Origin of the sequence: Staphylococcus sp. HMSC072H03 (assembly GCF_001809305.1) — a bacterium.
In the GTDB taxonomy this organism is placed as follows: domain Bacteria; phylum Bacillota; class Bacilli; order Staphylococcales; family Staphylococcaceae; genus Staphylococcus; species Staphylococcus hominis.
This window is the reverse complement of record NZ_KV796883.1, coordinates 257,020-314,690: the sequence shown is the minus strand read 5'-3', so window position 1 is coordinate 314,690 and position 57,671 is coordinate 257,020. Positions and strand designations below refer to the sequence as shown.

General features: G+C 30.9%; 49 protein-coding genes (1 of these 49 running past the window's edge). 13 read left to right on the top strand and 36 right to left on the bottom strand.

The features are described 5' to 3' along the window. Positions 1-395 carry the 3' portion of a diglucosyl diacylglycerol synthase gene (locus HMPREF2578_RS07540; RefSeq protein WP_017175802.1) on the top strand. Its footprint begins 784 nt before the window's first position, so the window shows 395 of its 1,179 coding nt (coding positions 785-1,179); the start codon falls outside the window, past its left edge; the stop codon is at positions 393-395. Then, positions 370-1,566: a lipoteichoic acid biosynthesis MFS flippase LtaA gene (gene ltaA, locus HMPREF2578_RS07535; protein ID WP_049379561.1), complete on the top strand. Its 1,197-nt coding sequence runs from the start codon at positions 370-372 to the stop codon at positions 1,564-1,566. The genes HMPREF2578_RS07540 and ltaA overlap by 26 nt, the downstream gene beginning before the upstream one ends. Positions 1,567-1,615: 49 nt before the next feature. Here the strand turns inward: ltaA and HMPREF2578_RS07530 are convergent, their stop codons facing one another. Both HMPREF2578_RS07530 and HMPREF2578_RS07525 read right to left on the bottom strand, forming a co-directional pair. After that, entirely contained in the window at positions 1,616-2,125 is a 510-nt protein-coding gene (locus tag HMPREF2578_RS07530) for a 2'-5' RNA ligase family protein (protein ID WP_017175804.1), read from the bottom strand. A 122-nt stretch (positions 2,126-2,247) separates the two neighbouring features. After that, complete coding sequence (locus tag HMPREF2578_RS07525; protein ID WP_017175805.1) at positions 2,248-2,991, bottom strand: esterase family protein; 744 nt, start codon at positions 2,989-2,991, stop codon at positions 2,248-2,250. A gap of 270 nt (positions 2,992-3,261) precedes the next feature. On the opposite strand from HMPREF2578_RS07525, the gene cozEa reads away from it, so the two are divergent. Then, entirely contained in the window at positions 3,262-4,347 is a 1,086-nt protein-coding gene (cozEa, locus tag HMPREF2578_RS07520) for a lipoteichoic acid biosynthesis protein CozEa (protein ID WP_017175806.1), read from the top strand. 338 nt (positions 4,348-4,685) lie between these two features. Here the strand turns inward: cozEa and fabI are convergent, their stop codons facing one another. From fabI to HMPREF2578_RS07485, 7 genes are all read right to left on the bottom strand, one after another. After that, positions 4,686-5,456 (bottom strand): enoyl-ACP reductase FabI, encoded by a 771-nt coding sequence (gene fabI / locus HMPREF2578_RS07515; protein WP_002448154.1) that lies wholly within the window; start codon positions 5,454-5,456, stop codon positions 4,686-4,688. 205 nt (positions 5,457-5,661) lie between these two features. Further along, a complete protein-coding gene (locus tag HMPREF2578_RS07510; RefSeq protein ID WP_049434452.1) occupies positions 5,662-7,506 on the bottom strand; it encodes a monovalent cation:proton antiporter family protein in 1,845 nt (614 codons plus the stop codon). Between the two features lie 9 nt (positions 7,507-7,515). After that, positions 7,516-8,901, bottom strand: a complete 1,386-nt coding sequence (mgtE, locus tag HMPREF2578_RS07505; protein ID WP_019835654.1) for a magnesium transporter — start codon at positions 8,899-8,901, stop codon at positions 7,516-7,518. 18 nt (positions 8,902-8,919) lie between these two features. Next, on the bottom strand, positions 8,920-9,786 hold the full coding sequence (locus HMPREF2578_RS07500; RefSeq protein WP_049434454.1) for an RluA family pseudouridine synthase: 867 nt from the start codon (positions 9,784-9,786) through the stop codon (positions 8,920-8,922). Continuing rightward, entirely contained in the window at positions 9,786-10,592 is an 807-nt protein-coding gene (locus HMPREF2578_RS07495; protein ID WP_049434456.1) for an NAD kinase, read from the bottom strand. The genes HMPREF2578_RS07500 and HMPREF2578_RS07495 overlap by 1 nt, the downstream gene beginning before the upstream one ends. 14 nt (positions 10,593-10,606) lie before the next feature. Continuing rightward, positions 10,607-11,236 (bottom strand): GTP diphosphokinase, encoded by a 630-nt coding sequence (locus tag HMPREF2578_RS07490; RefSeq protein ID WP_017175811.1) that lies wholly within the window; start codon positions 11,234-11,236, stop codon positions 10,607-10,609. 16 nt (positions 11,237-11,252) lie between these two features. Next, positions 11,253-11,600 carry a UPF0738 family protein gene (locus HMPREF2578_RS07485; RefSeq protein WP_002448177.1) on the bottom strand — a complete coding sequence of 116 codons (348 nt, stop codon included), beginning with the start codon at positions 11,598-11,600 and terminating at the stop codon, positions 11,253-11,255. Between the two features lie 209 nt (positions 11,601-11,809). Between HMPREF2578_RS07485 and HMPREF2578_RS07480 the strand changes: the two genes are divergently transcribed. The 3 genes from HMPREF2578_RS07480 (at position 11,810) to yjbH (ending at position 13,665) form a co-directional block, all read left to right on the top strand. Then, positions 11,810-12,388, top strand: coding sequence for a CYTH domain-containing protein (locus tag HMPREF2578_RS07480; RefSeq protein WP_048761217.1), 579 nt, complete (start codon positions 11,810-11,812; stop codon positions 12,386-12,388). A 90-nt stretch (positions 12,389-12,478) separates the two neighbouring features. Further along, positions 12,479-12,844, top strand: coding sequence for a truncated hemoglobin YjbI (locus HMPREF2578_RS07475; RefSeq protein WP_070508359.1), 366 nt, complete (start codon positions 12,479-12,481; stop codon positions 12,842-12,844). A gap of 23 nt (positions 12,845-12,867) precedes the next feature. Further along, entirely contained in the window at positions 12,868-13,665 is a 798-nt protein-coding gene (gene yjbH / locus HMPREF2578_RS07470) for a protease adaptor protein YjbH (RefSeq protein ID WP_048761214.1), read from the top strand. 267 nt (positions 13,666-13,932) lie between these two features. Here the strand turns inward: yjbH and pepF are convergent, their stop codons facing one another. From pepF to spxA, 4 genes are all read right to left on the bottom strand, one after another. After that, positions 13,933-15,741 carry an oligoendopeptidase F gene (gene pepF, locus HMPREF2578_RS07465; protein ID WP_070508354.1) on the bottom strand — a complete coding sequence of 603 codons (1,809 nt, stop codon included), beginning with the start codon at positions 15,739-15,741 and terminating at the stop codon, positions 13,933-13,935. Positions 15,742-15,786: 45 nt separating this feature from the next. After that, the gene (locus HMPREF2578_RS07460) at positions 15,787-16,764 is read right to left on the bottom strand and encodes a competence protein CoiA (RefSeq protein ID WP_048682892.1); all 978 of its coding nucleotides are present in this window, start codon (positions 16,762-16,764) and stop codon (positions 15,787-15,789) included. A 112-nt stretch (positions 16,765-16,876) separates the two neighbouring features. Continuing rightward, positions 16,877-17,596, bottom strand: coding sequence for an adaptor protein MecA (mecA, locus tag HMPREF2578_RS07455; RefSeq protein ID WP_048761209.1), 720 nt, complete (start codon positions 17,594-17,596; stop codon positions 16,877-16,879). Positions 17,597-17,794: 198 nt separating this feature from the next. Next, entirely contained in the window at positions 17,795-18,190 is a 396-nt protein-coding gene (gene spxA / locus HMPREF2578_RS07450) for a transcriptional regulator SpxA (RefSeq protein WP_002448146.1), read from the bottom strand. A gap of 268 nt (positions 18,191-18,458) precedes the next feature. Here spxA and trpS point away from each other — a divergent pair, with 268 nt between their 5' ends. Then, positions 18,459-19,448 (top strand): tryptophan--tRNA ligase, encoded by a 990-nt coding sequence (gene trpS / locus HMPREF2578_RS07445; RefSeq protein ID WP_017175817.1) that lies wholly within the window; start codon positions 18,459-18,461, stop codon positions 19,446-19,448. 43 nt (positions 19,449-19,491) lie between these two features. On the opposite strand, the gene opp4C is transcribed toward trpS, so the two are convergent. The 10 genes from opp4C to opp3b form a co-directional block, all read right to left on the bottom strand. Then, positions 19,492-20,403 carry an oligopeptide ABC transporter permease gene (gene opp4C / locus HMPREF2578_RS07440; protein WP_049419758.1) on the bottom strand — a complete coding sequence of 304 codons (912 nt, stop codon included), beginning with the start codon at positions 20,401-20,403 and terminating at the stop codon, positions 19,492-19,494. 20 nt (positions 20,404-20,423) lie between these two features. Beyond that, positions 20,424-21,386 carry an oligopeptide ABC transporter permease gene (opp4B, locus tag HMPREF2578_RS07435; RefSeq protein WP_049382330.1) on the bottom strand — a complete coding sequence of 321 codons (963 nt, stop codon included), beginning with the start codon at positions 21,384-21,386 and terminating at the stop codon, positions 20,424-20,426. Position 21,387: 1 nt separating this feature from the next. Further along, complete coding sequence (locus tag HMPREF2578_RS07430; RefSeq protein ID WP_049382331.1) at positions 21,388-22,356, bottom strand: ABC transporter ATP-binding protein; 969 nt, start codon at positions 22,354-22,356, stop codon at positions 21,388-21,390. A gap of 14 nt (positions 22,357-22,370) precedes the next feature. Next, on the bottom strand, positions 22,371-23,342 hold the full coding sequence (locus HMPREF2578_RS07425; RefSeq protein ID WP_049419757.1) for an ABC transporter ATP-binding protein: 972 nt from the start codon (positions 23,340-23,342) through the stop codon (positions 22,371-22,373). Positions 23,343-23,390: 48 nt separating this feature from the next. Beyond that, on the bottom strand, positions 23,391-25,103 hold the full coding sequence (opp4A, locus tag HMPREF2578_RS07420; RefSeq protein ID WP_017175822.1) for an oligopeptide ABC transporter substrate-binding protein: 1,713 nt from the start codon (positions 25,101-25,103) through the stop codon (positions 23,391-23,393). 165 nt (positions 25,104-25,268) lie between these two features. Continuing rightward, a complete protein-coding gene (locus HMPREF2578_RS07415; RefSeq protein ID WP_070508353.1) occupies positions 25,269-26,927 on the bottom strand; it encodes a peptide ABC transporter substrate-binding protein in 1,659 nt (552 codons plus the stop codon). 24 nt (positions 26,928-26,951) lie between these two features. Further along, positions 26,952-27,902, bottom strand: coding sequence for an ABC transporter ATP-binding protein (locus HMPREF2578_RS07410; RefSeq protein ID WP_002488384.1), 951 nt, complete (start codon positions 27,900-27,902; stop codon positions 26,952-26,954). Further along, entirely contained in the window at positions 27,889-28,974 is a 1,086-nt protein-coding gene (locus HMPREF2578_RS07405) for an ABC transporter ATP-binding protein (RefSeq protein ID WP_002488359.1), read from the bottom strand. Before HMPREF2578_RS07405 ends, HMPREF2578_RS07410 begins: the two co-directional genes overlap by 14 nt. A gap of 17 nt (positions 28,975-28,991) precedes the next feature. Then, positions 28,992-30,056 (bottom strand): oligopeptide ABC transporter permease, encoded by a 1,065-nt coding sequence (gene opp3C, locus HMPREF2578_RS07400; RefSeq protein ID WP_002448155.1) that lies wholly within the window; start codon positions 30,054-30,056, stop codon positions 28,992-28,994. Then, a complete protein-coding gene (gene opp3b, locus HMPREF2578_RS07395; protein WP_070508352.1) occupies positions 30,056-30,982 on the bottom strand; it encodes an oligopeptide ABC transporter permease in 927 nt (308 codons plus the stop codon). Before opp3b ends, opp3C begins: the two co-directional genes overlap by 1 nt. Positions 30,983-31,213: 231 nt before the next feature. On the opposite strand from opp3b, the gene HMPREF2578_RS07390 reads away from it, so the two are divergent. After that, entirely contained in the window at positions 31,214-31,591 is a 378-nt protein-coding gene (locus HMPREF2578_RS07390; protein WP_049418716.1) for a DUF3899 domain-containing protein, read from the top strand. 53 nt (positions 31,592-31,644) lie between these two features. Here HMPREF2578_RS07390 and fabF read toward each other — a convergent pair whose 3' ends face one another. After that, positions 31,645-32,889 (bottom strand): beta-ketoacyl-ACP synthase II, encoded by a 1,245-nt coding sequence (fabF, locus tag HMPREF2578_RS07385; protein ID WP_070508351.1) that lies wholly within the window; start codon positions 32,887-32,889, stop codon positions 31,645-31,647. A 13-nt stretch (positions 32,890-32,902) separates the two neighbouring features. Further along, a complete protein-coding gene (locus tag HMPREF2578_RS07380) occupies positions 32,903-33,844 on the bottom strand; it encodes a beta-ketoacyl-ACP synthase III (protein WP_002488368.1) in 942 nt (313 codons plus the stop codon). A gap of 225 nt (positions 33,845-34,069) precedes the next feature. On the opposite strand from HMPREF2578_RS07380, the gene HMPREF2578_RS07375 reads away from it, so the two are divergent. Beyond that, positions 34,070-34,270 (top strand): DUF2929 family protein, encoded by a 201-nt coding sequence (locus tag HMPREF2578_RS07375; RefSeq protein ID WP_002448243.1) that lies wholly within the window; start codon positions 34,070-34,072, stop codon positions 34,268-34,270. Between the two features lie 100 nt (positions 34,271-34,370). Here HMPREF2578_RS07375 and clpB read toward each other — a convergent pair whose 3' ends face one another. The 3 genes from clpB to HMPREF2578_RS07360 form a co-directional block, all read right to left on the bottom strand. Next, positions 34,371-36,980, bottom strand: coding sequence for an ATP-dependent chaperone ClpB (clpB, locus tag HMPREF2578_RS07370; protein ID WP_070508350.1), 2,610 nt, complete (start codon positions 36,978-36,980; stop codon positions 34,371-34,373). Positions 36,981-37,271: 291 nt separating this feature from the next. Then, a complete protein-coding gene (locus tag HMPREF2578_RS07365; protein WP_017175832.1) occupies positions 37,272-39,086 on the bottom strand; it encodes an acyltransferase family protein in 1,815 nt (604 codons plus the stop codon). Positions 39,087-39,571: 485 nt separating this feature from the next. Further along, the gene (locus tag HMPREF2578_RS07360) at positions 39,572-39,880 is read right to left on the bottom strand and encodes a metal-sulfur cluster assembly factor (RefSeq protein ID WP_002448080.1); all 309 of its coding nucleotides are present in this window, start codon (positions 39,878-39,880) and stop codon (positions 39,572-39,574) included. A 119-nt stretch (positions 39,881-39,999) separates the two neighbouring features. Here HMPREF2578_RS07360 and HMPREF2578_RS07355 point away from each other — a divergent pair, with 119 nt between their 5' ends. Both HMPREF2578_RS07355 and HMPREF2578_RS07350 read left to right on the top strand, forming a co-directional pair. Then, entirely contained in the window at positions 40,000-40,821 is an 822-nt protein-coding gene (locus HMPREF2578_RS07355) for a Cof-type HAD-IIB family hydrolase (protein WP_070508349.1), read from the top strand. Between the two features lie 82 nt (positions 40,822-40,903). Then, entirely contained in the window at positions 40,904-42,226 is a 1,323-nt protein-coding gene (locus tag HMPREF2578_RS07350) for a CoA-disulfide reductase (protein WP_061544377.1), read from the top strand. A 40-nt stretch (positions 42,227-42,266) separates the two neighbouring features. Here the strand turns inward: HMPREF2578_RS07350 and HMPREF2578_RS07345 are convergent, their stop codons facing one another. The 8 genes from HMPREF2578_RS07345 to HMPREF2578_RS07310 form a co-directional block, all read right to left on the bottom strand. After that, positions 42,267-42,668: a YisL family protein gene (locus HMPREF2578_RS07345; RefSeq protein ID WP_017175835.1), complete on the bottom strand. Its 402-nt coding sequence runs from the start codon at positions 42,666-42,668 to the stop codon at positions 42,267-42,269. Between the two features lie 129 nt (positions 42,669-42,797). Continuing rightward, the gene (locus HMPREF2578_RS07340; protein ID WP_017175836.1) at positions 42,798-43,700 is read right to left on the bottom strand and encodes a fumarylacetoacetate hydrolase family protein; all 903 of its coding nucleotides are present in this window, start codon (positions 43,698-43,700) and stop codon (positions 42,798-42,800) included. A 121-nt stretch (positions 43,701-43,821) separates the two neighbouring features. Further along, the gene (addA, locus tag HMPREF2578_RS07335) at positions 43,822-47,487 is read right to left on the bottom strand and encodes a helicase-exonuclease AddAB subunit AddA (RefSeq protein WP_070508348.1); all 3,666 of its coding nucleotides are present in this window, start codon (positions 47,485-47,487) and stop codon (positions 43,822-43,824) included. Next, a complete protein-coding gene (gene addB, locus HMPREF2578_RS07330; protein WP_070508347.1) occupies positions 47,480-50,968 on the bottom strand; it encodes a helicase-exonuclease AddAB subunit AddB in 3,489 nt (1,162 codons plus the stop codon). Before addB ends, addA begins: the two co-directional genes overlap by 8 nt. Positions 50,969-51,096: 128 nt before the next feature. Next, the gene (gene lepB / locus HMPREF2578_RS07325) at positions 51,097-51,663 is read right to left on the bottom strand and encodes a signal peptidase I (RefSeq protein ID WP_070508346.1); all 567 of its coding nucleotides are present in this window, start codon (positions 51,661-51,663) and stop codon (positions 51,097-51,099) included. A 14-nt stretch (positions 51,664-51,677) separates the two neighbouring features. Continuing rightward, positions 51,678-52,202 carry a signal peptidase I gene (gene lepB / locus HMPREF2578_RS07320; RefSeq protein WP_017175840.1) on the bottom strand — a complete coding sequence of 175 codons (525 nt, stop codon included), beginning with the start codon at positions 52,200-52,202 and terminating at the stop codon, positions 51,678-51,680. Between the two features lie 4 nt (positions 52,203-52,206). After that, the gene (locus HMPREF2578_RS07315) at positions 52,207-52,782 is read right to left on the bottom strand and encodes a TVP38/TMEM64 family protein (RefSeq protein ID WP_025987168.1); all 576 of its coding nucleotides are present in this window, start codon (positions 52,780-52,782) and stop codon (positions 52,207-52,209) included. A 368-nt stretch (positions 52,783-53,150) separates the two neighbouring features. Beyond that, positions 53,151-54,482 (bottom strand): glucose-6-phosphate isomerase, encoded by a 1,332-nt coding sequence (locus HMPREF2578_RS07310; protein ID WP_070508345.1) that lies wholly within the window; start codon positions 54,480-54,482, stop codon positions 53,151-53,153. Positions 54,483-54,806: 324 nt separating this feature from the next. Here HMPREF2578_RS07310 and HMPREF2578_RS07305 point away from each other — a divergent pair, with 324 nt between their 5' ends. Both HMPREF2578_RS07305 and argH read left to right on the top strand, forming a co-directional pair. After that, on the top strand, positions 54,807-56,009 hold the full coding sequence (locus HMPREF2578_RS07305) for an argininosuccinate synthase (RefSeq protein ID WP_019835059.1): 1,203 nt from the start codon (positions 54,807-54,809) through the stop codon (positions 56,007-56,009). Then, positions 56,002-57,381, top strand: coding sequence for an argininosuccinate lyase (gene argH, locus HMPREF2578_RS07300; RefSeq protein ID WP_049419839.1), 1,380 nt, complete (start codon positions 56,002-56,004; stop codon positions 57,379-57,381). Before HMPREF2578_RS07305 ends, argH begins: the two co-directional genes overlap by 8 nt. Positions 57,382-57,671: the final 290 nt, after the last annotated feature.

Below are 57,671 nucleotides of genomic sequence, written 5' to 3'. Positions count from 1 at the left end.
GATATACAAAACATATGAATGAATGGATGGCTTCAAGTCAATTAATGATCACTAAACCAGGTGGGATTACAATATCCGAAGGTTTGACAAGAAGTATCCCAATGATTTTCTTAAATCCTGCTCCAGGACAAGAACTAGAAAATGCGTATTATTTCCAAGAAAAAGGGTATGGTAGAATTGCTGATACTCCTGAAGATGCAATTGACATTGTCTCTGAATTAACACATGATTCGAACAAATTAACTTTAATGATAAATACAATGCGTCAAGATAGAGTAGATTATTCAACCCATCGACTTTGTATCGATTTATTGAATATGCTCGATCATTCATCTCAACAGCAAGAAATTTATGGAAAGGTGCCATTATATGCCAAGTTCTTTGTCAAACAATAAAAGCATAAGTAAAAACTTTAAAATAATGCTCGTTATTTTATTTTTAATGGAATTTGCTAGAGGAATGTATGTATTAAGTTATGTTAACTATTTACCTACTGTAACCTCTATCGCTGTAGCTGTGACTTCAGTAGCACTATCTATTCATTTTATTTCAGATGCAGCTACAAACTTTGTGATTGGATTTTTATTAAAGAAATTCGGGACTAAAATCGTCCTTAATTTAGGTTTTTTATTAGCTTTTTTAAGCTTGTTTCTAATTATTTTCTTTCCAGCTAATCCCATCATTATCATTATTAGTGCAATTATGCTAGGGATTGCAGTAAGTCCAATATGGGTAATCATGTTATCTAGTGTGGAAGAAAGTCAACGTGGCAAACAAATGGGTTATGTATACTTTTCATGGTTATTAGGTTTGCTTGTAGGCTGGGCGTTTATGAATGTTCTAGTCAAAATACATCCAACGCGATTTGCATTTGCGATGTCTCTTGTCGTTATCATTGCATGGATACTTTATTATTTTGTAGATGTAAAACTCACAAATTATAATACTAAACCTGTGAAAGAACAATTAGGTCAAATCGTAGAGGTAATGAAACGTCATATGATTTTATTCCCAGGTATTTTGTTGCAAGGTGCTTCAATATCAGCTTTGCTTCCAATATTGCCGACGTATGCTACAAAAGTTGTGGGGGTAACAACTATTGAATATACTGCTGCTATCGCTATTGGTGGTATTGGTTGTGCAATATCAATGTTATTTTTATCTAAAATGATCGATAAAAATAGCACTGGCTTTATGTATACCGTTATTTTTGTAGGATTCATATTGTTTACGCTATTTATTTTTGGTCTCTCACTAGTTAACAATATTATTGTTGTTTGGATAGTTGCCGCCTTTATAGGTTTAATGTATGGCATTTTATTACCTGCTTGGAATACTTTTATGGCTGGACATATCGATCCATCTGAACAAGAAGAAACTTGGGGTGTATTTAATAGCGTCCAAGGCTTTGGTTCAATGATTGGTCCTCTTTTCGGAGGCCTTATCGCTCAATTCTCAAATGGATTAAATAATACATTCTATGTCTCAGCTTTGATTTTTCTATTACTCGCTATTTTTTATGGCATTTATTTTATCAAAAGTAGAAAGCATCAAAAATATTCTTAAAAAAAGAAGTCAAAACTAAAATGTTTTGACTTCTTTTTTTATATACATATTATGCTAGTTTAAAACTATCAACAATGTTCCATCTATCTTCATCTTCATTGTAATGTAACAATGAAAGTTCATCGATGGTTTCTCTATGGTCTACCCCTGCAAGCTTCACTTGACCAAATATATCTTCAAATTCTTGACTCGTTAAGCCTTGAGCAATCGTAAAATGAGGAACGAATGGATGTTCAGCTTTACCATAAAATGATTCGGTATTAAATGTATTAAATAAATTTTCTAATTCTTCTGTTTTTTCTACTTTAAAATAAATAACATTATTTGTCGGTTTAAAGCTTGAAGCTTTTGTCACGTGGACCTCTACAGGTTTAAATCCATCTAATGTTTGTTTAACTTCGTCTTTAAATGAATCTAATTCTGTTTCTTTAAGTTCAAAGTGAGGTTTAATCGTAATATGTGGCATAATACGTGCATACTCAGTATCATAACGCTTACGATAGCCATCTACTTCATTTTGAAATGATTGTGACGGAATAAGTGCTAATCCTATCTTCATTGAAATTCCTCCTTTGTTTAACATACTTCTATTATATCAAAATTCTATTTAATACGTTATTAGATACAACATTTTTTGAAAAGGCTTTCAAAAAAAGATTTGTAAACTATTAATATGTACTATTATTTATTATTATTTAAAAAATAATAGAGAATATCTCCGAGCATAGGTTTCCATGATTTCCAATTATGACTACCATTAAATTCATTGTATACGTAAGTGACACGCTCATCTTGTTCAATAAGGTTTGCTAGCTTTCTATTTGGAGTTAAAAAATCCGCTTGCTCACCAGTCGTTGGTAATTTAAAATCGACTTCATCTTTACCAATCGCATGCCAAATCGTTAATCGATTACGTTGCTTACATGTCTCAAATTTTTCAAGAACAGTATGATCTGAGTGTGGACTAAACATAGCTATTTGACTAAATATTGAAGGATAAGTCAATGAAGTAAGAAAGGCAATACTTCCAGCTAAACTATCTCCTATTAATAATCTAGAATTTCCCACCTTATATGTAGGGAACGTTTGATCAATGAAAGGTAAAAGCTCTTTAACTACTGACTGAATCGTCTTTTGACTACGACTACCTTGAGGATGAAACTCTTCTCTACGTTTCTCAACATCTTCATAATGAAATCCAACAATAATAGCACGTTCAATATGTTCCTCTTTTCTTAGACGTTCATATTCACGCTGAATCCTTCCAAATCGGAAAAAATCCAATCCATCAAAACAAATAATCACCTGAGACTTAAATAATTCAGTAAAATCTTCTGGAAGATAAATCGACAATGTGATATCTCTTTCTAGAATGTCACTACTCAAAATATATTTATTAATTTTTCCAGCTTTAAATTCTCCCATGTTATCTTCTCTCCTTCATATATATTCATATTGTATCAATTTTATTTATTAGTGACAGTGATATAAACGTTTATAATAAGCTTTTTTATTTTAGATTTTATATACTTTTTTAAGAAAATTAGGAATTGTTTAATTAAGCTCATCTATTTTTATACAACTAAATATTATAATATAATTCTTTTTTAGTTAATCAACTTTTCCTTTTTAACATCTCTTATTTAAGATATACTTATTACTAATGAATTCATTACTTTAGGAGGAAGTAAGTCTATGCTTAATAAAGTATGGTTTCGAACTGGGATTTTCTTAATCATCCTGTTCGTACTTATAAAGTTATTTATGGAAGTGCATAGTGTATTTACACCTATAGCAACTATTATTGGTTCAGTGTTTCTTCCATTCTTGTTAAGTGGATTTTTATTTTATATCTGCTTACCTTTTCAAACACTTTTGGAAAAATGGGGTTTCCCACGTTGGGCAAGTATTTTAACTATCTTTATCGTATTAATCGCTATTATCGCTATCGTAGTAGCTTTCATTGCGCCTATTATTATTTCTAATGTTAATAATTTAATCAAAGCAACACCAACTTTACAACGTGATGCAGAGCAAGTGGTTAATTTCTCATTAAATCAAATGGATAAATTACCAAGTGATGTAACAGCGAAAATTAATTCAACAATGAAATCAATCAGTGATAGTTTAACTGGTATATTAGCAAATTCAATCACTTATATCACATCTCTTATTTCAACCATCTTCTTATTGATTATGGTACCGTTCTTCTTGATTTATATGTTAAAAGATCATGAAAAATTTATTCCAGCAATTGGTAAATTTTTCAAAGGAGAACGTAAAGTTTTTGTTGTTGATTTACTTAAAGATTTAAATTATACGTTAAAATCGTATATTCAAGGTCAAGTTACTGTTAGTTTCATCTTAGGTATTATTCTTTATATTGGTTATACCCTTATTGGGTTACCTTATACTCCATTGCTTGTATTATTCGCTGGTGTAGCAAACTTAATCCCATTTTTAGGACCATGGTTATCATTTGCGCCTGCTGCAATATTAGGAATTATCGATGGTCCATCAACATTTATTTGGGTTTGTGTTGTTACATTAATTGCACAGCAACTTGAAGGTAATGTCATCACACCTAACGTCATGGGTAAATCATTAAGTATTCATCCACTTACAATCATTGTTGTTATCTTAGCAGCGGGTGATTTAGGAGGATTCACACTTATTTTAATTGCTGTTCCACTTTATGCAGTATTAAAAACAGTAGCAAGAAATGTATTTAAGTATCGTCAACGTATCATTGATAAAGCAAATAGCGATGTTAAAGATTAAGCTTTTTAATTACTTACTGCGGATAGAACATATTCTATTCGCAGTTTTTTTATGTCATATCACATTAAATAATATAAAGCTAGAAGAGGGATAAAATTCATTTTTAAGTCGTCGTTCTACATCATCAATGCCTATGCCTCTCCAATTTGCGTTGAATATAGATGTTCTTATTAAAAGTCTCTATGTTCTAGCCTTGGAATTGAAATTGAATAAAGCTTGATACAAATGCATTTTCAATTCAGTCATCAACTGTCAATTTATTAAAAAAGTCTAAGACAACTCATTGTCTCAGACTCTTGGATTTATCATATATCTTATATCTATTTTTCAATTTAAACTTATTTAATTGCGTGGAAACCACTATCTACGTGGATATTTTCTCCAGTCACACCACTTGAAAAATCACTTAATAAATAAGCAGCAGTTCTGCCCACTTCTTCTTGATCTACATTACGTCTTAACGGTGCACGTTCTTCAACTTCTTTAAGAATTAAGTTCAAACCACCTACACCTTTAGCACTTAATGTACGAATTGGTCCAGCAGAAATTGCATTGACTCGAATATTATCTGGGCCTAAATCATATGCTAAATATTTAACATTTGCTTCAAGACTTGCTTTTGCAACACCCATCACATTATAGTTTTGAATTGCAAATTCTCCGCCTAAATAAGTTGTAGCTACAATACTACCCCCATTCGGCATAATTTTTTTCGCTTCATGAGCTACAATGGTTAATGAATATGAACTAATATCTTGTGCAAGTAGGAATCCTTCACGAGATGTTTCAGAAAAACGACCACGTAAATCTTCCATATTAGCAAATGCAATTGAATGATAGACGCCATCAATGTTTCCAACTTCTTCACCAATTTTCGCAAAGCCATTAATGACATCTTCATCTTTTTGAACATCTATTTGATACAAATGATGCTCTTTTTGATTTAATTGGTCTAATAATTTTTCTAATTCTTTTTTACTGCGCTCTTTACGATATGTAAATACGAGATGAGCACCTAATTCGTCTAATACTTTAGCTACGCCAAAACCAATACTACGTTTATTAGCGATACCCATAATGACAAAGGTTTTATTTTCTAAATTAATCATATAAATTATCTCCTTATATTACTTTATATTAATTCGTTCATTATAAACGTTTTTAACATACATATTTTACCATTGTTAATAATATTTAATAAAGTAATAATAAATTTTCAAATCATCTCAATAAAAAGAGAGGTACATAAAGTAATGTATCTTTTTATGTTATTTTTCAAAGATACCCTTTATTTTGTCCTCTCTTTTAAATAGATTAATAATAAAATTCTAATTCAGATTTGAGTTCATCTACATATTCTTTAGAACCTGTTACAATTAAACGGTCTTTATATCTAAGTTGCGTATCTCCATGTGGTACAATGGATTCATTATTTCTAACAATACGTACAAATATGATGTCCCCACCAAATGGGAAATGACGCAATAGAATATTTTCGTATTTATAATTTAACATTTCAATTTCATATAGTGAAGTTTCAACGTTACTTAAAATATTTAGCATATTTGGTGTTTCAATTAAACCTTTTAAGAAAATTTTATTACTAATAAAATTACTAAATACTTCAATACCATCTGTTTTTAACTCTTCATCATCACCACTATTTTCTAGTCGACAAATAACTCTGTTTACACCATGAGATTTAGCTAATTTTGCTATCATTTTATTTAAACCATCATCATTAGCAGAACATACGACAATATCTTGATTAAATAAGCCAAGTCTCTCTAATAAACTTTCTTCATATTCACTAATTTCAATAACAGTCACATTGTCAGGTAAATTACGCTGATCACCTAAATCTTTACGGTAAAACAACGTTATATTATATAACTGTGAAGTCAGATTTTGAACAATTGGAATAGTCAATTGATTTTTACCAATTAACGCAATATCAATTTTCCGGTTCACTTCATCTGGAATTGGGAATAATTTTTTAAATACAACAGGTACAAATACACATGTAATAATTGCACTTAATATTAATATTCCTGACATTTCAGAAGTAATTGCTTTTAATTCTTCAGCAATTTTTGCTGCAGCAATAACAAGCGAAAGTGTTGATGTTAATAAAAATGCTGATGCAATAGTTGTTTTAGTATCAAACCATCTTCGAATAAATAAGACAGGAATCAACTTAGAAACGATAAAGGACAATATAAGTATCGGAATTATAATAAGTAAAGAGGGTTCTTTAATTAAAGATGGTATATCTAAATCTACACCGACCATAATAAAGAATATCGGTATAAAGAATCCGTATCCAAATGAATCTAAAGTATGAATGATTTCTTCATCAGGTTTTAACAGTGATACAACTACACCAGCTAAAAAAGCACCTAATATATATTCAGCACCAACACCCTCAGCAAGAGCAACCAGTAAAATGATTAATGCAAAAATGGCCCGTATACCAATTTGTGTTGTACCACCCATTAAGCGTTGCATAAAATTTAACCGTTTAAATACAGAACCTAACAAATAAAATATTGCAGTAAACACGATTAAAATTGCAGATAGCCAAATTGACCCTCCGCCTTCACCATTGATTCCACCATAAATAGTTAATAAAACCATCGTAAATAAATCTGCTAATACTGCTACTAATAATATAAATTGTCCTATTGTTGTGCGCATGATATTCATTTCTTTAAGTGTTGGCACAACTACACCCAATGAAATAGTTGAAATAATAATGACCATTAATAATACATCATCTACAAAGCCTAACCATTTAAATGCAAATGCTAAAATGATTGAAAGCACCATTATTAATGAAAAAACTGTAAGTGCTAATTGTAAATGACTTGGTAAATTCTTTTCATTTTTATCAATACCCTGTCTCTTTCTTGTGTCTTTTTTAAATGCGCTGAAATCAATTTCCAATCCACTTAAAAACATTAAAAAGATAAAACCTAATGTTGACAGAATATTTAACATTTCATCTTTGTGGACAAGTCCTAAAAATGAATTTCCTATAATAATTCCCATTAATATTTCAGCTACGACAACAGGTAAAAAAGTGACGTTTAATCGATTAACAATAATCGGTGTAAGAAATGCTGCGACGACGACTATGACCAAAGAAAAAAATTCCATTTCATCCCCCTATGTTAGATATGACATAAATGTTGTTGCAAGTCCAAAATAAATTAACATACTTACAATATCATTGATAGTTGTAATAAATGGTCCACTTGCGACAGCAGGATCGATATGAATTTTATTCATTAAGATTGGAATCATTGATCCTACTAACGTACCTACTGTCATGGCAATAGTTAAACTTGCACCTACAATCAGTGCCAAGAATGGTTGACGATAAATAATGACAATAATTAAGAATAAAATCACTGCACATACAAAACCAGTGATTAACCCACTACCTGCTTCTTTTAAAGCTATTTTAAGTTTACTTTTTTCTTTAATATCACCATTAGAAATATTACGAACAGACACTGCTAATGATTGTGTTCCTGAATTTCCTGACATCCCACTTATAATAGGGATAAATGCTGCTAATAATGCAACTTGCGACAAGGTATCTTCAAAACCACCCAGAATCGTTGCTGTTATCATACCTAAAAATGTTAAAATAATAAGCCACGGTAATCTCTTCAATGCCTTCTTAAATACTGATTGATCAGTAGACTTAGTATCAGAAACCCCCGCTAAACGTGAATAATCTTCATCTGCTTCTTCATTTACAACATCTAAAATATCATCTATTGTGATAATCCCTACTAAATGATGTTGATAGTCGATCACAGGCATAGCAATAAAGTCATAATCTTTCATTTTTTGAGCAACACGTTCTTGATCTTCTTCTACATTTACACTTACAACACGTCGAATCATTACTTCTTCAACATGAGCATCAATATTTGCTACAATTAAATCTTTCAAAGATAGAACACCTACGAGTTGACCGGCAGTATCAACGACATAAATCACATATATCGTTTCTGCGTCAGGTGCTTGACTTTTAACTAGCATGAGTGCCTCTTTTACAGATGTACCAATATCCAATGAAATATATTCAGTAGTCATGATACCGCCAGCAGTATCTTCTTCATAATGTAATAACTTTTTGATTTTATCTGTGACTCTGTTATCCATCAAAGCTAATAAACTGGCAACTTTTGAGTTAGATAATTCATTTAGAATATCAACTGCGTTATCTGTAGACATATTTTCTAATACTTCACTTGCATAATGTGCATGCATTGAATCAAATAATATTTCATATTCTTTCCCCTCAATATCTAATTGATTAAAAAATCTACTCACTTCTTGAGGCGATAAAAATTCGAATATTCTTTGTCTATTCTGATTCGTTGTATTTTCAAAATATTCACTTTGTTCATATTGATGTATAGTTAGAAATTCTTTTCTGAATTGATCTATATCATTGCGGTTTAAACTGTCATCTAGTAGTTTTTGATTGTATACTTTATTATGTTGTATGTCAGTTGTTTCTGTATTTAATGACATCAAGTGTACCTCCTAATTTTAATTTACACTTTGATATATTTTTTCTAAGTTTTTATAATCTATAATAATCTCGATTTCTTTATTATATATTGGATGTATAAATTTTACTTTATAACACTGTAAAGATTGTGTTTGAATCCGAGGATGAAAACCATCATATAAGTCATCCCCAATAAGTGGATGACCAATATGCTTAAAATGAACTCTAATTTGGTGTGTTCGTCCAGTATGTAATTTAACTTCACATAAACTTGCACTGTGATGACTACTCAACGTTTTATATTCAGTTTTTGCATGTTTACCAGATGGCGTAATACACCGAGTAATAATACTATCTTTGTTTCTACCAATAGGTGCCTCTATCATAGATTGTTCTTTAGTTTTACCGTAACACACACATATATATCGCTTATCTATTTCAAATGTCGACATAAGGTGATGAATATGACCATGTTTAGTAAAGATAACGATGCCCGTCGTATTACGATCTAATCTTGTAACAATATGAGGTACTACATATTGTACTTTATTTGTAGAATGATTTAAATAATACATCACGCGCTCAATTAAACTATCATGAGGATGTTCTCTTGAAGGTGCACAATTTAAATGCACCGGTTTTGAAACGATAATTAAATATGTATCTTCATATAATATTTCAATATGTTTGTTTGAAGGACGAAGATATGTACTTGGAACTTCTTCCGGCAGTTTAACAATAAGTTGATCATCTTTTTTCAACATATATCTAACTGTCACAGGTTGCCTATTAATAATTAAAGCGCCATCACGTTTAATGGCGCTAATTGTTTTCTTTGAATAATTATGACGTTGTAAAAATGTCTTAAGCATTTCTTCGCTATGAATATGGTATACAAATTTCATCAATCATCTTCACTTTCAATAAACGAATCATGAACTCTTTTCCAAAAAGGAAATGGTCTAAACCTAGCAAAACGAACTTTTTCATTTGCGACCCTAAATTGAATGTCGCTCACATTTTTATGTTTTAGACTGACATGGTCAATTGTTGTTCTAATTGTATTATGATTTACAGGTGTAATCAAACATGTATGATGCTTAGGTAATACTAATGGTGAACCTACCGTTCTAAATACTCTATTATTAATAGATGCAATTTCAGCAATTTGTATGGCTTCAAGAGAAGGATGAATCAGTGCACCACCCAGCGCTTTATTATAAGCCGTCGACCCAGAAGGTGTGGAAATACATAGACCATCTCCTCTAAATCGTTCAAAATGTTTACCTCTAATTGCGACATCTGCTACTAATGTTGATCCATTTTCAGTTTTCATAGTTGCTTCATTGAGTGCTAGATAGCGTGTTTCATTCTTAGCGTTGTTATATTTAACAATAATTTCAAGTAATGGATATTCAATCACTTGAAATTCAGAATGATGAATTTCATCAATCAATTTTTCAACTTCATGAGGTAACCAGTCTGCGTAAAAACCTAAATGACCAGTATGTACTCCAACGAATGCTACATTTGATAACATATGACTATACTGATGAAAAGCTTGCAAAAGTGTTCCATCTCCACCGACAGATATTACTATTTCTGGATTTTCTGTATCCTCCATCATATGAAAAGAGTTCATTTGATTCATCATTTTATGTTTAAGCGTGTTTGATTTAGAGTCACCTTTAGATAAAATCGTATAACGCATGTATTGACACCTCATCAGTCATGTTTTTTTGCACGTTTTTGAGTATAATATTTTTGAGCTTCTTGTATTTCCTCTTTAATTTCAGACATCTCTTCATCTAATAAGTAAGCCGCTTCAGCAGCTCTTTCTAGACGATGTTGTATCTCAGCAGGATAATCTCCATCATATTTATATCTTAATGTATGTTCGATTGTAGCCCAAAAATTCATTGCTAATGTTCGAATTTGAATTTCAGCTAATATCATTTTTTGACCACTTAATGTTTCAATTGGATACTCGATAATTACATGATATGAACGATAACCACTTTGTTTTGTATTGTTAATATAATCTCTTTCTTCTACAACTTTAAAATCTTGTCGTTGTCTAAGCATGTTAACAACTACATCAATATCATCAACGAATTGACACATCATCCTTAAACCAGCTATGTCGTACATTTCTTCACGTAATCGATCAAAAGGAATTCCCCTTTTATTCGCTTTATCAATGATACTTGTAATAGGCTTTACACGACCAGTTACAAATTCAATGGGTGAGGCGTTGTCTCCAACTTCATATTGCTTACGTAAGCCTTTTAATTTCACCTTTAATTCATCGACTGCTTGTTTATATGGTGTTAAAAATTGCTCCCATTGATTCATATGGTTCCACTCCGTTTCACTTTAGTTCGAAAGTTTCTTCAACTGCTGAAACAAACTCCTTACCATAGTTATTATTTCCTTCAACATTTTCTAGGATATAACTTAATTCATCTTGAAAATGTTCTAATTCTAATTCATCGTTAATAATTACTTTTTTATCTCTATTATTATGTAACATTGACCACGTCTCTTGTACAAAAATCAAATATGAATACGACGAGCCATCATCTAATAAATAAGCAAAACTAAAATTATCACTATCTACAAGCATTTGTCCTACTTCATCTAATCCATCAGTTGGATCTTCTGAGTAGCAATAAATGCTATCATCTTTGATTTTAATTTCATTTACATATATACGCATGCTTGTTCCTCCTTATTATTCCTTATTAGTTTAACATAATTTAACTTTCAAACACACATTAGAGTACCATAGTTCAAGTATGCCCTAAACGATTAAATATTTAGCTCCATATATTTTATTTTTAGTATTGTTATTACTTTAATTTTTTACAAATGTCCGTCATAATGAACTACAATAATATACTAAAGATTTTCTAATGAGGTGTAATTATGAGTACTAATAATGAAATTGAATTTAAGCAATTAATTGATTTCAATACATATAACGCGATTAAAGATTCTTACTTTAAACAACTCACACCATTCACTCAAACAAATTATTATATTGAATCACCTAGTTTCAAACTACGTGATCATCGTTCTGCTTTAAGAATACGTGTTAAACAAAACACATTTGAAATCACACTAAAAGTACCAGCTAAAGTTGGCTTGATAGAATATAATCATCCAATCGATATTAAGCCTCATATTGGACAAACAATTGTCAAATCAACATTACCTAACGATATTCAAAAAATTCTTACTGAATTTGATATTGAAGAAAACGAATTAAGTGTTTTAGGTGCATTGACAACTGAAAGATTAGAAGTTGAATTTCAAAATGAACTATTAGTATTAGATAAAAGTCAATACTTTGATAAAACAGACTATGAACTAGAATTTGAAGTCAATGATTATCAAATAGGCTTTGAAAAATTTCAAAATTTATTAAAACAATTTGACCTAGTTCATGAGCCCCCTAAAAATAAAGTTCAACGCTTTTTTGAATATCAAGCTCAATTAGGATAGATATGAGATAAACTTGTGAAAAGTCAAATTACTTTTAAATGTAAAAATTCATGTTATATTAGAAATATATTAATAGAAATTGGTGATACTATGGCTACAACACCTTATGATGTAATAGGAGAAAAAGCTTTGTATGATATGATTGATTATTTCTACTTTCTTGTAGAGAATGATCAAAGAATCAACCATTTATTTCCTGGAGATTTTAAAGAAACAAGTAGAAAGCAAAAGCAGTTCTTAACACAATTTCTAGGAGGTCCTGATTTATACACTCAAGAACATGGTCACCCAATGTTAAAAAAAAGACATATGGAATTTAGAATTACTACTTATGAAAGAGATGCATGGTTAGAAAATATGTATAAAGCAATCAATAAAGCTCAATTTCCAGCAGGAGTTGGCGAATACTTGTATGAAAGATTGCGTTTAACTGCTAACCATATGGTGAATTTCTAAATATAATTGAAGGTGAGTTAAACATGGCTGAAGAACTTAAAATTGTAGATAATGCGAGTCGTGAAAACACTAATCTGTCACCTGTAAATAAAATAGAAATTTATTCATTCTTTGATCCTTTTAATAAAGATTGTTTTAAATTATCCGCAATTATTTCTAAATTAAGAATTGAGTATAATCAATATATTCGAATCAGACATATTTTGAATCCTTCATTAAAGGTCTTGACTAAATGTCAAGCTCAAAGTACTTCAGATTTTGATAATATTGCTTTAGCATATAAAGCTGCTGAATTACAAGGTAGATTAAGAGCGGAACGTTTTATTCATTTAATGCAAAACGAAATTATACCGAAAAAAGATATTATCACTGAAGAAATGATTTGTAATTGTATTAAAAATGCTGGTTTAGATTATGATGTTTTCAAAGAAGACTTACAAAAAAATAAACTTACCGAAAGTTTGAAAATAGATTTGCATATTGCAAGAGAAATGGAAATTGAACAAGCGCCTTCACTTGTATTTTTTAGTGAAGATGTACATGAAGAAGGTTTGAAAGTCGAAGGCCTTTATCCTTATCATATTTATACTTATATTATTAATGAATTAATGGGATGCCCTATCGAAAAAGAATTACCTCCAAATCTCGAAACTTATATTCAATCCAAACAATTAGTAACGATGGAAGAATTGCTTACTATTTATGAATGGCCGGAAAAATTACTCGTAAAAGAATTGAAAAAATTAGCTTTACAACAAAAAGTTGAAAAACTAAATTATCCTGACGGCGAATTTTGGCAATCTAAAATGCCTAAGAAATAACAAAGAGCGATCACTTATATGAAGTGTATCGCTCTTTTTATATTAACTTGATTTAATAATTAAGCATAAAAAAAACGCCGTGTCTGATTACACGACGCTAAACAAAGGGGATGGGAGAAATTTTTCACTTCAAACAAAGGGGTATGTTTGTTATGTGATTAATTTCATGTATATAATATAACACGCTCAAAACGTCGTTTCAATATTAAACTACATTTCCACCCTAAATGTCACAAATTAGACACATTGAAAACGAATACACTCTTTTTAGTGCTTCATTAATTTTTCAAATGCTTTTAATTTTTGTTCAAAAACTTCACACGCTTGCTCTATAGGTTCTGGTGTAGTCATATCTACACCCGCATTCTTAAGAATTTCAATTGGGTAATTAGAACTACCTTTTTTCAAGAATTCATTTATATATCTTTCAACAGCAGGCTGTCCTTCTGTTAAAATTTGATGACTTAAACTTTGAGCTGCACTGTATCCAGTTGCATATTGATATACATAATAATTCATATAGAAGTGTGGAATACGAGACCACTCTTTACTAATATGATCATCTGTTTCTACTACATCACCGAAGTATAGTCTATTTAATTTAGCATACTCTTCATTCATACGAGTTGAAGTTAATGGTTCTCCCGCTTCCTCAATTTGATGAATTTTGTGTTCAAATTCAGCAAACATAGTTTGACGGAATAATGTTGCTCTGAAACGCTCAAGTTCTTGGTTTAGTAATAATAAACGTCGATCATCATCTAAATGTTTATCCATATAATCACTTAGTAGAGCTTCATTACATGTTGAAGCAACTTCAGCTACAAAGATAGAATAATCACTAGAGTTTGATGGTTGATTTTTACGACTAAAGTAACTATGTGCAGAATGTCCAAATTCATGAACAAGTGTATATAAATCAGAGATAGTATCAGACCAATTTAATAAAATAAATGGATTAGTTAAATGTGCGCCTGAAGAATAACCACCTGAGCGTTTTCCTTTATTCTCATAAACATCTACCCAACGATGATTTAAACCTTCTTTCACTACATCTAAATATTCTTTTCCCATTGATTCTAGGGCTTTTAGCATCCATTCTTTAGCTTCGTCATATGGCATTTCAAATTTAACATCTTTAACTAATGGAGTATAGATGTCATACATTTTCAAATCATCAATACCTAAAAGTTCTTTTCTCAATTGAGTGTATTTATGCAACAATGGAAGATATTTGTGAACTGTTGCAACTAAATTATCATATACTTCTTCAGGAATATGATTATTACTTAAAGCGCGTTCACGTGCCGTTTTATAGTTATGCGCACGCGCATTGAAAATATTTTTCTTAACTTCACCAGCTAAAGTTGAACCTAATGTATTGTTATATGCACCATACGCCTCATATAAGTTGTTGTAAGCTGACTGACGTAATTTACGATCATCTGATTCTAAATATTTAATAAATGTACCTTGTGTTAAAGGATGTTTTTTCCCATCTTTATCTACTGCATCTTTAAACTCTAAATCAGCGTTACTAAACATACCATAGACATTTTCTGGAGTTGATAATGCATCTTGCGCTTGGGTTAATAATTTTTCTTTATCAGCATCTAAAATATGCGGACGTTTTTCATTAATTAATTTCAAGTCAAATGCATAACGTTTTAAATCATCGTTACTCTTAATAAAAGATTCTAATTTCTCTTCATCAATTTGCAAAATCTCTGGAACTAAGAAACTCCATGCTGAGCTAATTTTTATGATGAGTTGATGCGCACGAGATTCAAAACCAGTATATTTATCGTTAGATGTATCTTGGTCTTGTTTTAGATGTGCATAAACATATACCTTTTCTAATTGTGTTCCAATCTCATCTTCTAAAGCTAAAGCATTATATAAAGTTTTAGCACTATCTCCTAGATGTCCTTTAAATTGTTCTTCTTTACCTAGATAGCTCTCTACCTCTTTTAATGCCTTTTCAAAAGCTTCATCGCTTTCAAAAATAGTTGTTAAATCCCAAGTTTCATTTGGATATTTTCGTTCTTGCTCTTCTCTAGTAAGTTGTTGACTCATACATGTACCTCCTAAATGAATTAATGTTATAATTTTCTCATTCTTTTATTTATTTTGCACGTTTAAACTCCCGCTTATTTGTTGAATATAATCATCTATTAACTTTAAAGTAATTTCTTCTTTATTAATATCCAGTAGATAAAATTGTCTGAATTTCAAATACGACATTAAATACTGCTTGGGAAGATTATGTTTTAACAACAACTTTAGCTTGAGTTGCCATTGTACTGGATGATTTTCAATAAAAATTTGATACGAAAAAATATAACCTGTATCTCTACATACCTCATCGTCAGTTATTTGTAATTGATACATAGCACTTAAAGACGGTTCTAGCACTGAACGTTTTTTTCTACAATTAAAAATATAACGACTGATATGTCTATTTGACAATTTATAACAATATGACTCATTCTTTTGTTCATTGAATGATAACAATTCAGAAATTTGAATCATTCGTCTATGCGCAATAAATTTTCGGCCACCAATATGTTGTATATTGACATATTTTACTATAAGTTGTTTTTCATGCTCCCAACTATATAGCGTTCTATCAATCGGATTAATGAAATAAGCTTGAAATGTGTTCAAGTATAAATAACCCTTATGATATTGTACTTGTTCGATAATCCAAATAACTGCTACTCCAATTTGTTCAAGTCCTCTTGATCGAGATTTGACCTCTTTTATACTTATTCTTGAAAATTGAACTTCTATAGCTACTTTTGCATTCACAAGAATATCAGGATACTGCATAATTTCAGAAAAATAAGGCTCTATTTCAACATTAAAGTGATATTGTTTTAGACGTTGAGCAATAAAAAATTTAACGTAGTAATGTTTTTCTGTTTCATTTTTCATACATCTTCTTTTAGTTTGAGAAACATGAGCAAAATGCGGAATCTTTTTTAACCCTTTTTTTAAAAGAAGTTTTTCTTTGCAATATGGACATCGGTATTCTTCAGTAATGATAGCTTGATGAGCATATACAGTTTCATTATTACGATTAATCGCTACTAACATGCATTCACCTCATACTATTAAACGTTTAAGGTGATTCATTTACTTTAAAAAAAGAGAGTAGGAAAGAAATTCATTTTAAATTTCTTCTCTACTCTCGATTAATCGTTATATATTATTCTACTGAATCAGTAAAATAACGACGTACTTGTGAAGTAACATTATGACTCATAATAATTTTAGCATAATCATTTAAATACACTTCTGTCTTATCACTAGGATAAGCGAATTCAAGTAATTGACTATAGCTATCATTAATTGTCTCTTGGCTAACAGTACTATCGAAGTGAATTGCATAGTAGTAATGTGAATCACTCATATACAATAAATCTTCAAACTCATCTGTAGATAGATTATGATGATAAGCGTAATGAATGACTTCTTCTAAGTCTTCGAATTTCACAATAATTGTTCTTAAACTAGAACGTTGTTGTGATGATTTACGTTTAGATTTATGTGCTTGTTTTTGTTGTGCACGTTGTTCAAATAAATCTTCAATACTTTCTTCTTGTTCTAATGTATTAGCTAGCAATTCATTCACTTGTTCCTCAAATTGTTCATTTGCATGATTATCTGACATGTTCATTGCTTCTTCATTTTTAGATTTAGAGATTGTAACTTCCACGCCTTTTTCAAATGCATGTACTTGAATCCAAAGAGGTCCTTCGACTACAAAATCTTCTTCTTCATTAATCTCGTCCATCATTGACCAAAAGAATTCTTCACCACGCTTACGATTTGTCCATAAATCTTCACGACTAAATCCTCTTGCTTCAATATCACCATAAGTTATAAATAATTTCACAGTTGTGTCGTCAACGCGTTCTATTCTCATATCATCTCACTCCTTACAGTCGATGAATAGTAACCATATTGTATTAGAACGTAAGTTAAATTACAATTTATTTGTTTGATTAAATTTCACTATTTTAAATAGGACACTATATCATATTATATTCCCTTTTTTTATTATAAAAAACAGCACTATAGCTAAGCCAGTGCTGTTAAATAATATGTTGTTAAATTTTAAATATTAGTCGACTAAACGTTGAGCTTCTTGTAATTGGAAAGTACGAACCTTTCTAGGTAAGAAACGTCTGATTTCATCTTCGTTATATCCAACTTGCAAGCGTTTTTCGTCTAAAATAATTGGACGACGTAATAGTCCAGGATTATCTTGAATAATTGTATATAAATCTTGCAATGGTAAAGAATCAATATCTACGTTTAATTTTTGATAAGTTTTAGAACGAGTTGAAATAATTTCATCTGTTCCATCTTCAGTCATTTTTAAAATTTGTTTAATTTCATCAATTGTTAAATGTTCAGAAAAAATGTTACGCTCCGTATACGGAATGTCATGTTCTTGTAACCATGCTTTCGCTTTACGGCAAGATGTGCAACTTGGTGATGTAAATAATGTTACCATACATCTCACTCTCCTATTGAATAAATATTATTCATTATATTAATAATTATGCTAATTTGTCTTAAGCTTATATTATAAGTATAATATGCTAACATTAAAATTAAATGAGAAAATCCTAATTTTTCTGAGAAATTTCAAATTTTCTAAAAATTTCTCTACAAAATCTAATTTCTTATGTGTATCTCTATTATAACATAACTTACAATTTAAAAAAATACTGTTATAATCTAGTTAAAATGAATTATTTTTAAAGAAAGTAGGCATCTATATGGAGACATTATTTTCAGGAATACAGCCAAGTGGGATACCTACATTAGGTAACTATATTGGTGCATTAAAACAATTTTCAGACGTACAGAACGATTACAACTGTTACTTTTGTATTGTAGACCAACATGCGATTACTGTCCCACAAGATAAAATCAAATTGCGTAAACAAATTCGTCAGTTAGCAGCAATTTATTTAGCTTCAGGTATTGATCCAGATAAATCAACATTATTTATTCAATCAGAAGTTCCAGCACATGTTCAAGCCGGTTGGATGTTAACGACCATTTCAAGTGTTGGCGAGCTTGAACGTATGACGCAATATAAAGATAAAGCGCAAAAACGTACAGATGGTATTCCAGCTGGTTTATTAACTTATCCACCTTTAATGGCAGCTGATATTGTTATTTATAATACAAATATTGTGCCCGTAGGTGAAGACCAAAAACAACATATGGAACTTACTAGAAATTTAGTAGAACGTTTTAATAGTCGTTATAACGATATATTAGTTAAACCAGAAATTCGTATGCCAAAAGTTGGTGGACGTGTAATGAGTTTACAGGATCCAACAAAGAAAATGAGTAAAAGTGATGATAATCAAAAAAACTTTATCTCATTACTAGACGAACCAAATGTTGCAGCGAAAAAAATTAAAAGCGCTGTAACTGATTCAGATGGTATTATCAAGTTTGATAAAGACAATAAACCAGGAATTTCTAACCTACTTACAATTTATTCAAGTTTAACTAATAAATCTATTAAAGAGCTTGAAACACAATACGAGAATGAAGGATACGGAACATTCAAAACAGACTTATCAGAAGTAGTTAAAGACTTTTTAGTACATTTCCAAGAAAAATATAACGAATTTTATAATTCAGATAGATTGGATGACATCTTAGATCAAGGGCGTGACAAAGCTCAAAAAGCTTCTTTTAAAACACTGAAAAAAATGGAACGTGCAATGGGCTTAGGACGTAAGAGATAAATTAAAAGCGATTGATCAATATTGATCAGTCGCTTTTTTATTATTATCTTCTATCTTTTGGATTAAACGCATCTTTTAAACCTTCACCAACAAAATTAATACTTAATATAGTAAACATAATCATTAATGCAGGAGGCATCCAAATCCATGGTTTAGAACTAATTACATCGCCTTCTTGAGCATCGCTTAACATATTTCCCCATGAAGGAATAGACTTACTAATACCAAATCCTAAAAAACTTAGTCCTGATTCAACTACAATCATACCAGCAAAGGTTAATGTCGTTTGAACAATAACAATACTAATAATATTAGGTAATAAGTGTTTTAAGATAATTTTATGTGTAGGAGTTCCTATGGATTTAGCTGCTAAGAAATACTCATTTTCTTTTTCTTGCATCACTTTACCTCTTATAAGTCTCGCTATCCCGCCCCAACTTAAAATGATAATAACCACTATTAAAATCAATGCAGAACCGTATGGATTTTTAATTTTATCTCCTAATGCTGCATTTAGAACAATTGCAAAAATTAAAAATGGAAATAACATCACAAATTCTGTAATTCTCATTAATATTGTGTCAGTTATACCTCCAAAATAACCTGATATTACTCCAATTGTAATTCCAATGATCAACATACCAATAGTCGAAGTTAGTCCAATAGTTAACGAAACTCTCCCTGCATATAATAATCTGCTAAAATTGTCTCTTCCTCCAGAATCAGTGCCTAAAATATTATGTGAAGACATATCACCTTTAATATTTAAAAGATCTTGTTGATTAATTGGTAGAGGAGCTAATAACGGTGCAATAATAGAAATAATAGCTAAGAAAAATAAAAATATTAAAGATACCATTGCAATTTTATTTTTTAAAAACTTTTTTAAAGCTAATTGTGTTGGAGAATAAATTTTTTTAGTAGAATTTTTTTTACTGCTTCGTTCTTTTTTCATAATACTTTTGCCTCTTTTATTTAATTACTGTGAATTCTTGGATCTATAAAATTATATGTAACATCAGAGATAAGATTGCCAAATAGACCTAAGAATGAAAAGAAAAGTGTTAAAGCCATCATTAATGGATAATCTTGGCCTGTTACTGATTCTAAAAATAATTTTCCTATACCATTAAATGAAAAAATAGTTTCAGTTATTACTGCGCCACCTAAAATACTTACAATATCTGCCCCTAAAAATGTAATTATAGGAATAAGTGAATTTCGTAAAATATGCTTATTATAAATTTTATTAGTTGATAAACCCTTAGCTTTCGCTGTTAGAACATAATCTTTATTTGAATTATCAATAATATCATTTCTAAGGTATTGAATATAACCAGCAGTAGATAACAAACCTAATGTTAAAGCAGGTAATAACGTATGATATATTTTACTTATATAGTAACTAAACGTTCCTTCTTCTAAATTAATATCAACAGAACCTTGAAAAGGAAATATTGGAATTTGAAATGCGAATAAATATATTGCAAAAACACCTGCTATAAATGAAGGAATAGCTAGCATAATATAGTTGAATATTTGAATTGTATAATCACTTAGTGTATAGGCATATCTACCAGATATAATCCCTAATATAAAAGATAATATGTATGTAATGATTAACGAAACTGTCCCTAATAATATTGTATTAGGTATACGTTCACTTATTAATTCAAGTACTGGTCGTTTATATTTAATTGATTCTCCTAGATTACCATGAGTCACATTATTTACCCATCTAATATATTGTTTAGGAATTGAGTCATTAAGACCTAATTTTTCTTTTTGAGCTTCAATTGCCTCTTGTTTAATATGAGGATTATATTGTCCTGTAAATGGATCACCAGGTTGAATGATTGCTAAACTAAATACCACTATAGATATCAAAAACAGTAAAGGAATCATTAATAAAAATCTTTTTATTATAAGTCTTAGCACTTCACTCTCCTCCTTCGCTATAGAAACAAGCAACATAATGATTAGGCTTAATTTCTTTTAATTTAGGTCTTTTTTCTGAACATATTTTTTTTGCTATTGGACACCTAGTGTGAAACGGACATCCTTGTGGTGGATTACTTGGAGAAGGTAATTCTCCATTTAAAATAACTCTATTTGATTTTTGTTTATTAAATTGTGGTATTGAAGATATAAGTGCTTTAGTATATGGATGATAAGCATGAGTATATAGTTCATGGCTATCCGCTATTTCAACCAAATGACCTAGATACATTACGCCTATGACATCACTAATATGTTTCACAACGCTTAAGTCATGTGCTATAAAGAGATAACTGAGACTAAATTCTTTCTGTAAATCTTTCAATAGATTCAAAACTTGTGATTGTACTGATACATCTAATGCACTTACAGGTTCATCTGCAACAATTAACTTAGGTCGTATTGCTAAAGCTCTAGCAATTCCAATTCTTTGACGCTGTCCTCCTGAAAATTGATGAGCATATTTATAATATGCATCTTCGCTCATACCTACACATTTTAATAAGTATAGTACTTCATCTTTCAAATTCTTTTTATCTACAAGATGATAATTTAGTAAGGGCTCACCTACAATATCACCAACCATTTGCATAGGGTTTAAAGATGCATAAGGATCTTGAAAAATCATCTGAAAATCTTTGCGTGCATTTCTTAATTCTTTACCTTTAAGTTTAGTAATACTTCTACCGCATATTTTAATATCGCCAGATGTTATATTTTCTAAGCGTACAACAGACTTACCAAGAGTAGATTTCCCACAACCTGATTCACCTACTAAACCAAATGTTTGTCCTTTTTTTATTTTTAATGTGATATTATCTACCGCTTTTACATATTGATTCTTTTTAAAAAGACCATTTTTAATAGAATAGTATGTTTTTAAATTCTGTATTTCTAAGATGTAATCCATATTTCTTTTCCTTTCTAATCATTAAATAGATGACAACGTACCTTACTATTATTTATATTTAGGATCCTGGGTTCGCATTGACTACAGATATTCATTTTTTTAGGGCATCTATTAACAAAACGACATTGCTTATTATTAAATTCTGTTATATTTGGAACTAGTCCCTCTATAACTTCAAGATATTCAGTATCTTCATCTAATTTTGGAATTGTATTTAATAATTTTTTTGTATATGGATGTTTAGGATTCACTATTACGTCTTTCAAATTTCCATATTCAACAATTTGGCCAGCATACATGACCATGACTGAATCACAAAATTCAGATACAACACTTAAATCATGAGTTACTAAAATAATAGACATTTTATTTTTTCGTTGTAATTTCTTCAGTAAATCTAGAATTTGTGCTTGAACCGTAACATCTAAGGCAGTTGTAGGTTCATCTGCAATTAATAATTTAGGATTACATGAAATTGCAATAGCAATCATCACTCTTTGACGCATTCCACCTGATAGTTGATGGGGATAACTATTTAATACTTCTTCTACTCTTGCTATACCAACGTCTTCTAATAACTGTTTTGCTAATTGATATGCTTCTTTTTTATTCTTTTTTAAATGTAAAATTATAGGTTCAATAATTTGTTCCTTAATTTTAAAAACTGGGTTTAATGCAGTCATTGGTTCCTGAAAGATCATACCTATTTCTTTGCCACGAATATTTTGATATTCTTTTTCTGTTATTTTCGTTAAATCTTTACTATCAAATATGACTTTTCCATTTGTTATTTTTGAAATTCTATCAGGCAATAATCTAATAATCGATTTATTAAGTATAGATTTTCCACAACCCGATTCCCCCACAACACCTAATATTTCATTTTTTTCTAAGTTTAAAGATATCTGATCAATTGTCGGATACCATTTATTTTCAATTTTAATCGAAGTTTCTAAATCTTTAATTTCTAATAAATATTTATCCATCGCTTACTCCAATCAATAAACCCCGACTAAAGTCGAGGTTTATCCTAATCATTCTTTGGTTAATTTATATAAATCCATATCTGATCCTATTTTAATGTCCACATTTTTCACTTTGTCATTAACGACAGTTAGAGTGTCTAATTGAACAATAGGTAATGCTGGTAGTGTATCATTAGTATGTTTTTGCCATTCTAGATATATTTTTTTACGTTTTTTATCATTATTTCCTACTTTTGAGAAATCCAATGCATCATCTAATAATTTATCAGAAGTTTTATCTGTAGTACGCATTTCATTTTGTGGTCTATCAGAATGATATAAATCAGAAGGATCTGGATCAGAACCACCTGTCCATGTTCTAAAGTAAACTTCCATATCTTTAGAAGCTTGAGCTAAGTCATCATTATATTTACCAAATTCCACCATTTTCACATTCGTTTTCAAACCGACTTTTTCCCAGAAATCTTTAATTGCTGCAGTTCTAGGTTCAAATGTTGGATTTGATCCAGAATAGTGTTTTAAATTAATTTCAAATGGTTTACCATTAGGGTCTTCTCTGAACCCATCACCATTTCTATCTTTATATCCTAATTTATCTAATATTTTTTTAGCTTTTTCTGGATCATAGTTATAGTCATTTAAATCTTTTTGATTAGCTGCAATCCAATGAATTGATGGTACAAAGCTATTTAGTTCTTTACCATATCCTTGATAAAACGCTTTTATCCATTTTTTTCTATCAATTGCATATAACATTGCTTGTCTAAGCTCTTTTTCTTTATATTTTGGACGTTCTGCTCCAGTTTTATTTTTATCTTTATCATAATCATGAGATACAAATCCTATTACTGCATAATCTGTGCCTGGAGTTGACAATACTTTAAGTTTTCCATCTCCTGATTTTTTAGCTTCTTGAGCAATACTACCAGTAGTACTATCAGTCATATCGATTTCACCATTTTTCATAGCTTTAACGATTTGTGTTTGATCAATTACTTTTAAATTTATTTTGTCTAACCCTGGTTTTCCTTGCCAGTAGTCATTAAATTTTTCCAATTGTACCGCTTCACCTTGAACTACCTTTTTAACTTTGTATGGTCCAATACCTATTGGATGTTTTCTAACCTTATCTGACTTAGCTAGGTCTTTTACAGGAACATCACTTAAATATTTCTTACTTAATAAAGGTCCAGCAAAGAAACTTTCTAGATAATTAACTTTTTTATCTTTGAAAGTCACTTCCATAGTGTATTTATCTACTTTTTTAATACCACTAATTGAATCTGCTTGGCCTTCATGTTTTTCTTTAGATCCCTCGATATTTTCAACTACTGGATAATAATTTCCATTATAATCTTTATCTGCTAACACATTTAAAGAATAAATCCAATCGTCAATCGTTAATTCATTACCATCATGCCATTTAATTCCCTTTTTAATTGAAAATTTAATTTTTTTGCCTGGATCAATGTCTTTCCAAGATGCAATATATGGCTTAGGTTTTAAATTTTTATCAAGTTTAATAAGTACCTCATTAAAATAATTTTCTACTGATGAGTCCGAAGCGTCAGAACTTAATAAAGATGATAAAGTTCCTGAAGGTGCAGCATTTAGAGCTACATTTAATACTCCACCCTTATGATTAGATGTTTCGGTTTTAGATGTAGTAGCGTCTTTAGAATTTCCTCCGCCTTTTCCACATCCACTCAATACTAATATTGCTACTAATAAAAGAATTAAATACTTTCCAATTACTTTCATTAATATCAAGCCTCCTGTATATTCTATGATGTTTTTCTTATTTTACTTCTAAAATAAAATTTAACAAATATATTTTAAGAATTTTCTGATAATTATTTTATTTAAATTTTTAAATAAAAATAACCCCAAGTATTATAACTTGAGATTACTTTTTTGAATATTTAATTAGTTATCTTTCTTTTTTCCTGTTTCACGATCAATTGATTTATCGATATATACATGTTTCAATGTAGTATCTGGACCGATTTTATGATACTGTAATCCTTTGACCTGTGGATTAGTTAAGTGTGCTTCACCTTTTTGATAAACAGGAGCTACTGGTGCATCATGAAGCAAGATACTTTCCGCACGTTGTAGCGCTTCATTTCTTTTTTCTGTTTCACGTAACAATGAACTATTTGATTCTTTTAAAAGCCTGTTATATTCTTTGTTATCCCAATCAGTATTATTTTGCGCATTATCCTTAGTCATTGTTTCTAAAAATGCTGTTGGATCAGGATAATCTGGCCTCCAACCTGAATAAGTCGCTTCGTAATTATTAGCTAATTCTAAAGTGGTTTTTTGTTTAAATGGCATTTGTTTAATTTTTAATGTAACGCCTGGTAAGTTTGATTCAATTTGAGATTTAATATACTCTGCAGCTATTTTAGAAGCTGGTGTATCTTGCGTATTCATTGTAAATGCAAACTCTTTTTTACCTAATTCTTTTTTTGCCTTTTCCCAATTTTGTTTTGCTACCTTAGGATTATATTTTAAAGGAGACTCAACCGTACTTGCGAAGTCTTTACCGTCAGGCGTCTTCGCTGTACCTATTCCCGTGAAATTATTTGAAGCAAGAGACCCATCATTTAAAACAGTTTTTACATACCCTTTTTTATTGATAGCTTGTGCAATAGCTAATCTCAAATTTTTATTTTTAAATTCAGGCACTGTTTTTTCATTCATTTTAATATAAAAAGTACCAGCAGTTAAACGATAGTTTAATTCTTGACTGCCTTTATATTTATCAACTTGTTCAGACGTGATGATTGTATCATCGATTGAATTAGTATCATATAAAGAAGCGCCAGCTTGTTGATCTTTTAAAACTTTATAATTTACTTTATCTAATTTGACATTTTTTTTATCCCAATATTGATTATTTTTAACCAATTGTATTTTATCTTCTACCTGCCAATTAGTAACTTTGAATGGACCATTATAAACTGCTCTTTCAGCATTCGTTCCATATTTTTTACCATATTTTTTGGCAATTTTAGCATCTTGTGGATAAAAAGTACTTAAAGCAAGTAATTCATTTATGTACGGTACCGGTCTTTCTAAATCAATTTGAAGTTTATATTTATTTAACGCTTTGATTCCTAAAGAATTTAATGGTTTTTTTCCAGTATTAACTAAATCTGCATTTTTTATATCACTCATTATATATGCAAATTCAGAGGCGGTTTTTGGATCTACAACTTTTCTCCATGCATAAACAAAGTCATGCGCTGTTACAGGATCTCCGTTTGACCATTTTGCATCTTTTCTTAAATTGATAGTCAGAGTTTTACCACCATTACTTTTTTGTGGTGTTTCTTTTGCTACACCTAAAGTTACTTTATCATTTTTATCTATTGAATATAATCCTTCGAAAGTTTGACCAGCAACATCGCTAGAAACAGCATCTGTAATAAGAGCTGTATCTAAAGTAGTTATATCTTGAGTAATTATTTTTCTGAATACCTGTCCTTCATCAGAATATAAACTTTTTTTGTTACTACACGCTGATAGTATTAAAGTGACAATAACTAATAGCGTTAAATATTTATATTTTTTCTTCACATTCTTGTCCTCCCTTCCTCAGACTTAATTATGTTGAAGATGAGTTTGATCTTGTTCTTTTAAACGTACTGCTTCTTCATCTGTTACAAAAACGTAATGATTAGGTCTAATTTCTTGCAGTCTACGTTCTGCATTTTTAGATTCATCTTCTTCATACACAATTCGTTTTCTTGTTCTTTCACTATCAGGATCAGGTTGAGGAATCGCAGATAACAGTGATTTAGTATAATCATGTAAAGGATGATAATAAATTTCGTCAGACGTTCCTAATTCTACAATTTTTCCAAAATGCATTACTGCTATACGATCAGAAATATATTTAACCATTGATAAATCATGGGCAATAAATAGGAAAGTAATACCTCGTTCTTTTTGCAATTTCAGCATTAAATTCACTACTTGAGCTTGAATAGACACATCCAATGCAGAAATAGGCTCATCCGCAATAATAAACTCAGGTTCTACAGCTAACGCACGAGCAATTCCTATACGTTGACGTTGTCCACCAGAGAACTCGTGAGGATAACGATTCGCATGTTCCTTACTTAAACCTACTGTTTCTAGCAAATCATATACACGACGTTTACGATCTTTTTTATTACTTGCTAACTTATGAATATCAATACCTTCTGCTACAATATCCATGACCTTTAGACGTGGGTTTAAAGATGCATATGGATCTTGAAAAATCATTTGAATTTTCTTATTGAAATTTAATAACTCTTTTCTTTTAGTAATCTTCTGGATGTCCTGTCCTTCGTAAAGAATTTCACCATCTGTAATATCATTTAGTTTAATAATTGCTTTTCCAGTTGTAGATTTCCCACATCCAGATTCTCCTACTAACCCCAATGTTTCTCCCTTATAAATATTAAATGAAATATTTTCTATTGCTCTAACTTCATTACGTTTGCCTTCATTAAAATACTGCTTCACATTTTTTATTTCTAATAATACTTCTTTACTCTTCTCCATTGAACGACACCCTTTCTACTCGACGTGGTTTGTCGTAATTATTAGACATTTGACGTTGTCTCTTTTTCACCATTTCCGGCGGTTCAACTTTTGGGGCGCGTTCGTCTAACAACCATGATTTCACATAATGAGTAGGCGATACTTTAAACCATGGTGGTGCTTCCTTAAAGTCAATGTCTAGTGCATATTGACTACGTCTTGCAAATGCATCACCCTTTGGTGGATGTAATAAATCAGGCGGGGTACCTGGAATTGCAATTAACTCTGTCTCGTTACTTGTCGTTAAATCAGGCATTGAAGATAATAATCCCCATGTATATGGATGTTTTGGATCATAGAAGATTTCATCGACATGTCCAGTCTCAATCATTTGCCCACCATACATAACAGCCACTCTATCAGCCACATTTGCTACTACCCCTAAGTCATGTGTAATAAATATAATAGATGTTTCAATTTTTTGTTGTAATTCTTTCATTAAATCTAAAATCTGTGCTTGCATTGTTACATCAAGTGCTGTCGTTGGTTCATCTGCAATTAAAATTTTAGGTTCGCATGCCAAGGCAGTTGCAATAACAATTCTTTGACGTTGTCCCCCAGAAAATTGATGGGGATATGCTTTAAATCTTTTTTCTGCATTAGGCAGTCCTACTAAATTTAAAATCTCAAGTGCACGTTTCTTTGCTTCAGATTTACTATAATGACGATGTTTTATTAAAGGTTCCATGACTTGCTTACCAATTTGCATCGTAGGATTTAATGACGTCATAGGGTCTTGAAATATCATAGAAATATCTTTACCACGAAGTTTGTTTAATTCTTTTTCAGATTTAATTGCTAAATCTTCCCCTAAAAAATTAATTGTCCCTTTTTTAATTCTCCCTGTATCACCCTGGAATAATTTTGTAATTGCTTTTGTTGTTACAGATTTGCCAGAACCTGATTCTCCGACAATCGCTAATGTTTCCCCTTTATTTAAAAAGAAATCTACTCCTCTAACCGCTTGCACTTCCCCGGCAGTAATATCAAAGGAAACATGCAAGTTGTTGACTTCTAACACTCTTTCTGACATAGATTTTGCCTCCCTTGTTATTTACGCATTTTTGGATCAAATGCATCGCGTAATCCGTCACTAAATAAATAAAAGAATAAAATTAATAAACTTAATACTGTAGCTGGAATAAATAATTCGTGTGGGTGTATTAACAACATTGCTCGTCCATCATTTACGAGTGAACCAAGTGATGTTTTCGGTGCAGGTACCCCTATACCAATAAAGCTTAAAAATGCTTCGAAGAAAATTGCACTTGGTACAGTAAACATAGATGTTACTACAATGGCACCTAATGTATTTGGTAAAATATGCTTAAAAATTAATTTGAATTTTGAAGCTCCCAATGTTCTTGAAGCCATTACAAATTCTTGACTTTTTAGTTTTAAAAATTCACCACGCACTACTCTACTCATACCTAACCATCCGGTAATAGACATAGCTAAAATAATCGTCCAAATAGATGGTTCAAATATCAATACAAATAATATAACAATAATAAGGTTAGGAATTGATGCTATAATTTCTAAAATACGTTGCATGACATTATCAACGCGACCCCCAAAAAATCCTGAAATAGCGCCATAAACGACCCCTATAAAGATATCTAGTGCAGCAGCTACAATGCCAATAAATAATGAAATTTGAGCACCTTTCCATGTTCTAGTCCAAAGATCACGACCTAATTGATCTGTACCAAACCAAAAGTTTTCTTTCACGCCCGCTTCTTTATAAGCGCTCTTACCATCTGCTCCTGTTCCATCAAAAGGTAAAAAGTGTACTTGATCTAGTACTGGAATTTTAGCAGGTAAATTTCGTCTAGTAACATCTTGTTCGGCATAATCATGTTTACTAAATGCTGGTCCTACAAATGCAAGAATGACAATTAAAATGAGTCCAATCAAACCGACAATAGCTAGTTTATTTCTTTTCAACTGTGTCCATGCATCTTGCCAGAAGTTTTTACTTTCACGTTGTATTTCTGGTTCTTTATTTAAATCGAGTTCTCTAATAACAAAATCCGTCCCAACCGCTCCCTCAGAGGTATGTGACATCGCTGCATTTGAATGATCATCAAATGGTTTATTAAAATTTTCAGGCATTATTTTTTACCTCCTTGTACACGGATTCTTGGATCAATTACACCATAAAGAATATCTACGATAAAAATTGAAACGATAAATAATGTACTAAATAAAATTGTAGTAGCCATAATAACTGAGAAATCATTTGTTGTAATCGATCTAACAAATTGGTCCCCTAAACCGGGTACACCAAAGATATTTTCAATAGTCAAAGTCCCTGTTAAAATACCGGCTAACATTGGAACAATAATTGTAATAATAGGAATTAATGCATTTCTTAATGCATGCCCAAAAAGGACTCTTATCGGCGAGTTACCTTTAGCTCTTGCTAATAATATGTAATCAGAACTTAGTACCTCTATCATTTCAGCTCGAATATAACGAGCTACTGTGGCCATTACACTTGCTGATAATGCTAAGGAAGGCAACACTGCAGTTGAAAATCCTTCCCATCCTGCCACTGGAAACCATCTTAAACGTACTGCAAAAACGTATTGTAATAGTACTGCTAAGACGAATGAAGGTACTGATACTGCTATAACTGAAATAACAGTAGTTGTATAGTCTACCCAAGTGTTTTGTTTCGTAGCAGCTGCTACGCCTAAAATTAAACCTAAAATCACTCCAATAATCATTGCAGTAATACCCATTTCCATAGAAGGAATCAATCTCGGTCTAATTAATGACCAAACTGGTTGATTATGATATTGGAACGAATAGCCAAAATCCCCAGTTACTACATTTTTTAAATAATGAAGATATTGCACTGCTACTGGATCGTTTAATCCATATTTTTCGTTTAAAATTGCTTTTTGCTCAGCGCTTAATTTAGCATCATTAAATGGTGATCCAGGCATCATTTTCATCAAGAAAAATGTAATTGTGATGATAATAAATAACGATAAAATCATATATCCCAAACGTTTTAATATATATCGCGTCATCATACAGTCCCCCTTTACTAAATATTCAAAATTAACATTCCCTTCAAAATTTTCAGAAATATTTATACATATTATATATTCTTTTTTCATAAAATTGCAATATAATTTTACATTTTCTTAATATAAGTGTAATTTTTATATATATTATTTAAAAGAATATATATTTTAGATTTTATTTATAGTAAGTTTACAGTAAATTAGACTATATGGATAAGAAAGTTGGAGGTATACATGAACAATATTAAAACTTGGTTTATATGGCTCTTTTTGCCACTTATATGTACTTTTTTACTTTGGATGTTCGTAACTCAACATTCCTTTGTCTCATTTGTTGATATCTTATTTTATATATCACTTGTATTATTTATATTGTTATTTTTAATTCTCCTTGTACAAGAAGGTATATTTGATGCTACAAGTTTTGGTTTTAGACGCATGCGTTATCAACTCGCTTCTCGCTCTAAGAAAAAAACTTTAGAGAACGATGACTTTTTCAATCCAAAACAAGTAAAAAAAGAGCATTATACCATTTCAACATGGTTACTACCTGCTCTAATACTATGTGCATTTTACTTCATTTTGACTATTCTTATTTCAATTTTTCTATAAACGTAAAAAAACCATGCATATTATTGCATGGTTTTCTACTCTTAACTTAATTTTTAATCTTTAAACTTTTTAAATACTAATACTGCGTTATGTCCACCGAAACCTAGACTATTACTCATTGCATATTCAATTTCTAAATCTTGTGCTTCATTAGGAACAATATCTAAGTCACATTCTGGATCTGGTGAATCTGCATGAATCGTCGGTGCAACTTTAGAGTCACGAATAGATAATGCAGAGAAAATTGCTTCAATTCCCCCAGTAGCACCTAATAAATGTCCTGTCATCGATTTAGTTGAGCTAATTTTTAAGTTTTTAGCTGCATCTCCAAATGTATTTTTAATCGCTTTAATTTCATACAAGTCACCTACTGGCGTACTTGTACCATGTGCATTTAAGTATTGAATATCTTTAGCTTCAATACCTGCATCATCTAAAGCCGCTTGCATTGCACGAGAACCACCTTCGCCTTCAGGTGCTGGTGCAGTAATGTGATAAGCATCTCCAGTTGAACCATATCCTACAACTTCAGCGTAAATTTGTGCGCCACGTGCTTGTGCTGATTCTAATGATTCAATGACTAAGATACCAGCGCCTTCACCCATGATAAATCCATCACGTCCTTCTTGGAAAGGACGACAAGCTGTTTCTTTATCATCATTTGTTGATAATGCACGACTTGCACTGAATCCTGCAAGTGCCATATGCGTAATAGGTGCTTCAGTACCCCCAGTAATCATAGCATCAGCAGCACCTCTTTGAATGATTTTAAATGCTTCACCGATAGAATTTGTACCTGTGGCGCAAGCAGTAACAGTTGAACCATTAGGTCCTTTTGCACCTAAATCAATTGAAACTTGGCCAGTAGCCATGTCAGGAATAAGCATTGGAACAAAGAAAGGACTAACTCTTCTTGGTCCCTTATTCTTCAGTATTGTATGTGCAACTTCAAATGTTTCCATTCCACCAATACCTGAACCAATCCATACACCGATACGATTAGCATTATCGTCATTGATAGTTAAATTAGCATCTTCTACAGCTTGTCTTGCCGCTACTACTGCATATTGTGTAAAACGATCCATGCGACGCGCATCTTTTTTCGAAATATGATCTTCAATATTAAAGTCTTTTAATTCACCTGCTAAGTGAACGTTATATTCTTCAGTATCAACGCGTGTAATTGTATCAATTCCATTGACACCTTTTAAGGCATTTTCCCAATTTGTTTGGGCATCGTTTCCAATAGGTGATAATGCACCCATGCCTGTAATTACCACTCTTTTGTTTTCAGTCATACATTAAATCCTCCTATTTACCCCATTTGATTACCATAGCGCCCCATGTTAGGCCGCCACCGAAACCTACGAGTACTAAAGTGTCATCATCTTTAATTCTTCCGTTTTCTAACTCTTGTTGAATACTTAAAGGAATCGAAGCAGCTGACGTGTTTCCAAAACGGTTAACTGAAACACTCATTTTTTCTCTTTCAATACCCAATCTTTCACGTGCTGATTCCATAATTCTGATATTTGCTTGATGTGGTATAAACATATCAATATCATCAGATTCTAAACCAGCTTTTTCAACTACACGTGTAGACGCTTCGCCCATAATTCTTACAGCGAATTTAAAAACTTCGCGTCCATTCATTACTAGTTTACCAGTCTCTTTATTTAAATATAAGTATTTTCCACCTGACCCATCTGAGCCCATTTCATAGCTAATAATACCTCGTCCTTCTGAGACTTCACCAATGACTACTGCACCTGCACCGTCTCCAAATAATACAGCAGTTGAACGATCAGTTAAGTCAGTGATTTTGGATAATTTATCCGCACCCACTACTAGAATATTTTTATAGTCTCCAGATTGAACATATTGTTTTGCAGTAATCATTGAATACATGAAACCTGAGCATGCAGCAAGTTGATCCATAGTAGGCACTTTACCAGTACCTAATTTTTCTTGTAATATATTAGCTACAGATGGAAATGGCATATCTCCAGTTGCTGTAGCTACAATAATCATATCTATATCATTCGGTTTAATACCAGCATCTTCAATTGCTTTCTTACTTGCTTCATATGCTAAGTCTGACGTATCTTGATCGTCACGAGACCAACGTCTTTCTTTAATACCAGTCATTTTTGAAATCCATTCATCAGACGTATCTAAAAAACCTTCAAAATAGGCGTTATCGACTACTCTCTCAGGCGCATAAGCACCAAAACCTTTTATACCTACGTTCATGAACGTACACCTTCTCACTTCATTTTTTAATACCAGGTATTAATTTAACATACTTTTTAAATCTAACTCAAGTAGTTAAACTTTCTTAAACGATTTTGTTAAACAGTCACGAGTCAATAACTCATATAAAAATTGGTACAAATTTTTATACATTCTCTACTAATACTATACAAATAATTCACTTTACTTTAAAATGATAATATATATAAATTGGAGGTCATATATATGAAATACCTCGTAACTTTTATTTGGGCGTTAATCTTAACACAAATGGTTAACTTTGTACTTAATAGTTTAAATGGTGGCGGTAGTTTAGATGTGATTAAACCAATTATTATTGCAATCATCATTACCATTGCTATTGCCATTTTAAGTGCTATGATTAAACCTAATGATTTCGCTCGTAAAGGGAATAGAGACGTCTAAATGGTATTGCATTACGGTTTGGAGTAATATAACGCTCTTAACAAGTTTAATAATAAGAAAAGGCATTGGAAAGCTTTGCTTTCCAATGCCTTTTTATATACTATTCAGCTAAAGGTTTTTGTACATCAAATGTTAATTCTTGACTATCGTTAAGATCAACATTTACTTTTGTACCTTCTGGCATATTTTCTTTAATCATCATACGAGCGAGTGGTGTTTCAATTTGACGTTGTACAAAACGTTTAAGTGGTCTAGCACCAAATTGTGGTTCGTATGCTTCTTCACCTAACCATTTTTTAGCTTCGTCTGATACTTCAATTGAAATACGTTGATCCATTAATCGAATATTTAATTGAGTTAAAATTTTATCTACAATCATACTCATATCATTTATAGATAATGGTTTAAATAATACAATATCATCCATACGGTTTAAGATTTCTGGTTTAAAGAATGCATGTAAACTATCCATAACTGCTTTTTCAGTGCTTTCAGTAATTTCACCAGAATCTTTAACATTTTCTAATAATATTTGTGAACCGATATTACTTGTCATGATAATAATTGTATTTTTGAAATCTACGCTACGACCTTTAGAATCAGTTAAACGCCCTTCATCTAAAATTTGAAGTAACACGTTGAATACATCACTATGCGCTTTTTCAACTTCGTCGAGTAGAATAACTGAATATGGGTTACGTCTTACCGCTTCAGTTAATTGACCACCTTCATCATGGCCTACATAACCAGGAGGCGCACCAATTAATCTAGAAACAGAATGTTTTTCCATATATTCACTCATGTCAATACGAATCATATGTTTTTCAGAATCGAATAGTGATGAAGCGAGTGATTTAGCTAATTCTGTTTTACCTACACCAGTTGGACCTAAGAATAAGAAACTACCTATTGGACGATTAGGATCTTTTATACCTGCACGTGCTCTCACTACAGCATCTGACACAAGATCTACCGCTTTATCTTGCCCTACGACACGTTCATGTAAGATATCACTTAAGTTTAATAATTTTTCTCTTTCTGTTTCGACTAATTTAGAAACTGGAATACCTGTCCATTGGCTTACAATATCTCCAATTTCCTCATCAGAAACAACTTCGCGAATCATGCGTTCATTATCGCCTTGTTCATCATGGAAAGCTTCTTCGTATTCTTTTAATTCTTTTTCTAATTGTGGAATCGTACCATATTGTAATTCTGCCGCTTTTTCATAATTACTTTCTGTTTGCGCATCTTCTAAAGCTTGACGACTACGATCTAATTCAGCACGTTTTTCTTGAACTTTCGCGATTTTTTCTTTTTCTTGTTCTACACGAGATTGTAATGACGTTTGTTTTTCTTTTTCATTTGAAAGTTCTTCTTGTAATTCTTCTAATCGATGTTTACTTGCATTATCTGATTCATTTTTCAATGCACTTTCTTCAATTTCTAATTGCATAACACGACGATTAACTTGGTCTAATTCAGTTGGATTTGATCCCATTTCTGTTCGGATAGTGGCACATGCTTGGTCGACTAAATCAATTGCTTTATCTGGTAAGAATCGATCAGTAATATAACGATCTGATAATTCTGCTGCTGCTACTAAAGCACGGTCTTGAATACGCACACCATGATAAACTTCATAGCGTTCTTTTAAACCACGTAAGATTGAAATTGTATCTTCTACGTCAGGTTCACTTACACCTACTTTTTGGAATCGACGTTCTAAGGCTGAATCTTTTTCAATATATTCTCGATATTCATTCAATGTTGTAGCACCAATACAATGCAATTCACCACGAGCTAACATTGGTTTTAACATATTACCAGCATCCATTGCACCATCTGTTTTACCAGCACCAACTAACATGTGAATTTCATCAATAAATAGGATAATACGTCCATCTGATTCTTTCACTTCTTTAAGTACTGCTTTAAGACGTTCTTCAAATTCACCTCTAAATTTTGCACCTGCAACTAATGCACTTAAATCTAATTCGAAAATAGTTTTATCTAGCAATGATTCTGGCACATCTTTACGCACAATACGTTGTGCTAATCCTTCTACAATTGCAGTTTTACCTACACCAGGCTCTCCAATTAATACTGGGTTATTTTTAGTTTTACGGCTTAAAATTCGAATGGTATTACGGATTTCTTCATCTCTACCAATAACTGGATCCATTTTGCCTTGGCGAACTTCTTCTACTAAATCTCTACCATATTTCTCTAAAGCTTCATAATTTACTTCTGGATTTTGTGAAGTCACATGATTTCCCCCTCTAACTTTAGTAATAATTTCTTTGACTACTTCTTCTTTATTTCCTACAAATTGTTGTGTTGTTTCATCAATGTCCATAGCAGCACGTAAAATATGTTCCATTGAGATATATTCATCTTCATATTCTTTCATATATGACTCAGCTTTATTTAATAATTCGTTTGCTTTTGAGCCAATATATTGTCCATATTGAACATTATCACCTTGTACTGATGGATAGTGTTTTAATTTTTCACTATACGCTTGATTTAGTTGATCAGTGTCTATATTTGCACGTTCTAAAATACTTTTAAACAAGCTTTCGTCTTCTTCTAAAGTTCCTTTTAGTATTGCTTCAATTTCAATATTTTGTAATTCATTTTCTTTACTTAATTCAATTGCTTTTTGCAAAGCTTCTTGTACTTTATAAGTCATTTGATTGATATCCAAATGTATTCACCCCTACTTTTTGTATAAGAGTATGGTCAAATACTTCTTCGTTTGACTTTGACTTTCTTTGACCTTAATTACATTATAGACCTTCTTTACTAATTAATCAACACTTTTACTCATCTTTTTAACAATTCAATAAATCCTATCATATCAAGCATTCATTTACGTTTCATTCATTACTTATCATATTACCTTACTATTTAAACATTGTTACCTTAATTTTTTCTTAAATGCTAAAAAAGGATTAACTTTGTGAGCATCCTCAACTAGTTAATCCTTTTTAATTATTTATTTTTTAGTCATATTTTTTAGTATTTCATCCGATAATGCTTGTACCCCACTATGTTCTAAGTGCACACCATCAGATGCAAAATATTCAGTGTGACCGGCAGAACGTTTATACCAGTCTACTAAAACAACATTTTTATGTCGCTTAGCTGCGTCTGAAAGTTGTTTATTTACATTATCTTGCCAGCTTCTCGGTACCCTTGTATTAACTAAATATATTTTAGCTTTACCAAATTTACTAATAAGTTGATCAAGCTCATCTTGAGTAAAATCTCCATTTGTACCAAGTTCTAATACAACTTGATTTGATGGTTTATTATAATTAGTATAATTATTTGCAACTATCAGGGCTTCTTGTAAATGACGACCTACTTTACCATCTATAGTTGCTTTAGGAACTTGAGATTTAAATTCTTCACCAATATCTACCATAACTGAATCGCCAATAAGTAATGGGCTGATATTTGTGTAAACTTTATCTTTATTCTCACTCTTACTTGTTTGTCCATTTAACTTAATATTTTCACCGGGCATCATTTTGACTAAATATTTATCAGCAGTACTTGTATTAAAACTGTTTGCTTTATTTGCAATTTCATCTTTTCCAAATCGATCAAATGCACCCATAAATATTAATAACAATGGAATCACAGCTATGATAGTAACGATTGTTCTTATAAATTTAGGTTTACGTAATCGGTCAAAAGAAAATGCACTTAATCCTTCACGTCTAAATGGTGTTTCAATATAACGATAAGATAATTCCGCAAACACCACAGTTAATAGTATATCTAAGATATATACATATATTGGTAACTGACCATCAACAAAATGTATATGTAGAAAACTAATGACGGCGAAATGCCATAAGTATAAACTATATGAACGTTTTCCGATATACACTAACAAAGGATGTCCTAAAAATTTAGCAATCATTGTAGATGGGTGAACGACACTTGCAATAACAAATAATGTCACTAAAGATATCAAATAAAACCCACCATTGTATATCCAATCACTATCGTCATTAACTGTAAAGAATAAAATAATTAAGATAAGTAGGCTACCTATACCAATACCATCTATTGCACGACGTAATCGTTGTGGTGGATTAGCTTTTAATTTAAATGGTGGCCAAACAAATGCTAATATGACGCCTAATAATAATGTTTGTAAACGAGTATCTGTACCAAAATAAACACGTGAATATCCCACATTTGGTTGTGATATAATGACCATTTCTAATAAAGAGGCCAATGATACTATCCAAAATATAAGTGTCACATTACGATATTTTTTAATCGTAAGTAATAATATCACTAAAACGAATGGGAAAAATAAATAAAATTGTTCTTCGATAGCAAGAGACCATAAATGTTTAAGAGGCATGAATGAAAATTGTTCAAAATAGTTAACATCTTTAGCGATATACCACCAATTTGAAACATAAAATAACGCCGCAATAATATCATGTTTAACTCTAATAATTTGTTGAGGTTCAAATAATAAGGTCGCAATACCTACTGTTATTAATAAAGCTATCACCGCTGGCAGTAGACGTTTTATGCGTCTAATCCAAAATTGTTTAAGATTAATAATTCCTTTTTCTTCATACTCTCTCAAAAGTAAACTTGTAATTAAGTATCCTGAAATGACGAAGAAAGTATCTACGCCAATAAAACCACCAGTTAGCCACTTTCTATTCAAATGATATATAATGATGCCTAATACGGCAATTGCTCTTAGACCATCTAAACCAGGCATATAGCGCATTTTTATTTTATCATGAACGCCCTTTTCTAAATTTTGTTTCATTGTTCACATTCTTTCCCTATTAAATAATAAATTTTCAATAAATTCATTAGATATAAAAGCACTAAAATCAGAATAACAATAAAGTTAATTATAGAAATTTGTATGTATGATTGGTCATTCTATAGTCTATGAATTTAATACACTGTATAATATGATTCTGTGTTTTATACTAAGTTGACTGAAAATTTGATATACAATTAAATAAAATATAAATTCATTTTCATTGATTAATTCTTAATTGTTGAAAATTATACTTTTCTTAAGATATAAGTCTTATGTATTGTAGTATAACCTAGAAGTAAATTCAATTTATATTACAATTGTGTCATTTCTTTTTTACTCATTTAAAAATAAAATTGTCACATTCTTATATATTAAAAAAGAGAGTAGAAGAAAAATTCATCCCCTACTCTCTATTAAATATTATATGAAGCTCTTCATAATAAAGAGCTTCATACAATTAATGCTGTCGAGCTCACTTAAATTTATCCAACGCCTAATGCGATTTTTGCATATCTAGACATCATATCTTTATTCCATGGCGGATTCCAAACAATATTAACTTCTGTATCTTGAATCTCTGGAATTTCGGCTAATACTGTCTTAATTTGATCGATGATTTGTGGTCCAAGTGGACAGCCCATAGATGTAAGTGTCATCTCTACAGTACATAATCCTTCATCATCAACATTTACTTTATATACTAAACCTAAATTAACAATGTCTATACCTAATTCAGGGTCAATTACCATTTCCAAAGCGCCAAGGATACTATCTTTTAATGCTTCTTCCATTAGTATCACCTCTCAATAATTATCTTTACACTAATATATCAAATATCCGACAAAACGCCAATAAAATGCTATGATACAAATAAACTAATATTTATGAACTGTAATGCAAGGAGATATTTATGAAACCTTATTTAATTTGTTTAGATTTAGATGGAACATTATTAAATGATAATAAAGAAATTAGTGATTATACAAAAAAAGTTTTAACTTCCTTACAAAAACAAGGTCATTACTTGATGATTGCAACTGGACGTCCTTATCGTGCAAGCCAAATATATTATCATGAACTTAATATGAATACACCTATTGTTAATTTTAATGGTGCCTACGTTCATCATCCAAAAGCAGATGACTTTGAAACCAAACATGAGGTATTAGATGTAGATATCGCTAGAAGTATTATAGAGGCACTTCAAAAAGCTAATGTTACAAACATTATTGCTGAAGTGAGAGACAGTGTCTTTATCAATGACCATGATCCTCGATTATTTGAAGGTTTTTCAATGGGCAATCCTAAAATCCAAACAGGCAATTTATTAGAAAAACTTGATGAATCTCCAACTTCCATATTAGTGGAAGCTGAAGAAGTAAATATCACACGTATTAAACAAATGTTAACTCGTTTTTATGCTGAAAATATTGAACATCGTCGTTGGGGTGCACCTTTTCCTGTTATTGAAATCGTAAAACGAGGTATTAGTAAAGCTCGTGGCATTGACTATGTTAAATCATATTTAAATATAAATTCTTCTAATATTATTGCATTTGGAGATGAAGATAATGATTTAGAAATGATTAAATATGCTCAATACGGAATTGCTATGGACAATGGTTTAGATGATTTAAAACATATCGCTAATCATATCACTTATTCCAATAACGAAGATGGAATTGGGCGTTACCTAAATGAATTTTTCAAACTAGAAATACCTTATCAATAATAAAAATGAGAGTACTTAAAGTAAGATTCTAAAAATTATAATTGTATCTCACTTGTTTACTTCTTAGTTATGGAGGATATGTATGTCTAAAATTATTATAGTTGGTGCTGTTGCTGGGGGCGCAACATGTGCAAGTCAAATTCGTCGCTTAGATAAAGAAAGCGACATTATCATTTTTGAAAAAGATCGAGATATGAGTTTTGCTAATTGTGGTTTACCTTACTATATTGGACATCTCGTTTCTGATCGTCATCAAATATTGCCTATTACACCAGACATTTTTAAAGAGAAGAAAAATATTGTAGTTAAAACACATCATGAAGTAATTGAAGTAAACGACCAACAACATGTCGTACGTGTATTAAATCATCAAACAGGCGAAACATTCGACGAAACTTATGACAAATTAATCTTAAGTCCTGGCGCTAGTGCGAATACTCTTGGATTTACTAATAATTTTACTTTCACTCTAAGAAATGCAGAAGATATGGACCAAATCGATCAATATATTTCTCGTCATAAAGCTAAGCGAGCATTAGTTGTCGGTGCTGGTTACATTTCATTAGAAGTATTAGAAAACCTTTATCAACGTGGTCTTGATGTGACATGGATTCATCGTTCAGATAAAGTCAATAAATTAATGGACCAAGATATGAATGCAGCCATTTTTAGCGAAATTGATCAAAGAAACATTTCATATAGATTAAATGAAGAAATTGAATCAATTCAAGCGCATACTGTTTATTTTAAATCTGGTATACATGAAGATTTCGATATCATTATTGAAGGTATAGGAACTCATCCTAATTCATCATTTTTACGTTCATCAAATATTCATATAGATAAACAAGGTTTTATTCCTGTTGATGATTGCTTTAAAACAAATATACCTGATATTTATGCTCTAGGTGATGTCATCACCTCACATTATCGCCATGTAAATATGAATGCTCAAGTACCTTTAGCTTGGGGTGCTCATCGTGCAGCAAGTATTATAGCAGAACAACTCTCAGGTAATAAACATATTACATTTAAAGGTTTTCTTGGTTCAAATATTGTAAAATTTTTTGACTACACTTTTGCGAGCGTAGGAATAAAACCTGAAGAATTAAGTCTATTTAATTATGAGATGGTTGAAATTAAGTCTGGTGCACACGCAGGATATTACCCAGGTAATACACCCCTACACTTACGTGTCTATTTTAATAAAGACAATAGACAATTAATACGCGCCGCAGCAGTTGGAAAACAAGGCGCCGATAAACGTATTGATATTTTATCAATGGCTATGATGAATCAACTTACAGTAGATGAATTGGCTGAATTTGAAGTTGCCTATGCGCCTCCTTATAGTCATCCTAAAGATTTAATCAATATGATTGGTTACAAAGCACGCAATATATAAAAAGAATCGTTTGAGTAGACACTCAAACGATTCTTTTTACTTAACTTAAACCGAACATTTTAGATAATGGACCCCATGGTAAGATAATTCCAAGAGCCATAGTAATAATAATTAAAATAATTGTTGCCCAAAATAAGCCATGACTAGGTGCATGTTTTTTTCTTTTAGCTAATGATACTTCCATTAAAGCAACAACACCTAAGCCACATAACATTTTTAAAGTAAGAAGCATGTGGTTGCCACCTTCACCATGACTCGCTGCCATAAACTCTTCAATTAATTCCCAAAATCCTGAGAATATTGTAAGGAGCATAAAGACTCTAAGCCCCATATGTAATGATTTAAAAGTTGGTGTTGGCCCCTGTGATTTTGAAATGTGTAAAAATGCAATAATATATAACACAATGGTTAAAACCCAACTCACAATATGCATATGTAACAAGACTTGATTACCTCCAATATTTATAATCACTTTCTTTTAATTATCATAACATATTTCCACTTTTTAAGTATTAAAATTTAAAAAGGAGAGAAGCCTTAGCTTCTCTCCTTTTAAACATAACTAGCATTATTATTTGGCAATATAAGTTGTCAAAGTACCAATGTTATCAATAGTTACTTTAACTTCATCACCTGGTTGTAAGAATTTTGGTGGTTGTAATCCAGCTCCTACACCCGCTGGAGTACCGGTTGCAATGATATCACCAGGATGTAAAGCAACATATTTAGAAATTTCTTGAATTAAGTCATCAATTTTATTAATCATTTGACTAGTGTTTCCATCTTGGCGAATTTCATTATTCACTTTAGTGACAATATTAACATTTTCTGGAGTAGGTAATTCATCTTTAGTAACAATATATGGTCCCATTGGGCAACCACCTGTTAAACTTTTAGATAAGAATGCTTGATCTTGTGCATTTTGAGCAGTGCGGTCTGTAATATCATTAATGATAGTATAGCCATAGACATAATCTAATGCTAAGCCTTTAGGAATCTTTTCGCCATATTTACCGATAACAATTCCTAATTCACCTTCGTAATCTAACTGATCTGTAATATCTTTATGATTTGGAATTGTTGCGTTATCACCAGTTAAAGAAGAAGCTGCTTTAGTGAACACATATAAACGTTGCACTTCATGATTTAACTCAGAGGCATGATCTTTATAGTTACGACCAAAAGCAATAACATTATTCGGTGGTGTTACAGGAGGTAAAAATTCAATATCATTAAATGAGAATTTATACTGATCTGCTTTTCCACTATTTTCAACAGCTACTATTGCTTTACGTACTTGTTCTTGGAAATCAAGTGTTTGGTTTTGTTGTAAACCTTCAAGTAACGTTTGTGGATGGAAGTCTCCTTCACCAAATTCAGCAAAAATTTGTTTTAAATCCCATACAGCGTCTTCACGCTTTACTTTAACGCCATATGATTCAGCGTTATTGTATTTGAATGATAAAAATTTCATTCATTATCAACTCCTCATCTATATCTTATTTCATATTATAACTTTAATTATTAATAAATAACAAATATATATGTCTGAAATTTTAGAAATTTGACGCATCTTTTCTAAAATAAGATTGATATTATAAAGCATCTTCAATGCTCATCTCACCGAATTGGAAGAAATATAAATAGCCGTTCACTCTTTTATTTAGTATTGTTTCTAAGGTGTTTTTGTAATATTTCATTTGAATTTTATACTTATCACGTAATTGTATTCCAATCTCTTGATCCGTCAGCCCTCTTCTTCGATTAAAAGCATCTGTTTTGTAATCTACAAAATAATATTGATTATCTTTAATAAAAATCAAATCAATCATACCTTGGATAATGGAGACATCTTCATCTAAATCTGGTATTTCATCTACACGTGCTTGATTAACTACAAATGGTAGCTCTCTGTATACTTCATCAGCTTGTGCAATTTTCATATATAAGTCACTACGAATAAATTCCATAATTCTTTCAAATTGGATATCTTTTTTAGCGTCTTCTTCAATAATGTGTTGATCAATTAACATATGAATATAGTCATCTAACTCTATTTCAGTTAATCGTTGTTCTCTAAATGGAAGATGCTGCATAACGGTATGCATCAATGTACCAATTTCATTAGCTTTACGTTTTCTTTCTTGTCTTAAGAATTTAGGACGTTCATAAGTATAAGCACCAATGCGATATTGTCTTACTCTATCGTAACTTGTTCCATCTTCTTTAGTTTCTAATTGACGTTTTAATTCAGATACAGATTGTTTTGATGGCTTTTGAGTATTTTTTATAAATGGATACTTAAACGTTAATTGATGAATCATTTGTTGTTCGTTTTCTTTATTATTCGGAGCCTCTTCTTCAATATCATTGATAGTTCGATGTAATGTCTCATTTGAATCACTTATTAAAGATAATTCATCAAAATGAATGATTTTCAAATCTACATATGGTTTCAAACTGTCATCTAATTGATTGATAGATGTCTCAAATTGATAATCGGATGTGATAGATTGAGATAAGTGTTTCGCTAAAATACTATATACCAGATTAAAAGGTCGTTCTACTGATAATCTTTTATGAAGTGCAATGAGTTGATTTGAAATAGGCAAACGTTCATACTTTCTTAACTTTTCTTCTTTATCTACCGTTCCGATTAGAATGAGCTGTTCTTTTGCACGAGTTAATGCCACATACATTAAACGCATCTCTTCAGAAATTAATTCTTTTTCTGTTAACGATTTAACAACTACAGATGAAAGTGATGGATAAGAAATATTATCTGTTAAATCATAGTACTCCATTCCTAAACCATATTTTTGATTTAATACTAAAGGTTTCCGAATATCTTCTTTATTAAAATTCTTAGAAAGACCAGAATAAATAACATATGGAAACTCTAAACCTTTACTGCTATGAATTGTCATCATTCGAACTACATTATCATTAGGTCCTATCACATTTTCTTCACCAAAATCTTTTTTACGCTCTATCAATTCATCGATAAATCTTATAAATTGATAAAGTCCTCTAAACGTAGAGTTTTCAAATTCTATTGCTTTATTAAACAATCCAAAAAGATTAGCACGTCTGCCTTTACCACCAATCAGTCCGCTAAAATATTGAATGACATAATGATCATTATAGAACTTATCAATTAACTGATACACAGGATGTGTTTGCCCATAATCTTGATATAAATGTATATCTTCAATAAAACGACGTAATTTATCAACTAATTGTGTGTTAGCTTGATCATATTTTATATAGTGTAAAATTGATTGATAAAAGTAATCATCATTTGAACTGACTACTCGAATTTCAGCAAGTTCATCTTCAGTAAATTGATAAATAACAGAGCGCATTAACCCAACTAGATAAATATCTTGCAATGGGTTATCAATCGTTCTAAGAAACGATAGTACTAGTCGTACTTCCGTTTGTTCAAAATAACCTTCCTTACTATTAACATGGAACGGAATATTATTATCTTTAAATACTTTTTGCAAACGTCTAGCATTACTCATTCCACGTTCTAAAATAACAATATCTTTATAAGTTGCTTTACGATAGGCATTGTTTTTCGCATCGTAAACGAGTTTATTGTCAAGGATATGCTTTACTTGTTCAACTACATAATATGCTTCTTGTTCCTGTCTATCTAAGTCTGTGTCCTCATTTTCAGATTTAATCAGCGCATGTAATTCGAGCGGCATTGGTTTTTCTGGATAATAATGAGCGCCGAAATATAAACGCGCATCGGCATCATAATTAATTTCTCCAACCGCTTCATCCATCATATGATCAAAAAGATAATTAGTCGTTGAAAGTACTTCCTTTCTTGAGCGGAAGTTATTAGATAAGTCAATTCGAAGTCCCGTTTGTTGCCCTTCTTTAGTGAATCGATGATATTTACTCATAAACAATGTAGGATCCGCTTGCCTAAACTTATAAATAGATTGCTTTACGTCTCCCACCATAAATAAGTTGCCATCTAATTCATCACCACGTTTGATAGTAGATATAATTGCCTCTTGTACCTGATTGGTATCTTGATATTCATCAATAAGTATTTCTTCAAATTGATGACGATAATCTTTAGCGATAGTAGAAGGCATCCCGTTTTCATCTGTTAATATTTGTAAAGCAAAATGTTCATAATCTGCAAAATCTAGTACATTTCTACTACGTTTTTTCTTAGCAAAATCATTAATGATATCTTTAATGATTTGAACTAAATATTTTATCCGAGGCGCTAACTGTTTCATATCGTCTTTAAGTTCATCTACTGACCGCATTAAATATTTATTTTTTACATCTTGAATGGTTTCATTATATTCTTTATAGAAAGATTTAATATCTTCAAGTGTCTCTAAATCTTCATTTTCTTTTTTTATTTTTGATGACATTTGTGGAAATTTTTCAGGTGTATGATTAAGAAGTGCATCTCTATTCAAAACACCATCTTCTAATATGCTTTGACATATCATTTTCTCTCTTTGGACAACTTCTAAATGTTTTTCAACAGCATTACAATAGGATAAAAGATTTTCTGCTTCAAGAAGTGAGTCAAATGCTGCTTTCATATATATTTCTGCAAGTATTTTTAATTCTTTAAGGTAGTCTTGTTGCTTCTCATCATTCTCGTAAGGATCAACTAATGAATCTAACCATTTAAATGGTGAAGGATTAGCTATACTAAAATAATAAAATCGCTTTAACATTTCTCTAAATCCCTCGTCATTTCTATCATTTGATAGTTGTTCGACTAAAGTCAAAAATTCAATATCAGGATTTTCATAATGATGTTCTAGTACTTCATCAATTGATTGCTCCAATAAAAGTACGTTTTCTACTTCACTAATCGTTCTAAAATTAGGGTCTAGTTGGATAACATCATAATGTTGTTGAATCACCTTTAAACAAAAACTATGCAGTGTAGAAATTTGAGCTTGATGTATTTTTATACGTTGACTTTTTAAGTGTTCATTCTTAGGATCCTCTAATGAAGCTTGTTGAATACGTTGTTCTACACGATGTTTCATCTCTCTAGCACTTAAGTTCGTAAATGTTACTACAAGTAATTTATCAACATCTACTTCATCTCTTAAGATTTTTTGAATAATACGTTCAACTAGAACAGCTGTTTTTCCTGAGCCAGCAGCTGCTGCAACTAGTATATCTTGTCCTTTTGCATATATACTGTTCCATTGTGCATCCGTCCATTGTGCGTCTTTAGGTTTTATCGGAATATTATTCATTGTCCTCACCGCTTTCTAATTCGACCTCTTGAATTGCTTGAATTGGATTAATCGATTCATCTACATGGCGATAATGTTTACTATCAATAAGGCTATCTACGTGACATACTGACTGGAAACTACAAAATTCACATGGTAATTTGTCTTCAAATTTAAGTGGAGCTACTTCTGTATGACCATCCATAATATTTGAAGCAGTCTCAATAAAATTATTTTTATTGTGTTGAATAAATTTATGAATCGTTGTTTCATCAGCAACTTGGCTTCCCCGTGCACTAATACCTCCATCTTTTTTTAATGTCACGGGTACAATATCTGATTTAGATATCTCGTTAAGTCTTATATCCATAGCATCGATAACTTCAGCATCACTATTGATTAATCCTTTTAATTTATATTCTTTTAGAATAGCTTGATTAATATTTTTCTTATTTAATGCCTCTTCAGTTAAATCGCCCCATTTTTCAAATTTCAAACGTTCATCATGAATGTGGAAATATAACAATCCACCTGGTTTAACCTCTGAACTTAAACCAAGTCGCTCTGAATTTTGTAATACGATATCCATATACGTCATCATTTGCATCTGTTTACCATAATAAACTTTTTTCAAATTTAAATTGGCGCTATGATTAGATGATTTATAATCAATAATATTTACAAAACTTGTATTATTTTTTGTATAAGTATCGATACGATCAATTTGTCCACGAATATGAATCGGAATCCCTTGTGTCGTCATTAAGGGATGTGCAATCAATTCTTCTTCAGTTCTTGGTTTCTTTCTAAAAGCAGTTTCAAAACGTTTTGGTCTAAATTTTGTATTCTCATTTTGATAACGAAGTGCCTTTAAAGTACTTTCAACAATGACACCTATACGTTTAGATACATAACGATAATATGCATTGGAATCCATTAAATTAAATTGCACTTGTGGTAAAACATGTTGTAGAGCTTCTTCTGTAAGTGCATGGATTTTCTGATTATCCAGTTGACTAAATTCTCCGTTTACTTTATCCGAAATATATTTTAAAGCATTATGAAAAATATTACCTAAATCAAAACTTTCAAGTTGATATTTGGTACGTTCATTTAAACGAAGACCGTAAGTAGCATAATGTTGGAACGGGCAATCATTATAACCTTCAAATCGTGAAACACTAGCATTAATAGACGTTCCATATAATGCTTCTGACAATTGTGGTGTGAGTTGAATGGTTTCATTATCATATGTTAATGCTGTTGATAAATAGTTTATACTGTCATTTAATTCTTCATTTTCACTTATAACTTTATAAGCATCAAGCCACGTATCTGCTACCGCTTCTTCTTCCAACCACGATTTCAATGCTTCAAATAAATGAATTTTAGTTTGATGTGGATGTTCCATTAATGTAAGAGGATAAGCATGATGCAGATAATGAATATTTTGGATATCCAAATTACTGAACAATGCTTGAATCTGATTTAAAAATGGACTTTTCTCTTTTTCATCTCCTTGCATCCCCATAAGACTATATGAAAAAGTCATTTGTTCACATGCACGTGTCATAGCAATGTAGCATACAAATGCTTCATCCATTTGTAAGATATCAGAGGTTGGACTTAATTCAACACTTCCCTGTTCCTCTAACAAACGTTTTTCTTCATCAGTGATTAAACTTGAAGATGACATGGACTGTGGCATCACTCCATCATTCATCCCAACCATATAAACGTGTTTTTTATTATCAACTTTTGCTAAATCCATAGTCCCTATGCTCACTTGATCCAATGTTTGAGGAATCATTACAAATTCGAGTTGTTCAAGTCCAATGTCAAATACTTCTAAGAATCGATTTAAACTCATTTCTTCTTCTTCAAATACTGTGACTAAATCATCTAGTATTTGTATTAATCCATTCCATAATTGGTCAATTTCTTCTGCTTTCTCATGGTCCCCTTTTAAATCTAGTTCATCACGGTGAGCCATTAAATATTTAGGTAAATCAAAAGCTTCCATTGTTTCATAAAATGCAGTTGCATAATCTCTAACATTTTTAGAGTGAAGCATGGCTTGTTCAAAACGAAGTATTTTATTTACAACATCATCCTTTAAGCGTATGACGTCTTCAAATGCTTCTTTTTCTTCTTCAGTTAATTGATGCTCTTTACGTCCCATTTTTGTAAAATTACCGATATTAAACAATTTATCATCTAACCATTTTTTACCGTAAATACCTCGTTCAATGACAAAGTTTTCTAATAGATCAATTAAGTAACTACTATTTTTAAATTGATGAGATAAAATATTGGTTTTAAATAGTCTCATCATTGGACTAAGCCCCATATTACTTTGGATAACTTCTAATAAAGAACGTATCATTTCCATTATAGGATGATGTGTCATCGATTTTTTAGTATCAATATTATAAGGAATATCGTATTGTGGCAAAATAGATTCAAATAGATAGGCATATGTTTCATCTCTATATAAAATTGCAATATCTTGATATCTAAAGTGTTTATCACGTGTATCTTTAATAATACGTCGTGCTATTTCATTAACTTCTTCTCTCATATTCGATGACTCAAGTAAATCAATATAACCATGTGATTGAGTTGGATTAACTTGAAGTGCGTCAAATTGTTGTTCTAATTGTAATAAATCTTTATTTTTGAAACGATATGGTGTTGTAAAATAATGTTCATTTAAAGGTATATGTAATTCATTTGCAATTTCTTTTAAGTGAATAAGTACGTCAGAAGGTTTTCTAAACATACTAAAGTGATCTTCATTACCATCTGTAGTTAATAATATAGTAACTTGTTTAGCATTTTGTACTAATGCTTTAATAATTTGATATTCAAGTGTTGAAAAGTTATAAAATCCATCTATATAAATATCAGCATGCTTAATCCACTCAGATTTGTGCATTATTTCAATAAAATAATTAAGACTGTCTTCAGCGGTAATAAATTCTCCATTTAATCGTTCTTCAAAATAATGATAAATAAGCGAAATATCTTCTAGTTTATGTCGGGTTCTTGTTTGTAATTCATTATCTTCTAAAAATGAATCAAGTTGATGAGGTGTTACAGAATATTTCTTAAAATCTTGGATTTGTTCACTTAATTTTTCACTAAAACCATAATAATCTGCTTGAGATTGATATAATTTCATTTCTGATTTGTGTTGTTGAACGATATTGAATATCATCATTTCAATAGCTGCTTTAGTTAAACGTGTTTCAGTTAATCCTCCGAGTTCTTGAAAGATTCTATAGCTCAAACGTTCAAAATGTAAAACTTCCGTTCTTAAACTCCCGTTTAACTCTCGATCATTTACGAAAGATTGCTCCAATTGAAACGTACTTTGGGTAGGTGCAATCAAAATGATAGGATCTCCAAGAGGATTTTCTTTCATTTGTTGTTTAATATTTTTAATCATATGGTACGATTTACCGGTACCAGCTCTTCCAAGATATGTATTTAATTCCATTATCTACACACTCCTTTAAACTCATTTTACCACGGAACATACGTTCTTAAAAAGTAAAGTAGATAAAATAAAAGTAGAATGTGAATTCACCTGAATTGACATTCTACTTTCATTTTTAAATTGATATCCTACTTATCTGGATTAAAATTAAATTTAAAATCATTTAGTGGCCAAAATCTAAATGATACTTTACCGACGATTTGTTGTTTATCTATTAATCCAAACGCTCTACTATCTTTACTAACTTCACGATTATCTCCTAATACTAAGTATTTATTTTTAGGAATAACGTTAGACTTAGGATGAGCATTAAGAAGATCCTTAGTTTCAAAAGATCCTGTAATGTACTCTCCTTGTTTATGTTTTTCATTATAGTCTAAGTAAGGCTCATTTACTTTTTTTCCATTAACATATAGCTGATCTTTTTTATATGTCACACTATCTCCTGATACGCCTATCACTCTTTTAACATAGTTATCAGATTTATTAGCATGGAAAACAATAACATTTCCTTTTTTTATGTTTCCTACCTTATAACCTAAAATGTTAACCATTACATGTTGTCCATCTTTTAATGTTGGATCCATAGAGTCGCCTTTTATTGTATAGGATTTGGCAACAAAAGTGACTACAAGCCATACGAGCAATAAGCCTACAGCTATCGCAACAATCCATTCTGTTATTTCTTTTTTCAAATATAACACCTCATCTATTTATTAAACTCATAGTTGAATGATCTAAAAGGATAATACCTTAGACATACATTTCCTATAACATCACTTTTTTTAATTAATCCATATTTTCTCGAATCAGTTAATGTATTACTATTATCATTCAACACTAAAAATGAGTCAGGTGGAATAATATCCCCATCAGTATTTTCTAAATCTCGTAATGCGAAATCATTAATATCTCTATTTTTAGCATAATATTTATTCACTTGTCTATCATCTTTATATAATTTACCATGCCTTATTTCTACCGATTCGCCTGCTTTCCCAATAATACGGCTAAAATGAATTTGATCATGATGACGATACATAATAATATCGCCTTCATTTAATAAATTAAATGTCACTTTCAATTTATTAATCATTATATAATCATTTTTATTTAGAGTGGGGGCCATCTCATTAGTATGAACAATTGCACTTCTTAGTAAAAAATTTTGGATAAATATCACAAAAATAATTGCTAAAATAATGGAGATACTCGTACTTATAATTCGACGCAAAATGTCACTCCTCATGTGTTCCCATAAAATGTTTTTCAACTCTTTTTCCAATAAACCATATGACTATAGTAACAATAATTAAAATAATTGCTCTTATAGGATGGGTTAAAAATGTAGTCACTTCTCTACCCATCACTGCTAAAAATGAGATGGAAATAAACTTTGAAAATAATAAAATAATAAAATAATTCTTCATTTTAATATGAGAAAAACTAGCTACAAAGTTTACTACTGTATTAGGTGTAAATGGAAAACACATTAATATAAAAATAGGAACAAGTCCTTGTTTATCTATAAAATGTGTAAGTTTTTTCACACCTTTTTTTGCTTTAACTCTTTGCATAAAAGATGCATCAACGAATTTCCTAAAAAAATAAAATACAGTAAATGTCCCAGCGACGATCCCTAACCAACTAATAATGGTTCCTGTAATAAAACCATAAGCATGAACATTTAAGATGACATATAGAGTTAAAGGAAAAACAGGAATCATAGCTCTTAAATAGAGAATAATAAAACCTGCAAAGTATCCTAATTGTTGTAACACATTAAACCAATGTTCAATTTGATGAAACACTATATCATCAAATCCTTTCTTGAAATTTCATCATTCTCTATTGAGTATAAAATTATTTTACACTCTTTTCTTAAAAAAACTATTAATTCAATAAGAAATCAGTCACAAGTACTAGATAACAGATTTAACATTAGTCATATTAATCATTTAAAAGAGAGTGAGACTGAATTCAAAACGAATTCAGTTTCCTTCTCTTGACCCCATCTTACGTTAAACAAAAACTTCTTTTTATGAAAGTCTAGTATGTTGAAAAAGATTGATATAAGTATATATTCAATTGAGTCATTGACTGCCAATATATAAAAAATGCCTAAGACAGCTCATCATGTCCTAGGCTTTAAACTATCATTTTATTTAAATTTATGTTGATATTATAAACGTTCTTCTAATTCTTTTTTCTTATCTTCATAACCTGGTTTACCAAGTAAAGCAAACATATTTTGTTTATAAGCTTCTACACCAGGTTGGTTAAATGGATTAACACCTAATTGATAGCCACTCATCGCACAAGCTAATTCAAAGAAGTAAACAACATAACCGAATGTTTCTTCATCTAAACGTGGGATATTCACAACGATATTAGGAACGCCACCATCAGTATGAGCTAATAACGTACCTTCAAATGCTTTTGTATTAACTTCATCGATTGTTTTTCCAGCTAAATAATTTAAGCCATCTAAATCGTCATCATCTTTTTCAATTGTAATATCATGTTTAGGTTGATTTACTTTTACAACAGTTTCAAATAAGAAACGGCGTCCTTCTTGAACGTACTGACCTAATGAATGTAAATCAGTAGTATAGTTTGCGCTTGAAGGATAAATACCTTTAAAGTCTTTACCTTCAGATTCACCGTATAACTGTTTCCACCATTCATTAAAGTACTGCATAGATGGTTCGTAGTTAATTAACATTTCAGTTGTATAACCTTTACTATAAAGAACATTTCGAATTGTTGCATATTGATATGCAATATTCTCTTCTAAATTTTCAGATGATAGTTCTTTACGAGCTTTATTTGCCCCATTCATAATTGCTTTAATATCAATACCTGCAGTTGCAATTGGTAATAATCCTACTGCAGTTAATACTGAATAACGACCACCTACATCATCAGGTACAACAAATGTTTCATAACTTTCATTATCTGCTAATTGTTTCAATGCACCTTTTGCTTTATCAGTTGTAGCAAAAATACGTTTTTTTGCTTCGTCTTTACCATATTTTTCTTCAACTAATTGTTTAAACAATCTAAATGCTACAGCAGGCTCAGTCGTTGTTCCTGATTTAGAAATAACATTTACTGAAAAGTCTTTATCAGACAAGTAATTCACTAATTCTTGTGTATAACTTGAAGATAAGTGATTTCCTACAAATACAATCTCAGGATATTCTGTACTGTTACGGAAAGATGAAGTAAGCATTTCAATTGCAGCACGTGCACCTAAATATGAACCGCCAATTCCGATAACCACCAATACATCTGAATTCGATTGAATATGTTTTGCTGCTTTTTGAATTCTAGAAAACTCTTCTTTATCATAATCTTCAGGTAAATTTACCCAACCTAAAAAGTCGCTTCCAGCACCTGTACCTTCATGAATCGTTTTATGAATTGTTTTTACAATATCTTTTTGTTGATCAAGTTCATGTTGACCAAAAAATTCTAACGTTTTTCCATAATCTAATTGAATATGAGTCATTTATAAATCCTCCAATGTTTATGAATTAGTTTCATTTTACTAACTTTAAGTTATCTATTCAATGAACAAGTTCAATTATTCAAAAAATAGTCTGTTTTTTTTAGAATCATTGAATTACCTTACCTTGTAATGAATACACAATCGAAACAGCAATAAACTCCTTAGTTGTAGTAATATTCAATAAATATAGAAATAACAATAGATGATTAATGATATTCTAATTATCTTTATTTTGTATAAATATGTAAAAAAATGGTTTTATTTTCATAATAAATCTGTTAGTATAGAATTATATCAATTTTCAGAAAACTTTGAGGTGACAATATGAAAGATAAAATTGTTTTAGCTTATTCAGGTGGATTAGATACTAGTGTAGCCGTTAAATGGCTTATAGATAAAGGATATGACGTAGTGGCAGTATGTTTAGATGTTGGCGAAGGTAAAGATTTAGATGTTGTTTATTCTAAAGCATTAGACATGGGCGCCATCGAATGTCATATTATTGATGCAACTAAGGAATTTAGTGAAGATTATGTAAGTTATGCAATAAAAGGAAATTTAATGTATGAAAATAGTTACCCTTTAGTATCTGCGCTCTCAAGACCGTTAATAGCGAAGAAATTAGTAGAAATTGCTGAACAAACAAAGTCAATCGGTATTGCACATGGTTGTACTGGTAAAGGTAATGATCAAGTACGTTTTGAAGTAGCAATTAAAGCACTTAACCCTAATTTGAAAACATTTGCTCCTGTTAGAGAGTGGGGCTGGAGTCGTGAAGAAGAAATCGACTATGCAATCAAACATGGTATTCCTGTAAGTATTAATCATGATTCACCTTATTCAATCGATCAAAATTTATGGGGTCGTGCAAATGAATGTGGTATTTTAGAAGATCCATATGCTGCTCCACCGAAAGATGCATATGATTTAACTGCTGAATTAGAGGATACACCAGATACACCAGATGAAATTATCTTATCATTTAAAAATGGTGTTCCTGTTCAACTTAACCATAAAGACTATGATTTAGATCAGCTAATTCTAACATTAAATGATTTAGCTGGTAAACATGGTATCGGACGTATCGATCACGTAGAGAATCGTTTAGTTGGTATAAAATCACGTGAAGTATATGAAACGCCAGGTGCTGAAGTGATATTAAAAGCTCATAAATCTTTAGAAACATTAACATTAACTAAAGATGTAGCGCATTTTAAACCGGTCATTGAAAAACAATTTGCTGAACAAACATATAATGGTTTATGGTTCTCACCTTTAACAGACAGTCTAAAGCAATTCATTGATAGCACTCAACAATATGTTGAAGGAGATGTCAGAGTTAAATTATTTAAAGGTAATGCTATTGTTAATGGTAGAAAATCGCCTTATACACTTTATGATGAAAAGTTAGCAACTTATACTAAAGAAGATGCTTTTGATCAATCAGCTGCAGTCGGCTTTATCGATATTTATGGACTACCAACACAAGTAAATGCTTATTTACATGGAGGTTATAGTAATGAGTAATAAAGCATGGGGAGGTCGTTTTCAACAACAACCTGAAGAGTGGGTAGATGCGTTTAATGCTTCTATTGACTTTGACCAAACGCTTTTAGATGAGGATATTCAAGGTAGTATTGCACATGCAACAATGCTTGCACACCAAAACATTATTTCTGAAGAAGAAAAAAATGCCATTGTAAAAGGTTTGAAAGATATACAAGCAGATTTTCATAACCATAATATTGAATTTAAACATGCTTTAGAAGATATACATTTAAATATCGAGCATGAACTGATACAACGCATTGGAGATCCAGGTGGCAAATTACACACAGGTCGTAGTAGAAATGATCAAGTAGCAACAGACTTACATCTCTATGTAAAAAAACAAGTCATTGAGATTCAAGCACTCATTCGTTCATTCCAAGAGTCTATTTTAACTTTAGCAAAATCTCATGTAGACACGATCATGCCAGGTTATACGCACTTACAACGTGCTCAACCTATTTCTTTCGCACATCACATCATGACATATTTTTGGATGTTAGAAAGAGACTATACACGTTTTGCAGATAGTTTAAAACGTATTGATATATCTCCACTTGGCGCTGCAGCATTGAGTGGCACTACACATCCTATCGATAGACATAAAACTCAAGAATTACTTGGTTTTGAATATATTTATGAAAATAGTCTTGATGCAGTGAGTGATCGTGATTACATTATTGAAACATTGCATAATATATCATTAACAATGACTCACCTATCACGTTTTGCGGAAGAAATTATTTTTTGGTCTACGGATGAAGCGAAATTTATTACACTATCCGATGCATTTTCTACTGGTTCATCTATTATGCCTCAAAAGAAAAATCCAGATATGGCTGAACTCATTCGTGGTAAAGTGGGACGTACGACAGGACATTTAATGAGTATGCTTGTCACATTGAAAGGATTGCCTCTTGCATATAATAAAGACTTACAAGAGGATAAAGAAGGTTTATTTGATTCAGTTCGTACGATTAAAGGTTCATTACGTATTTTTGAAGGCATGCTTAATACGTTAACAGTTAATACAAATCGTTTAAATGAAACAGTGCATCAAGATTTCTCTAATGCAACAGAACTTGCAGATTATTTAGTAGATAAGAATGTACCGTTTAGAACAGCACATGAAATTGTAGGAAAAATTGTCTTTGAATGTATTCAACAAGGCATCTATTTATTAGATGTACCATTTGAACATTATCAAGAATTAAATGATAAAATCGAAGAAGATGTATATGATTACTTAAAACCAGAAAATTGTTTAAATAGAAGAAAAAGTTATGGTTCTACAGGCCAAGATGCTGTGCGTCATCAATTAAACGTTGCAGAAAATATTTTAAAACAATAATGAATACTATTATTAAATGACTATGAATCGAATAAATAAAGATTCTAATAAAGCATCTACTTGAGGATTAACTCTAAATCGCTTAATCGTTTTATAAGAAAGTTTTTGATTTTGTGAAGATCACATCACTTGTAAGAATAAGTACTGAAGTTTCCTTTCGTAGAGTAAGTTAAGTCATGTTAGAATCTTTATACATAAGGCACTTCGTTAATTTAGTTTAGTGATGTTTATTAAATTATACGAAAGTGCCTTATTTTTTTAAGTATTTCAATGTAAAATTACATATAAAT

Bases quoted from the DNA above. Each gene is read 5' to 3' on its own strand.
- HMPREF2578_RS07500 (WP_049434454.1), bottom strand. From the start codon at position 9,786: ATGAAATTTGTATACCATATTCATAGCGAAGAAATGCTTAAGACATTT.
- cozEa (WP_017175806.1), top strand. From the start codon at position 3,262: ATGCTTAATAAAGTATGGTTTCGAACTGGGATTTTCTTAATCATCCTG.
- opp3C (WP_002448155.1), bottom strand. From the start codon at position 30,056: ATGCCTGAAAATTTTAATAAACCATTTGATGATCATTCAAATGCAGCG.
- yjbH (WP_048761214.1), top strand. From the start codon at position 12,868: ATGGCTGAAGAACTTAAAATTGTAGATAATGCGAGTCGTGAAAACACT.
- HMPREF2578_RS07460 (WP_048682892.1), bottom strand. From the start codon at position 16,764: ATGTTAGTAGCGATTAATCGTAATAATGAAACTGTATATGCTCATCAA.
- HMPREF2578_RS07350 (WP_061544377.1), top strand. From the start codon at position 40,904: ATGTCTAAAATTATTATAGTTGGTGCTGTTGCTGGGGGCGCAACATGT.
- addB (WP_070508347.1), bottom strand. From the start codon at position 50,968: ATGGAATTAAATACATATCTTGGAAGAGCTGGTACCGGTAAATCGTAC.
- ltaA (WP_049379561.1), top strand. From the start codon at position 370: ATGCCAAGTTCTTTGTCAAACAATAAAAGCATAAGTAAAAACTTTAAA.
- HMPREF2578_RS07510 (WP_049434452.1), bottom strand. From the start codon at position 7,506: ATGGAATTTTTTTCTTTGGTCATAGTCGTCGTCGCAGCATTTCTTACA.
- HMPREF2578_RS07340 (WP_017175836.1), bottom strand. From the start codon at position 43,700: ATGAAATTTTTATCATTCAAATACAATAACGCTGAATCATATGGCGTT.
- HMPREF2578_RS07360 (WP_002448080.1), bottom strand. From the start codon at position 39,880: ATGGAAGAAGCATTAAAAGATAGTATCCTTGGCGCTTTGGAAATGGTA.
- mecA (WP_048761209.1), bottom strand. From the start codon at position 17,596: ATGAGAATAGAACGCGTTGACGACACAACTGTGAAATTATTTATAACT.
- HMPREF2578_RS07490 (WP_017175811.1), bottom strand. From the start codon at position 11,236: ATGAATCAATGGGAGCAATTTTTAACACCATATAAACAAGCAGTCGAT.
- HMPREF2578_RS07530 (WP_017175804.1), bottom strand. From the start codon at position 2,125: ATGAAGATAGGATTAGCACTTATTCCGTCACAATCATTTCAAAATGAA.
- addA (WP_070508348.1), bottom strand. From the start codon at position 47,487: ATGAATAATATTCCGATAAAACCTAAAGACGCACAATGGACGGATGCA.
- argH (WP_049419839.1), top strand. From the start codon at position 56,002: ATGAGTAATAAAGCATGGGGAGGTCGTTTTCAACAACAACCTGAAGAG.
- HMPREF2578_RS07525 (WP_017175805.1), bottom strand. From the start codon at position 2,991: ATGGGAGAATTTAAAGCTGGAAAAATTAATAAATATATTTTGAGTAGT.
- HMPREF2578_RS07380 (WP_002488368.1), bottom strand. From the start codon at position 33,844: ATGAACGTAGGTATAAAAGGTTTTGGTGCTTATGCGCCTGAGAGAGTA.
- HMPREF2578_RS07405 (WP_002488359.1), bottom strand. From the start codon at position 28,974: ATGTCAGAAAGAGTGTTAGAAGTCAACAACTTGCATGTTTCCTTTGAT.
- spxA (WP_002448146.1), bottom strand. From the start codon at position 18,190: ATGGTAACATTATTTACATCACCAAGTTGCACATCTTGCCGTAAAGCG.
- HMPREF2578_RS07375 (WP_002448243.1), top strand. From the start codon at position 34,070: ATGAAATACCTCGTAACTTTTATTTGGGCGTTAATCTTAACACAAATG.
- HMPREF2578_RS07365 (WP_017175832.1), bottom strand. From the start codon at position 39,086: ATGAAACAAAATTTAGAAAAGGGCGTTCATGATAAAATAAAAATGCGC.
- fabI (WP_002448154.1), bottom strand. From the start codon at position 5,456: ATGATTAATTTAGAAAATAAAACCTTTGTCATTATGGGTATCGCTAAT.
- HMPREF2578_RS07310 (WP_070508345.1), bottom strand. From the start codon at position 54,482: ATGACTCATATTCAATTAGATTATGGAAAAACGTTAGAATTTTTTGGT.
- HMPREF2578_RS07480 (WP_048761217.1), top strand. From the start codon at position 11,810: ATGAGTACTAATAATGAAATTGAATTTAAGCAATTAATTGATTTCAAT.
- HMPREF2578_RS07430 (WP_049382331.1), bottom strand. From the start codon at position 22,356: ATGGATTACATCTTAGAAATACAGAATTTAAAAACATACTATTCTATT.
- HMPREF2578_RS07355 (WP_070508349.1), top strand. From the start codon at position 40,000: ATGAAACCTTATTTAATTTGTTTAGATTTAGATGGAACATTATTAAAT.
- opp3b (WP_070508352.1), bottom strand. From the start codon at position 30,982: ATGACGCGATATATATTAAAACGTTTGGGATATATGATTTTATCGTTA.
- HMPREF2578_RS07305 (WP_019835059.1), top strand. From the start codon at position 54,807: ATGAAAGATAAAATTGTTTTAGCTTATTCAGGTGGATTAGATACTAGT.
- fabF (WP_070508351.1), bottom strand. From the start codon at position 32,889: ATGACTGAAAACAAAAGAGTGGTAATTACAGGCATGGGTGCATTATCA.
- HMPREF2578_RS07485 (WP_002448177.1), bottom strand. From the start codon at position 11,600: ATGCGTATATATGTAAATGAAATTAAAATCAAAGATGATAGCATTTAT.
- pepF (WP_070508354.1), bottom strand. From the start codon at position 15,741: ATGAGTCAACAACTTACTAGAGAAGAGCAAGAACGAAAATATCCAAAT.
- HMPREF2578_RS07425 (WP_049419757.1), bottom strand. From the start codon at position 23,342: ATGGATAAATATTTATTAGAAATTAAAGATTTAGAAACTTCGATTAAA.
- trpS (WP_017175817.1), top strand. From the start codon at position 18,459: ATGGAGACATTATTTTCAGGAATACAGCCAAGTGGGATACCTACATTA.
- opp4C (WP_049419758.1), bottom strand. From the start codon at position 20,403: ATGAAAAAAGAACGAAGCAGTAAAAAAAATTCTACTAAAAAAATTTAT.
- HMPREF2578_RS07495 (WP_049434456.1), bottom strand. From the start codon at position 10,592: ATGCGTTATACGATTTTATCTAAAGGTGACTCTAAATCAAACACGCTT.
- opp4A (WP_017175822.1), bottom strand. From the start codon at position 25,103: ATGAAAGTAATTGGAAAGTATTTAATTCTTTTATTAGTAGCAATATTA.
- HMPREF2578_RS07390 (WP_049418716.1), top strand. From the start codon at position 31,214: ATGAACAATATTAAAACTTGGTTTATATGGCTCTTTTTGCCACTTATA.
- HMPREF2578_RS07410 (WP_002488384.1), bottom strand. From the start codon at position 27,902: ATGGAGAAGAGTAAAGAAGTATTATTAGAAATAAAAAATGTGAAGCAG.
- mgtE (WP_019835654.1), bottom strand. From the start codon at position 8,901: ATGTCATTAAATACAGAAACAACTGACATACAACATAATAAAGTATAC.
- HMPREF2578_RS07475 (WP_070508359.1), top strand. From the start codon at position 12,479: ATGGCTACAACACCTTATGATGTAATAGGAGAAAAAGCTTTGTATGAT.